Raw genomic sequence first — 41,325 nt, 5'->3', positions numbered from 1 at the left:
ACACATAGACCAGCGCGTGGGGCCCGCGGGTTCCTGCACTGGAGGCTTTCGTACGCAAGCGCCCGAAACCCTTCACACTTTAAGCCGTTCCGACGTTGCACGGGGAACGTCAGGTAACACCAAAACCGGCCATTCTGCGCGCCGCGATCCGTTGATCGCTGTCGCCGCAATGCCGGTCACTCAGCGCCGGCGGTCGCCCCAATCAAACCGGTCCTTCGTTAAGGCCGCACAGTGTCGAAAGACTCGGCCTTAACCAAACCCCCGTCGTCGAAGTAATCGCCGAACGTTAGCTCGAGCTAACAGGCGGACAAACCATCCCCGTCCACAGGGCCTCCGATCATTCGAGAACATCCCTTCTGCGTTGCGCGATTGCATCGGCCAGAGCAGTGTATCTGTAGGGACCCACCGTGAAGGTTTCGGTGAATGTTCTTTTGATACCTTCGCTAGGATCGGAATCAGGGCGCAGCTCTCCGCCTTCGTTCTCCCACGCACCAATTTCGCTCTTGGCAAAATCTGCTTCACGCTGATCATCGGGTTTGCTGCAAAGGCTCGCACCGATCAGCGCAAGCTGGTGGGCAATGTCCTCAAGGGCGAGAACCATCCGTTCCTCAACGGTTGCGTCGGCGCGGCGTTGGTCGCGGGCCTGGACTTCGGTCGGCGTCATGTCACACCTCTTGAGTTCGAAAACGATCGCGTCACAGCGAATGTCGCCGTTTGAACTCGCGCTCAACCAGCCTTATGACTTCATCTTCGTGGCTTTCGCTGTCTAGCGGAACCTCGTTCGCTCGCGCAGCGCGGTTCTGTACGATCCTCGCCTTGAGCTGCAGGATTACCTCAGGATCAGCATCAGCAAGAAAGCCGATCAAGGCCCGCAAAATCTGCTCCTGCGCCTCAACTTTGCGCTTGACCAAAGCAAGGTCATTTGTGTGATCGGCATCCACCCTGTCATTCTTCCAAGCTCTATCCTGCTGCTGATCGGAAGTGACGGGCCACTCGCGAACCTCGTCACCCGCAGACGTAAATGCCGAGAAAGACGGTGGAGTTTTACCGGGGGTTTTGGGCATAGTCGCCTCCACATGAGCGGGAGACGCTATCTCTCAGCCAGGTCATGCCCATGGATGCGGATCTGGTCATTGGAATATGGGTTGAAATGCGCAGCAAACAAGGGCCCCGGCGAGGTAGTGGCTGCGCGAAGTGCCATGCTCAGGAGGTTACGGCGCGCGATGCAGCAAGGTGCTTGATCATGACGCTGGTGCCTGGATGTGCAGCCGTCACAATGACCGTAGCTTGCAACTGCTTTGCCAAGGCTTCGACTATGCTGGTCCCGAGTCCGGGCGGGGCGTCCTGTGACTTGCCGACCCCATTGTCTGTCACTTGAAGCAACCAGCCTTTGGCCAAGGAGCGGAAGGTGACGTGGATTTCGCCCCCAGCTTTGTGATCGGGGAAGGCATGCTTGAGCGCATTGATCACCAGTTCGGTCACGATCAGTCCCATGCTGACAGATGCTTCAGCGCTGAAAACTGTATCGTCGACCGCAATCGATAACTTCAGGTGCTCAGGCTCTAGGATCATCGAGGCACCTATGCTTGCACAAAGGGTCGTCAAATATTCTGCCAGGGCCACCCCTTCCGCTGTTGATGTGGTCAGGTGCTTTTGCAAACGCGCAACGGCCATGACCCGTTCATGGGCTTCCTTGAGATGACTACGTGCCTCCTCGGACTGCACCCGGCGCGCACCCAGCATCAGGACGCTCGCTATGATCTGAAGGCTATTGGCGACCCTGTGCTGAAGTTCCTGAAGAAGCACCTGTTTCTGCTTGATGAGATCGTCTTTCTGATCAGTCAGCAGTCGCGACTCTGAAACGTCCGCAATCGCCAGCAAGAGGCCGACTTCGTGGTCCGCCCCATAGGCAAGGCGCTGTGCGTTCAGCACGAGATGATGCAAACGTCCTGGGCGTTGAAGATCAAGTTCGTACGCTTCGATAGCAACGCTTCCCGCTATTGTGGTGGTCAGCAAGGAGCGTAAGCGTGGAAGGTTCCACTCCCCCGCCCCCAAATCCAGTAGCTTGCGCCCGGAAACCTCCTTGGGATCGAGATCAAAGAGGGTGCAGAAAGATCCGCTGGCCGCTCTTACCGTCAGGGAAGGATCCATCAGCACCAACGGCGTGCTTGACGCAAGAACGATCGCAAGCCCTAACCCGTCCGGGGCATGCATCGAAAGTGATTGGGCAGGTGCCATTGACCGGAATCCTCGCAAGGCCGCAGAGGCTGCGCAGAAACTTGGCTGAGAGATTGCAGCGCAAATGCAGGCCAAGTGGCCACAGAGCGTCGGTCAAGACTGGTCATAGCACGAGACGACCTTGGAAAACTAATGCTTTGTTTGGCTTGTGATGTGCGATGGACACGCTGGTACGAGCAGCTGCCTCCATTCTTCGGCCAGTTCAGCCGGATGCCAGGTTGCCAATCAGCCAAGCCAGCAAAACGATCAGGGCCAGAGCTTGGCCCAAGACTACGACCGCTAATATAGCTTCTGCTAAGGAGTATTTTGGAGGGCGAATGATCGTTCCGTTCAGCAGATGATCCTGCGACAGGAAATTGCCCCGGGTTCAACAGCCTCAATGGCGAAAACGCAATGAAGGTCCGTTTTCCTTATATCTGTTGAATTATCCCGCTCAAACGCCGTGTGAATTGGTACGCACGGGGAGTTGTTTATTCATTTGGGTTGAGTCGCTCTCTCCTTGTAAACGACCACTCTGATCACCATGTTGGGCATACCGGCGCTGGGCGATGCATGGCCCGGCTGAGAGACCTCCGTGCTCCCGCAAAAACGGAGCACCGCCATGGATCTCAATCAGCTACTTTATCATCATCAGGTGGCCCTGATAGAGGCGCAGACCTCTGTTTCTGCAAACTGCTTTGATCTTGTCGCCCACTATCGCTCCCGGATCGCGAAGATGAGAAAGAGCTTGGACAGTCCCGATGTCCCGCTGTGGGTACAAGCCATGCTCGGAGGCTCAAGTTCTTGCCCCCCCTTTGGCCTATTGGAGAATGCAGATGCGCGCTTTGACAGAATTCTACCTCGAACGCGTGGCACAATGCGCCGATGAGGCGAAAACGAGTGGCCTTGCCAATCAACGGACTAAATTCCTGCACGCCGAGGCCGCCTGGCAAGCTCTGGCCAACCGCAGCGCCCGCAATGAACGGGTGCAAGCGGAACGTGAGCTAGTTTGACTGCGTTCGCTGCACTGTTGCGGCGGAAGACATGGCTTCGCGATCGGAAGCCTTGAGTGCTTGGGTGCGCAGGTGGTCAAAATTCCCGGTGGAGACTTTGTAGGTCACGTCGCAGCTTGTGTACGCAGCTTCCCTGCATTTACGCCAAGGCGGGCGTCTCAAGCCACTCGGCGCTGGTTGCCCTGTTCCTCAATGACTTGATCGATCCAACGTTGATCCAATCGCGGGAGAAGACACCGTGAGGGAACATCACGAGTGCCGCGCCTGACCGGCAAACCTTGGCTGGGAGCTACTAGTTGATCCCGGCTGGCGAATGTCCGCTATCCCGCTTCCACAGGTGCCGCCTTTCCGGTCAGTCCGCAGACCCGGCCATTGTAGGGGTAGCTTACCCCGTTCCACGGATGACGGGTTTTGGCGTAGCCAGTCCTTCACGCAAGCGACGCTGAAAGGCAGATTTGTCCCAGACCAAGCCTTCCACCGTTCCCAAAAGCCCAATGAACCAACGGCAGGAATCGATCACGACAAACTGATGCTCGAACGTCCAGAATCGAGGCGACAACTGCCACGCCTCTGTTTCCATTTGCACCTGCGGCAGCTTCCTAACCCAAAGCACTCAGCCAGCAATGCCGAAAGTAATCCGGCGACGTTCGGACTCCTGATCAAAGGCATTGTGCATCGCCATTTCCCGAACAGTTAAGCAGCATGCACCATTGCTACCCGCACATGCTCGGGCTTCAGAGGCATCTGTCGTATCGGCTTCCCGGTTGCGTCCATGACCGCTGCGGCGATGGCGGGCGAGGCGAGAGCGTTGGCACTCTCGGAGCCTTGGCCGTAGGTGCCGACGCTGGAATTGTCGGTGATCACAACCTGCAGTTCCGGCTTCTCAGCCATCGTGAGGATGGGGTAGCCAGACCAGTCCGTTGCTGTCACCGCGCCCTTATCGAAGCTCAATTCCTCATGTAGAGCCTGGCTTACACCCATCAGGCACCCAGCCTGGATCTGTCGGCGCAGCTGGAGCGGGTTGATCACGATGCCCACGTCGGCAACGATCGTCATGCGCTCGACCCTGACTTCGCCGCTTGCGGGAATGACCGTCACCTGTGCAGCGCAGGCCCAGTAGCCGTTGTCGCGCAGCATGATTGAAACGCCTTGCCCCCTGACCGGATCGCTGCCCTGGCTTCTGGCCTGCGGTGAGGGCGATGGGCGGTTCTCCCACTTCGCTTCGGTGCGCAACCGCTCAAGGATGGCCACGAAACGCGGGTCGCTGACATGGTCGAGCCTGAACTGGAGCGGGTCCTTGCCTGCCAGCATCGCCGCTTCACTGATCGCAATCTCGCGCGGGCAATTCTGCTGGAATTGAATGGGGGTGCGCATGGAATGGCTGCGCAAGCCCACCATGCTGCTGGCTCCGGTCTGGCCGGGATGCGCGCCTCCCTTGGCTTGTTCGTGCACTGCAGGCACTGCGCCGTAGACCCAAGTGTCGTTGACGGTCAGGACCGTGCTCTGGAAGCCGTAAGTCGTGTCAGACGAGGGTGCGGGGATAGCCGGCATGCCTGCCAGCAACGCGCCGACTAGGCGATCGTCCTGCATCCCTGGCCCTGTGTGCGATGCTTCATAGGCAGAGATCTTTCCGGCATCATCAAGAGCGATGCGGATGTCCGAGATCATCGCCGGTGATTGCGTCGACCATTGCATGTCGTCAGCGCGCATCCATTGCACACGCACAGGCCGGCGCAATTCGCGCGAGAGCAGGACCGCCTCGTCTTCGCTTCCGGCGCTGCCGCCGTTGGAGCGGCCATAGTGCCCCGCGCCCGGATAGGTGCGCACCACCACCTTGTCTTCATTGCTGCCCAGCATCAGTGCAATCATCCGTCGCAAGTGCTGGGGATTCTGGCTATGGGTGTGAAGCCAAACCGAACCGTCCTCGCGATAGTCGGCAAGGCTGACCATCGGGCTGATCGGGGCGTGTTTCTGGTATGGCATCAGATAGCTGGCCCGAAGTTCGCGCGTTGCCTTGACCGACGAAGCCTCGCCCTTGTTCGCGCGACCATCTCGTACCGGTGTGGGGTCTTCAGCCGCCAGCGTTCGCAGATGGTCTTCCAGGCGCTCGTTGCTGGGCAGTCCTTCCCACTTTGACCACCCGCTACCGTCTGCGACCGACTGTGCAGCCTGAACCGCCTCCCATTCGTCGGGAGATACAACGGCAAGCAGGTTGCCGATCCTCACCAGTCGTGCGCCGGGGAACTGCGAGTGATCCAGCTTGCCCGGTGCGATCAGCGTCGATCCCAGCGTTGCCGGGTGGATCGTGCGGGCATGGAGCATTCCGGGCAATGTCACGTCGCCTACCCACACGGTCTTGCCCGCAACCTTGGGTGCGATCGAAGGGTTGAGCACCGGCTTGCCGATGATCGTGTAGTCCTTCACTGGCTTCAGCGGCGGATCGGCATCAACGCGCAGGCCCGTGGGCATGGTCAGGTCACCGGCAATTGGGATGACCAGTTGCAGGTCTTCGCCCTTCAGCAGGTCGCCGTAGCTGATCTTCTTGTTTTCACCGGAGATCAGGCCATCACGAACCGTCAGGCTGGCGCGTGGCACCGCAAGCCGCCTCTCGGCAAGTTCAAGCGAAGCCTCGCGCATCAGCGCTGCGACCTTGCGCAGGTTCTGACCGTAGCGAAGCAATCCGAAGGTGCCGCCGCCGTCGGGCGTGCGATCGGTGTCGCCCGAGACCACTTCGGTCATGGCATCCAGCGGAACGCACAGTTCCTCTGCCACGATCTGGCGATAGGCGGTGTAGACCGTGCTTTGCCCGAAGTCACACTTGCCGGTGCGCAGCAGGACGGTGTTGTCGGCGCGGATTTCGATCCAGCCCTGAACAGTGGCTGCTGAGCGCGTCTGCGTGCGGGTCAGAGCGCTTGCCGCCTGTGCCATGGCGCCTCGGCCCGTCATGGCAAAGACAGCGGCCAGCGCGCCTCCTGCAGCCAGGACGCCCCGCCGGCTCACGCCAGTCAGCCGGGCACCGTGCACGCTCATGTCGTAGACGATGGCGGTTGAGTACTTGCCTGGCGTCTCGGTCATTCCGCTGCTCCTTGCGCCATGAGCTGTGCCGCACGGTGAACGCCCTCGAGTATCGCGGCATAACTTCCGCAGCGGCACAGGTGCGGCGACGGGCCTGAAGTGGTCAGAGCGTCGCGAATGTCCTGATCAGACGGCTTGGGATTGGCCTCAAGCAGTTCGGTGACCTTGATCATCATCCCGAACTGGCAGATCCCGCACTGAGGCACCTGTTCGTCGATCCACGCTTGCTGCACTGGATGAAGCGTGTCTGCGGACAATTTGCCCTTCTGACTGGCCCAACGTTGGGGGAGGCCGTCCACGGTGGTCACCGGTTTGCCGTCCAGCGCCGAAATAGGGGTCACGCAAGCACGCACTTCCTCATCGCCCAACAAGACCGAACAAGCGCCGCATTGGGCAAGTCCGCATCCAAATTTGACCCCCATGACTCCCAGTTCATTGCGCAGGACGTAGAGGAGCGGGGTGTCAGGCGATGCCTTGACCTCACGCTGCTGACCATTGACCACGATGGTGCTCATGTCGCTACTGCCTTTCCATTTGCCTGCCAGAATTAGAGCCTGTCAAAGACCAGTCGCTGCCTCACCAGCAGGAGTGTAGCGCGCTCCTTCCACGCTTACGGTCGCCAGGAGAGCTTCGATCTCGGCAAGATCCTTAGGCGAGAGGGCAATGTCTGCTGCGCCAAGGTTTTCCTCGAGCCGATGCAGCTTGGTCGTGCCAGGGATCGGCACGATGAAGGGCGCTTTGGCCAAGAGCCATGCGAGCGCGATCTGCGCAGGGGTCGCGCCCCGGTCGGCCGCGATCTTCTTCACAAGGTCCAGCAACTTCAGGTTGTGGGCGAAGGCTTCTGCCTGGAAGCGTGGCAGGGTGCCGCGGAAGTCACCTTCCGCCACCTGCTCGGCGCTGGCGATACCGCCAGCAAGGAAGCCTTTGCCGAGCGGCGAATAGGGCACGAGACCGATGCCGAGTTCGTGGCAGGCATCGAGAATGCCGTTTGTCTCTACCTGCCGCGTCCACAGCGAGTATTCGTTCTGCAGCGCCGCCACGGGCTGCACCGCGTGGGCGCGCCGCACCGTGGCCGCGCCCGGCTCCGACATGCCGAAGTGCCTGACCTTGCCCTCTGCGATCAGGTCCCGCACGGTGCCCGCCACGTCCTCGATTGGCACCTTGGGATCGACGCGGTGCTGGTAGAACAGATCGATCGCATCGACACGCAACCGCTTGAGCGAGGCATCGCAGACGCGGCGGATCTGTTCGGGGCGGCTGTCTACGCCGCGCATTGCGCCACTGTCGGGGTCGATATCAAAGCCGAACTTGGTCGCGATCACGACTTCGTCGCGGAACGGTCCAAGCGCTTCGCCGACCATGTCCTCGTTGGTCCAAGGGCCATAGACTTCGGCAGTGTCGAAGAACGTGACGCCACGTTCGAAGGCTGCGCGGATCATGGCAATGCCATCAGCGCGCGACAGCTTGCTGCTGTAGCCGAAGTCGATGCCCATGCAGCCATAGCCGAGGGCGGAAACGGACAGGCCAGATTGGCCCAGAGTGCGATTATGCATAGCTCAACTCCTTGAGAATGAGGTTCAACCGGGCAACCGGATCTTGCCCGCAAACATTGCGGCGATGACGCCGCCATCGATCAGCAGATCGGTGCCGGTCACGAAGCCGGCATCCGGTCCAAGCAGCCATGCGCAGGCGAGCGCGATCTCTTCAGGCGGCGCCATCCGGCCGGCAGGCGACGCATCGACCATCGCCCGGTAGCCATCGCCGATCGGGGATGAAAGTTCGTGGCGCGCGAGCGGGGTCACCACGATGCCGGGACTGATCGCATTGACCCGCGCGCCCCGGCTGCCCCATGACAATGCCGCCGCCCGCACCCGCAGCGCGTTGGCGCGCTTGGCGAGGCAATAGGCGACCATCGAATCCGGCACGGACTCACGCCCGAGGAACGGCAAGGCAAGCAGGTCATCGACGGGCGTGAAGGCCAGTGCCTGTTCCTGATCAGCTGGAAGCTGGGGCAGCATGTGGCCGGCCATGCTCGAGACGAGCAAGCCCGCCCCGCCGGGTGCAATCACGCTTTCGAACACCTCGAACACCAGAGCCGAGCCGTATAGGTCGACTTCAAGCACCCGCTCGGGCCCAGCCAGGTTGGGTGATACACCAGCGGTGTTGACGACCTGGACGACCGGGCCAAGGGCGGCTGCGCACGTGGCCAGCGCTTTAACCGAGACGCGCAGGGTGGTGTCTACCGGCTGTGTTTGCACCTGATAGCCAGCATCGGCGAGGCGCTGTGCGGCGGCATCGAGGACGGCCGCGTTGCAATCTGCCAGCAGCAGCATGCGGCCCAACCCCTGCCTACGTGCGATTGCCTCGCCGATACCGCCCGCGCCGATGATTACTACAACGTCCATAGATCACTCTTCCTGCTCGAGACCGGCATTCATCCGCGCGACTTGCCGCCAACGGCATTGCATCTTGGAGAGGAGCATAGACCAAGTGATTATTGCCGATTAGACGTGTCTTTCTGCATGAACCTATATCGAAACGAGATAAATGATGCGCGATGAGCTGGGCGATCTGTCGACGTTTCTGGTCGTCGCCGAGGAGCGCAGCTTCAGCCGTGCGGCGGCGAGGTTGGGAACGTCGCAATCTGCGATCAGCAATGCCGTGCGCCGGTTGGAAACCCATCTCGACATCAAGCTGCTTGCGCGCACAACGCGCAGCGTGAGCCCGACCGAAGCTGGAGAGCAATTGCTTGGCACCCTGCGGCCAGCACTGGGCGACATCCGGCAGCAGCTCGCCTCGCTGGCCCAGCTACGCGAGCGTCCCTCGGGCATGGTTCGCATCACCACCAGCCGTCACGCCGCGCAAACGGTCTTGTGGCCGGCAGTCGACGCGGTGCTGGCCCGCTATCCCGAGATTCAGATCGAACTGTCGATCGATGGTGCTTTGACCAACATCGTGGCGGACAGGTTCGATGCCGGTGTGCGCTTGGGCGAGAGCCTGGAAAAGGACATGATCGCGGTGCGCATAGGCCCGGACCTGCGCATGGCCGTGATCGGTGCGCCCGACTACCTTGCAAAGCATGCGCCGCCGAAAACGCCACGTGACCTGATTGCGCACCGCTGCATCAACTTGCGCATGGCGACCCGCGGCAATCTCTATGCGTGGGAGTTCGAAAAGGCGGGGCAGACGCTGAACGTGCGCGTGGAGGGGAGTGTGATCGTCAATGACAGCGCTCTGGCAATCGAGGCGGCACTGGCTGGTCATGGCCTCGCCTGTGTGATCGAAGATGACGACCTGCGCGCACACCTTGCATCTGGGCGACTGGTGCGCTTGCTTGCAGACTGGTGCCCGCCTTTTGCCGGCCATCACCTGTATTATCCTGATCGGCGCAATCTCTCGCCTGCGTTTCGCGTGCTGCTGGAGGAGTTGCGTGCGAGGGCTCGGCAAGAAGGCTCGCAGCGTCGCGAGCAAACAAGGACGCGTATGTAAAAGATGGGCCAAGTGATGCCACATTCGCCAAGTTTCGCCCTTGGCTATTTTGCTAATGAGAAGCTCAACGGAATGACAGGTGGGCTTGGATCACGTTAATCGAGTGAAGCGTTACAAACGTGAATGAACGACCGCTCTCGACCCCATGCTTCGGCCCGCTGAACGTCGCTTTTCAAGGCGGCTTCTGCCTTGATGTTGAGAGCCACACCAACGGGAGGTTTGGGCGCTTACAGTCAAAAAGCCTCTCGCCCCTCGGCAATGTTGAGTAGTTCAGAGAAAACGAAAGTCGCCGGTGCGCGTCCTGAAGCTGGAACCAGTTCGCGCAGAAGGCCATTATCACGTAGGTCACGGATGATCTTTCGCGCCGTTGCCGGTGGAATTTGGGCCGAGGCTATAAAATCCGGCGTTTGGAAGATCGGGCGCTGGAAGATCCAGTCGAGGGCGCGGACCGCATATTGCGAGTGGGTGATCTCCACCACCCAATCTCGCTTGTCCTGATGGAGGGCAAGGATCGCCTGTGCTTTCTGGGTGTTGGCATCTGCCTGGGTGATTATGCCGCGCAGGAAGAAGGCCGCCCACCCGCTCCAGTCATCGTCACGGGAGACGGCGAGCATGCGGTCGTAATATTCGTCGCGATTGGCTTCGAGATATTCCGAAAGATAGAAGTTCGGCCGCGAGAGTAACCCGTGGGCGTAGAGGAACAGCGGGATGATCAGCCGCCCGATGCGCCCATTCCCGTCAAGAAACGGATGGATCGACTCAAACTCGGCATGGACGATGGCTAGTTGCACCAGTCGGTCTGGCGCGTCGGCGTGAATATAGGCTTCCCAGTCTGCCATTGCGCCGTCGAGGCAGTCAGCACCGGGTGGCACAAAGCGCGCCTGTTCAATGGTACAGCCTTCTGGCCCGATCCAATTCGGGATGCGGCGGTATTCGCCGGGATCTTTGTTGCGGCCGCGAACGCCATCCATTAGCACACGATGAGTGGCTTTTATCAGCCGCTGCGATAGCGGAAGTTGTTTCATCAGACTTTCTGCCTCGCGCAGGGCGGCGCGGTAGTTCAGCACTTCGCGCGCGTCGGCCTTCTTCGGTGTGCTCTCGTCAAACAGATGGCCCTGGGCTTCAAACTCCAGGACTTCACCCAACGTCACCTGCGTTCCCTCGATCTTGCTGGACAGCACAGCTTCGCGGGCGGTTAGAGGTGACAGCAGGATATCGGGATTTGGAATGCCTGCGAGGACACCCTCATACCGTGCAATCGCGGCATTTGCAGGTCCAACCAGCGGAAAAAGTGCGCCAAGATCAAGCGCGGCTGGCGGAAATCGTCCTTCGTGATAGGCAATAGGCAATGGCGTCTCCGTCAGACCATCATGGACTGGCGAGCGAATCACACGCTCGCCGCTTGTTGATCGTCTATCGACAGTTACATCACTTGATGATCGCAGAACACGGTTTCGCTCACATCAAACTTTACTGATGTTCGTAGGCGATCATCAAACCCACTGGCAAAATCCACATCCAGATGGCGAGAGGATTCGGTTGGACGCTCACGTTTCTTGATCTGGCCGTCATGGGGCCGACGGCCAGCACCCAGTCCCCGAACGATCAATGAGCGCGAAGGCCTCCTGAACCTACGGCAAGTGCCGCCGGACAATTCTTTGCCCGGAACGGCAGCAATGGACGGCGGAATCTGCTGCACCAGAAAGAACCGACACAGCTGACTTGAATTTGGTGCAGAAGGCATTGCTGAGTCCGTCCTGAGGGCTGCCTCAGCTCAACAACGTCTGGTTAGCCTCCGGCACCCGTTCCTGATGTGTCAGCAACATCTCGTAAGCGCGGCCTAACACGGTATGAATAATCGCCGGACGCAGGTCGACCTGAATTGCGCCCCGTCTGCCCGATGCGGCTTCGCAGTACAGCCCTTTCAGCGCTTCGGCAGCCAGGAAAACTGCTTGATCGTGATAGACCGCTTCGCTTTTCAACAAGGAGACCGCAATCGTCGCGCGGGTATGGTCGATCCCGAGTTGCGCGAAGAGTTGATCGCGAAGCTCCTCGGTCAAAAATGCGCCTTGGCGAAGCACCTTGTGCAACTTGGTCCGAAGAAGTCCAAGCCTGTCCGCCATATGCGCCAGGGGGATAGCCTGGCGGGCAAGCTCGGCGTTGATCAGGCGCTTGTAACGTGACTGCTCGGTTTCCGGTTCAGCAACTCCTACGGCATCCACGTTCCGTATGACAGAGGACGAGTTGAAGACCGTCTCTGGTGTCATGGCCCCATGCAGCATCGAAGTTCCCCTTTGATCGCATGGCATCATATCCAGCCTTTTACGGTCAACATTATAATCGGCTTATCTCTCTGCATTGAATGCCAAACCCTTCGGCACGGTGCGTACCAAGCGCGACTCGCCACTCGGCAAATTGGTGCCAAGAACCGGGATCAGCATTTTCCGATCTTGGTCCTGGAATCCCTGATCTCGGGAATCTCCGTCCCCCACCGCCGCAATCCCCGACTCCAAGTTACGCAAGATCGCGCGCAGCGCGTCCCCACTTCCTGGAATTCTGCCATCAGCCGGCGCCTTTCCCATTGCTCTCGGCCCATCGTGAACGCTTCGTGAATTCGCCTGCGGACAACGCGGCGACCTTTCACGAATGGAGCCAAAGACCAATGACAAGCAGTTGGAAAGGAAAGGGCACGGTCCTCCTCCAGGGCGCAGCGATCGTGGCCATTGCCGCCGGCCTCGGAAACGAGATGGCCATGGCCGGCAACGATCAGACATTCAACACGGCCCTGCTCAAGTTCACCGGCTTCCTCCAGGGCTCGGGCGGTAAGATCATCACCGTTCTCAGTCTGGCGGGCGGCGTCGTCGGCCTCGCCGCCGGGCGCTTCAGCCTCGCGCAGATCGCGATACCTGTCGGCGTGGGCGTGGGCGTCGGCACCGGCGTGCCGATCGTGACCGCCGCGATCACCGCAACCATCTGAACTCCGATCGGCTCTGGCTCGCGAACCCCTCGGGACGTGACAGCTACAGCCGGAGGGTGGCGACGTGACCATGCACAGCTACATCGTGCCTCAGCACCTCGACGATCCGGAACTGATCGGATTTTGGACTCTCGACGAGTTCCTTGGCCTGATCGTCCCCTTCGCCTGGGGAATCCTGTCCCAACATATTCTGATCGGTCTCATGATGAGCGTGCTGGCCTGGTGGGGATTGCGCAAGTTGAAGGCAGGTAGGGCGGTGTCGTGGATTGTTCACACGGCCTACTGGCATCTGCCGGGCGCCTTCATCGGGCTCAAGGCCACGCCACCCTCACATCTTCGCATCATGGCAGGGTGAGGCAGCGGACCATGGATCTTGCGATAACCCACCAGCAGTCGCAGCGCCTGCTCAAACAGCGCAACCTGCTTGCCGCGAGCTCGCTCGGCTTGTTCGCAGCGTCGCTGCTGCTGGCCTTTGCAGCAGCCGGACAGAGCCGCGAGATCGTCCTCCAGCCCGTCCTGTCGCGACCGCTGACCATCACTTCGGGCAAAGTCAGTCGCGATTATCTCGAGCTTGTAACCCGCGACGCGGCCTTGCTCATGCTCAACCGCTCGCCGTCCAATCTCCAGTACTGGATGGACGCGGTCCTGGCCCTGACCGACCCCAAGGCACACGGGCGCATGAAGGCGGAACTGCTCAAGGTCGTGACCGACCAGAGCGGCTCGAGCGTCTCGCAGTATTTCACGATGGAGCAGCTCACGGTGGATCCTGCGAGCCTCACCAGCGAGGTCAACGGAACCTTGCACACTGTCGCCGGCTCCAAGGAAGTGAGCGCGGAGGCACGGACGTTCCGGTTCGTGTGGACCTACAGCGGGGTGTCGCTTCGCTTGGTTGCCTTTGGCCAGGTACAGCCCGACCAGAAGCAAGGCGAGGACGCATGATGCGCGCGCCTTCCACGCACCGCACTGCCGCTCACTCCGCTGTTCCCACCAGCACGCCACGGATCCCGCCGTCCAGAGCAGCCTTCCGCGCGCGCTTGTCGGGGACTGTGTTGATCTACATGTGCATGGCAGCAAGCCCGGCCGTTGCCGACCAGTCCGTACTCGCGGCAGACAATGGCACGATTGGCTGCGTCGCCTCGGCCAAGGACCTCACCCGGATCAGTCTTGCCGGCGACCAGTTCGCTTCGGTATCGAAGATCTCCACGGGAAACGCCGACGACGACTTCAAGATCGTCAACGAACCCACGCGTGGTGACATCTACCTCTCGGTCCCGGACGGTTATGGGAAGCCGAAGCTCTCGTTCTTCGGCACGACCCGCAAGGGCTACGTCTACAAGTTCGTCTGCGACGTCAGGGGAGATGAAGCCGAGCAGCTGTTCGTTGCCAATAGCGCCATCCAGGCGGAGGAAGCGCGTCAGACCGTAGGATCGGTATCGCCCGAGGAGGAGGCGACGCGGCTCGTCCAGGCGATGTACCGCGGCGAAGCCCTCGAAGGCTTCGAGCAGGTAGCCGATGTGCTGGCGCCGGTGCGGATCGGCAAGCTCGAAGTCCAGCAGATCGGACAATATCGCGGAGAGGACCTGCGTGGCTTGGTCCTTCGCGTCCGCAACACGTCACGCGAGGTTATCAGGATCGACGAGCAGGTCCTCTCGGCCCGCGGCGCCGTCGCCTTCATGGCTCCGGTCAGCGACCTCGCCGCGAACGCGAGTTCGGCGGTCTACCTCATCCAGAAAGCGGGAGCACGCTGATGAAGCTCGCCGGTCTTTTTCGAAAGAAGCAGCGTGCGCTCGATGGCGCGGCAACAGCCGACACGACCCCGGGCGATGTCTCCCCGCTCGGCGATGCCAATGCGATCAACGAAGCCGAGCGGCGCAAGCAGGCCTTGCGCTTTACCGGCATCGGCCTGTTCGCGCTGGTGGCAGGATCACTCTACATTTTCTCGGGCGAGGACTCTCCGGACGGTGCGTCACCTGACGCTCTGGCCTCCGGCGTGTCGGTTGACGAGATGGTCAACGGCAACATGGCCGAGAAGGAGTGGCGAGCGCAATCCGAAGCACAGATTGCCGCGATCGAGACGGAATTGCGCACGCTTGGTGCCCGCGCCGAGCGTGCAGACCAGCTGGAACAGCAACTGGCGGACGGAGCAGGGGAGGGCAATGGAAGTGCCGTTTCGGCGGACACGCAGCGAATCCTGTCGGCCTATCAGGCCGAGAACGATCAGTTACGCGCGGCGCTCGACGCGGCGCGCCAGTCTCCGGTAACTGCGCCAGCAGTTCCCGGAAGCCTGTACGGGCCGGGCGCCGCCTCGTTTGCCCCGAGTGGGACGACGCCAGCAGGCGAAGCAGCGGCCGCGGCCGCCGGGTTCGGTCCGCAGCGCAAGAGCGAGGTCAGCCTGGTCACGTTCGGGGAAGGCGCCCCGGGAACCGGATCTCCGGTGCCCAAGGGCAACACCGTCTATACCGACAGTGCCAACTACTTGCCGCCCAATTCCATTGCGGTAGCCCGGGTCATTGTCGGCGTCGATGCCAATGCCGGGGTGCGCAGCGAGACCGATCCGCTCCCGGTTGTCCTGCGCATCACCGGCCCGGCGCGCTCGGTCTATGACCGGGGACGTCTGCTCAAGACCGAGATCAGCGGCTGCCTGGTCAACGGCGCGGCGCGCGGCGACCTCTCCTCGGAAAAGGTCTACGTCAAACTCCAGCGCATGACCTGCCCCCAAAAGGGCGGTCGCTATGCGGTGTCGGACGTCAAGGGCTTTATCGCGTTTGGCGGGAAGACCGGCGTGCGTGGCCGCGTGGTGAGCCGCGAAGGTGCGCTCGTCGGTCAGGCGTTCCTGGCAGGCCTCGCTGGAGGCTTTGGCCGAGGCTTTGCTGCCAACAGCAGCTCTCTGCTCACTGGCAGCACGGTCAATGTCAATGGCGAGCGGCAGAAGCTCGGCACCGGAGACATCCTGCAGGGCGGGATCGGCGAGGGCGTCGCGACTTCTGGCGACATGGTCTCGAAGTACCTGATCGAGCGGGCCGAGCAGTACCAGCCCGTGATCGAGATGCCGACCGGCATCGATGTCGAAATCGTGTTTCTCGAAGGCGTGTTCATCCAGGGCTGAGGAGGCCGCAACCCATGTTCGCAGACGCTACCACCAGAATTGCGCGCACCAGAATTGCTGCGCCGGCGGTCAGGATCCTGCTGCCGCTCACCGCAATTCTTGTCGGCAGTGGCACTTCGCTGGTCTGGGCCGAGGCTGGCTCGCCAAGCGCGGACCAGACCGCCGACATAGAGATGCGGGTCAGGCATGCCCTCGGACAACGCCTGCCACGTACGCCCGTTACCAAGGTCAACTGCACTTTGGTCGATGGTCTTTGCGAAGTGACCGCAGGATCGCAGCTGTTCTATGTCGATCGCTCTGGCCAATATCTGCTGGTCGGCCGGGTCTACGACATGGAAACGCACCGGGACCTGACGGCAGCACGGTTACTGGAAGTGAACCCGGATCTCCTGCTCGGGGCCGCCGCCACCAAGGGCAGTGGGCATGGCACCGACCTGGCATCCGATGACCCCAATCCCGAACGCGGCGCCCCCGCTCAGGCCGCGAGCGGGGCGCCCCGGACAATGTCCCTTGCCGGACTGCCCGCCGCTGGCGGCATTGTCTGGGGCAACCCTGCAGGCCCGACCGTCACTGTCTTCAGCGATTTCCGCTGTGGTTATTGCCGCTCGCTGTCGCAGACGCTCGAGACGATGAATGTGCGGGTCATCGAGCGGCCGATCTCGATCCTTGGCAGCCGCGCGCTAGCGAACCAGGTGTTCTGCGCACGCGATCGGGCCCGGGCGATCAAGGCCGCTTATGCCGGAATGGCTATCGAGCAGGCCAAGCCCTGCAATACCTCGGCGCTCGATGCCAATGAGCGCTTCGCACGGGAACAGGGCATCGCCGGAACCCCCGTCCTGGTTCGCAGCGATGGTGCGGTGATCGAGGGTTTCCGCCCACGGGCGTTTCTCGAGAACTGGATCAAGGGGGGGCGCTCATGAGCCTCCAATTGCACATGCTTTGCGTGTTCCAGTCCATTCCCAGCGCCCGCTCGGTCATGGTCCTGCTATCCAGCGCCGCCCTGTCATCCTGCGGCGTGCTGCTTGGCGATAACGTCAAGGGGAACTTTATCTGCAGCGCCCCGGGGGGGACCTGTGCGCCCTCCACGCTGATCGACGACCAGGCCCTGGCCCTGATCGAAGGTGCCCGGCCTGAGGTTTCAGGGTCCCAGCAACCGATTGGCTTCAGCCAGGCCAAGGCAAGGGCAGAGACGTTTCGGTCGGTATCGCGCAGTTCGCAGGGAGGGCAGTTTAAAAGTCCGGCACGCGTCCGCGACAATCTGCTCCACCGCGAAACTCGGACCTTGCGCCTGGTCTTCCCGGCCTATGTCGATGATGCAGGCAACCTGCACGAAGCCCGCGTCGTTCACACCGTTGTCGATCGGGGTGGCTGGATCGAACTGACGGACGGTTCTCTGGCGCCCCTAGCCGGAACGTACCCGAGCCAGGATGAGGATTTACCCGCCACTCCAGCACCTGACCCGCCAGAAACATCCATATCGGACCAATCGCTTTCAGCGCCGGCTTTGGACAAGATCGAAGGACCAGTGAGCCCCGGAGGGGCGCCGCCGACCAGCCCTCTCACAATCGATGCTATCCGGGCCCAGGTCGCAGAGCGCCTTGCCACAACGCGCAAACCGCCAACCACGGTGCAGCCACAAGCAGATGGACCGCGCGCAGGGGCTTCCACGCCATCGGAGAAGGGACGCCCGCCCGAATCCTCCGCGACAATCTCAGCAAGACCCGGGATGCCCTTAGCCGCAAATCCGCCTGCGTCATTCTCAACGCCAGAAGTGGATTGATCGTCATGTCGACCAGCGCATGGAACCGTTTTCTCGATCTCGTCTTCGGCGAGGGGGCGCGGGCTGATGTTGCGCCGCAATCAACCGGTATGCCGATGCTCTCGGACTGGCTGCCCTATCGCAGTTATGACCCCGAGACCCGGCTGTTCATCAATACGGCAAGCATGGGTTTCATTCTCGAGCTTGCGCCGATGGTCGGGGCGGACGAGCGCACCGGCGAAATTTTCACCCAGTTCCTTTCAGACGGTCTGCCGGCAGGCTGCGAAGTGCAGATCATCCATTGGCAGAGCCCTGCGGCCGGCGTGCGCATTGCCGACTGGGTAATGCCAAGGGTGCTCGCCAAAGGCGTCTATGGCCGCGCGGCACAGCATCGCGCCCACTACCTGAGGCGTGCGGCCTGGACCTCGCTGTCGCGTGATGCCCCGTTTTGCCTGCGCCAGCATCGCGTTCTCGTCAGCATCGGCGCATCGCTGGGGTCTTCACTGACTGCAAAGGACCTTGCGAGCGTTCGCGAAAGCCTAGGCGGGACCTTGCAGGCCCTCAGCATTCCGTACCGCGACATTGCCCCTGCCGAGTTGATCGCGTTTCTGAACGATCTCCTCGTTCCGGGCATAGACAATGCCGAGAGCGCAGACCTCTACTCTCCACTCGACCCCATCCACCAGCAATGTCTGCGACGCGACCTCATCACCGAAATCTCACCCGACCGTATCGTGCTCAAGGTCAGCCGCGACGGGCGAAACGGCCAAGCAAGCGGGCCAGCTTCGGGGCACACCTTGCAGCCGACCAGCGAACCCGAAGCCTTCGACTGGCGCTTCTTTTCGGTCCGGCAAATGCCGCGGCAATGGGCACCGTGGGATGTCCAGAAGCTGATTGGCGACGTGCTCAACGACAAGCTGCGCTTCGGCTGCAACGTGCTCACAGTTCTCGGGTTCGTCCTGTCCGATGAGGAAGCAACGGCTTCGCGGGCCGGCTTCAAGGTGCTGCGCACCACCAGCCTTGCCGACTCTCGCTCCGCGCGTTTCCTGCCGCAACTGGCGCAGCAGCGCGACGAGTGGCAGCAGGTCCAGGCGGAATTGCGCGAAGGGCGCAAGCTCGTCCAGGCCTGCTATTCCGTTGGCGCACTGTCGCCGCTCGGCAAAGGCGATGCCAACGAACGCCTTCTCAAATCGGTCTACAAGGCGGCAGGCTGGGACCTCGTCGAAGAGCGCTACTTGCAGACGATGGCTCTGCTGGCGGCCATGCCGCTCACGCTTCCCAATGGCCTGTCGGGCGATCTCAGGCGGATGAAGCGTCTGCGCACGATGCTGAGCAATACCGCAGCAGCAATCGCACCGCTCCAGGGCGAGCATGTCGGCGGTCCGATCCCGCACATGCTGCTGGTGGGACGGCGCGGCCAACCGTTCTTCTGGTCGCCGTTCCAGAATGCGGCCGGCAATCACAATGTCGCGGTGTTCGGGAAGTCTGGCTCGGGCAAGTCGGTCTTCCTCCAAGACGTCTGCGCTGCACTTGCCGGTGCCGGCGCCAAGGTCATCGTCATTGATGATGGGCGCTCCTTCGAGCACATGGCCAAGGCCTTCGGCGGCGCCTTCGTCGAGTTTCGCCTGTCGTCGGGCTTTTCGCTCAATCCCTTCGACATGATCGATGCGCAGGCGCTCGAAAGCGATGCCGATGGCGAGGACTACGAAGTCGAGTGCCTTGCCATGCTGAAGTCCATCGTCGGGCAGATGGCCCGCCAGCAGGACCGCCTGTCCGATACCGAGCGCGGTTTGATCGATTCCGCGGTCAGCCGGGTGTGGAGCGAACACAAGCGCGCAGGTACGATCGATGCTATCGCCGCTGCCCTGCGCGCCATGCCCTCTCCTTCCGCGAGCGATCTTGCCGATGCCATGGCACCGTTCCTGTCGGGCGGCACCTACGGACGGTTCTTTGCCGGATCATGCTCGATTGACCTGACGGCAGATCTCACCGTTTTCGAGCTTTCTGACCTCTCGTCGAAACCCGAGCTGCGCTCGGTCGCGCTGACCGCGCTGATGTTCCTGACCTTGCGCGTCATGCGCGATCTCGACCGTTCGGTCCCCAAGCTGACGATGATCGACGAAGCCTGGCAACTGCTCGGCGGCGGACAGATGGGCCAGGCGATCGAGACCTATGCGCGCACCTGCCGCAAGTACGGCGGGGCGCTGGTCACAGCGACACAGTCCCTCAATGACTTCTACAAGTCGGAAGGCTCGCTGGCCGCGCTCGAGAACAGCGACTGGTCGGTGGTGCTCCAGCAGAAGGAGGAGACGGTCAGCGATCTTGCCCGGCACCAGCGCTTCGAAATGGACAGGCACACCGAGGCGCTGATCCGCTCGCTGAAACGCAATGGCACGGAATACTCCGACGTCCTGATCAAGGGACCCGAAACACTTGCCGTCGGCCGTCTCGTGCTTGATCCCTATTCAGCAACGCTCTACTCTTCGAGCCCCAAGGTCTTCTCGGCGATCGAAACGCTGGTCGGCCGGGGCGTGCCGCTCGCAGATGCGATCGAACAGGTTGCCTTCCCGGATTGCGCGGAACCCGCAATAGCGGCGGAGACCGGAGCATGATCCGCCATCCTGCCTTGGCGCGCTTGGTTCCATCTTGCGTCCAGGTCCAGGACACCTGCCACATGGGCCTGTGCCTCGCCGGGTGGCTGCTCACCAACATCTGCTGCACCGGCGCTATCTGGCTTGGGCTGTTCATCGTGCTTGGCGAGTTCACACTGACCGGCACGTTGCTGCACCTCGACAATTTCGCGAGCCGCTATCTTGCGGCCGAGGCCGCACATCAGGCGCACTTGCGCGACCGGTTCTGGATCGCGAGCGCGGTCCTGTTCCTGGGGCTCGCGGTGCTGCGCGCCGGATCGTTGCCGCGCTGGCATGCAGAGCGCGCGCAAACACCTTCCAAGGAGAGGTTGCATGGTTGACCGCCGCGTGGCCGAGGAGGTCAGCCCCGGACCTTTGTTCGAAACGGAAACTCCGCCAGTGCCTTCGACGACCATCGCCGCCCACGCGCGACGCCGCTCGGTCGACTGGAAGTTGGTGGGACTGATCGGGTCTATAGTCGTAGCCGGACTGTGGGGCGCCTGGGTCACGCGTGAACTGCTCAGCACCCCGACAGCGCCGACGCTGGTGCGTGTGCAATTGTCCTCGATCATCGGCGAATATGTCGCAGCCCAGGCGAGATCGCAGACACCCCCCGATGTGGTGACCGCCGAGACGAAGGCCTTCATGGGTGCCGTGCAGCGCAATCTCGAAGCGCGAGGCGCGCGCGGGCAGGTCGTGCTGGTCGGCGAGGCCGTTCTGGCCGGCAACGTTCCTGATGTGACGATGGCTGTGCGCCGGGAAGTCTACGCGAAGGTCCCTTCGCCGGGCTCCAAGGCCGGTACCAATAGCTCGGTCATCGACGCAATGCGCCAGGTCATGGCGCCCAACCCCGCAAGCGTCGTCCAAGGTAACGCTGTCGATAGCGAGGTTGACGATGCTAGAGCTCGCTAAACGCTTGCGCGCAAGGCGGCGCTGGCTCGCCATCGGCGCCCTGGGCCTCACGCTCATGACAGGATCGGCGCTTGCGGACTGGCGCGACGATCATGCGATCCTGATCAACACCACCCGTTCGATGCCGGAGTGGGCCTTCTTCATCGACAAGGGAAGTATGCCACAGCGCGGTGACCTGATCGTCTTTGCGCCGCCCGACATCCCCTTGATCCGCGCCCATTTCGGACAAGAGCCGGCTCCGTTTGCCAAGCGTGCGCTCGGCATGCCAGGTGACGTTGTCACCCGGCAGGGCGAGACCGTCCTCGTCAACGGCAGGCCAGTTGCCCGGCTCAAGGCGCGGACGACGCGCGGCGAAACACTGACCCCGGGGCCAACCGGCATTGTGCCTCCAGGCTGCTTCTATGCGGGCACTGCGCACAAGGATGGCTTTGACAGCCGTTACGCCGAGATCGGCTTTGTCTGTCGGCGCCAGATCATCGGCTCGGGTGACGCAGCCTTATGACGCGCCGGACGAGCACGTCGTGGGTCCAACGCACGAGGGGCATTCCCGGTGCGGCCCGTCTCGCTGCGGGCTTTGCGGCCATTGTGGTCGTGGGCTTTGTCGGGGGATCTGTGCCCGCTGCCGCAAGTGATCATGGCAGGATGGGCGAGATCTTTCCGATCATCGAAACCGACATGCTGACCGTCATTGCCACGCGATTACACACGCTCGAGGCCACAGGGAGCATCGCGCAACTACAGGCCCGAATGCGGGACACAGCGATCGCGAGCGTGCGCCGGCCAGCGCTCGTGGCAGGCTTGAGTCCCGCGCAGGAGCGCCGCGAGTGGCTATTCGATCCATCCTTCGTGCTCCAGCAGGACGTGATCGGCGCCAATGGCGAACGCATTGCCGCCAAGGGTACGCGGGTCAACCCGCTAACTCTTATTTCCCTGCCAACGGATCTGGTCTTCGTCGATGGTCGCCGAACGGCGGAGCTCGACTGGGCCACGCGAAACTGGAAGCCGAACGAAGCCAAGGTCATTTTCGTTGCCGGTTCGCCCTTCGATGCGATGAAACCCTTCCAGCGCCGCTTCTGGTTCGATCAGCGCGGTGCCTTGGTTGCCCGCTTCGACATCCGCCATACGCCTGCTGTCGTCACGTCAGCCGGCAGCCAGCTGCTGGTTGCCGAGATACCTGTCCCTGACACGACAATCCACCGGAGCCCGGTGTCGTGACCCGAAGCCTGTGCACCCTCCTTCTCGCGGTGTCGATCCTGCTGGGGACGATGGCTCCGGCCAAGGCAGCAGGCGCGCCGTGCCATGGCAGCTTCGTCAATCCGATCACCGATGTCTGCTGGTCCTGCCTCTTTCCACTCTCGGTGGGCGGCCTGGCCATCTGGAAAGGCTCGCGGCCCGACCCGAAAAATCCTTCGTTTCCGCTTTGCGCCTGTGGCAGCCCGATCCCGCGCATCGGAATTTCGATCGGCTTCTGGGAGCCGGCGAGGCTGGTCGATGTCACTAACAAACCGTGGTGCTTCCCGAACCTCGGCGGCATACGCCTCGACCCCGGTTTCGACATCGGCGGCGGCCATGTCCAAGGTGCAAGCCAGGTCGGCGGGAAGGCGCAGAACAGTTCGCAGTGGCAGGCACACTACTACGTCTACCCGCTGCTCTACTGGATGGAGATCCTGACCGACTTCCTCTGTTTCGAGCAGACGACCTTCGACATCGCCTATATCACCGAGCTCGATCCGCTCTGGCAGGATTCCGCGCTGACCTCGATCCTCAATCCCGAGGTCGCTCTTTTCGCCAATCCTGCTGTCACGGCGGCTTGCGCTGCCGACTGCGTCGCATCGACCGCGAAGCTGCCGATCGACCAGTTGTTCTGGTGCGCCGGCTGCAACGGCAGCATGTATCCCTTGAACGGTCATGTCGCTGCACATGTCACCCCGGTCGAGGCCTCGCGCCTGGTTGCCACGCGGATGCTCTACAAGATGCACCGCAGCGGTCTTGCCTGGGGCACAATGGGGTCCAGGGCCCTGTGTTCGAAGTACCTGATGCCGGTCATGCGCAAGCAGCAGTACCGCCTGCAGATGACCAATCCCACGGCAACGGTGAAAGGCCGCTACGCCTGCGCACCGCTCGGTGCCACCACGATCAACCCGCAGACCGGCAAAAGTTACCCGGTCAAAGGCGAGGATTTCGGCTACCTCGTCTGGCGCAAGCGCAACTGTTGCGCTTTATGAAGTCGCAGCGCGTCCCTCTCGAACGCAGCACGCTGCGGCTGACGGCTCGCGTTGTAACCCGTCTTTTCGGACTTGCGATGCTTGCTGCCATATCGGGAGCCACAGCGCAGAGCATTGACGGGCTTGATCTCGGAGCCATTCGCGCAAGGAACAGGGCCGGCACTGACGAGCTTGAAGCGCTTGTCGCGGCGGCGCTGAAACGGGCCGAGGCGCAGAGTGGTGCGGCACAAGAGGTCCGCGCGGACACCGACCAGACTTTCGCGCAGGAGCAGCAGGCGCGTAGTGCCCGCGCTCCAGCTGGTGTGGTTGATTTCGACGCGATCCTCGGTGGTACTGCCGCAAACGCGAGAGTACCGATGGGCGAGGGGCCCTTGCTGCTCGTCTTTGCCAGCCTGTCGATGCCGCAAGCCTCGCTCCGGCACCTGGTGCGCGATACCACGCAGGCCGGGGGTATCGTTGTCTTCAGGGGCTTTCCGGACAATAGCGTCAAGGCTTTTGCCCGAGGCCTGATGCGCGTTGTCACAAGCGAGCAGGAAGAGGCGCACATCGCGATTGATCCGCGGCTGTTCCGCGCCTTCCGCATCGACGCCGCGCCCACCTTCGTCGTGGCAGAAGGCGGCTACGAGCTCTGTGACGGTCTCGATTGTACAAGCGCGGTGCCGGCCCACGCACGCATGACCGGCAATGTCAGCCTCGCTTACGCGCTCGAGAGCTTTGCCGCGGCCAATGAATTTGGTGCGGTGGTCGCGCGGATTGCGCTGGACCAGTTGGAGAAGAGGCGAGGGCAATGAAGGGCCCGGCTCTGTTCGCCGGTCTGGCCGCGCTAGGCTATATCGCTGTCGCGGCGAACGCCTCTGCGCAGGTCTATATCCCGCCCCCTGACGATGTGATCGAAGCTCTCCCGGCACTGCCAACCGCGCCAGCCCCGGCGTTGCCGGAGGCGGGTCCACCCCCGGGAAGGGCGGAAGGCCCGACCTCCGCTGCCCAGGCAGAAGCGGAAGCGCGACAATTGGGCAGTGCGTTGCGGCAGAGCTACCAGGGACTGACTGCGGCTCCGGGGGCAGCGGCACAGGTCCCGGGCTACGCCCCGAACTATCCGCAAGCGACCCATTACTACGGCCATGCCGATGCCTTGGCCCCGGACGGTGCGGTCGCCGCTAGCCAGAGCGAAGCCTGGCGCACGGCCAATTCCACGTCGCGCCCGCGTATCGCGGTCAAGCGCGAGGACATGGCACGCGCCGCCGCCATCGCCAAGGATCCGACCCGCTTTGTCGACGGTGTGGAGACCGGCGGGAGCGCCGGGGCCTGTACACCTCTGCCGGCGGGATCGAGTGCGCCCGGCAGTGTCGAGATGACCTGCAACATCGGGGAAAGCATCGTCGAGCATGAGCAGAGCTGCAAAACCACGCTCGAGGTCAGGCCCTGGGAGGCCCTCGAATATCAGTATGTCTGCGTCTCCTCGCCCACTTATAACGGCTGCGGAGCACTGGTAGTTGCGGGACAGTGTCGCAACACTGGCACCGCGCCAGTCCCCGAGTACGGCCTCACCGTTACCTCCTATACTTGCAATGCGGCCGTTTCCGATCCGGACGCTTTCCTTGTGGGCACAACGACCGCGCCGCCACCTGTCGGCGCCTTTGAAGCGGGTGGTCACGTCTATCGCTGCAATCGCGCAGGGCTTGTACAAGCTCTGAGCGTCGATCCAGCGACCGGGGCACCACACGGATACCTCACGGGCTTGCAGCAATGTACGCCAGATCTCGGCACATCCTCGTGCACGCGCACAAATGCCCTATCCGCCGGTCTCGTCGAGCGCGACCTCTGCCTATCCTGGGACTTTGCAGGCGATCCCATCAACGGTGGCAAGCTGCGCTGTATCGAGACGGCGCCCAAGGAGGAGGTCTACGCTTGCAACGCCCTGGTGCCCGGCCTCCAGCCCGAGCGCAGCGACACGCGGTGGTTCACCGCGCGATGGACCGCAAGTCCGTGCACGGTCGATCCGGAAAATTGCACGGCGACCAACGAGATCTGCAGCGTGCCCGAAGAATCCCGGGTCATCGCCGGCATTCCGGTGCGCCAAGCCTGCTGGGAAAAGACACGCACCTCGGTGTGCAGCCAAGCCATCGGTGGCAACAACGACTGCGGCGCGATCGAAGCCACGCCCGAGTGTCGACAAACGGGCGAAATCTGCCTCGACGATCCACCCGATCCAGATGGGTCCTGCAAGGTCACCGAGCGCAGCTACTCCTGCCCGGTTCCGGGCTCAGTTACCGAACCTCAGCAATACCTCTGCTCGGGCGACATCTATTGCCTTAATGGCGAATGCGAGACGGTCGAGCGCGAGGCATCGGACGAGTTCAAGGACGCGCTGGTTGGGCTCCATGCCCTGGGGCAGGCCAATGCCGAATTCAGCGAGAATGACCTGTCGCTGTTCAAGGGCAATCGCGAGACCTGTGCCAAGAAGATTTTCGGCATTTCCAACTGCTGTACAGGCAAGGGCGCTCCGATCCTGACGCCCTGGCTTTGCAGCGCCGCCGAACAGCAACTCGACAAGAACGACGATGCCGGCCTGTGCCACAAGGTCGGGACTTATTGTTCCTCCAAGGTGCTTGGCGTCTGCGTGACCAAGCGCGACGCCTACTGCTGCTTTGCCTCGAAGCTGACCCGCATCCTGCAGGAGCAGGGCCGGGTGCAACTCCGCAAGCCCTGGGGTCGGCCAAAGAGTGAAAGCTGCGAAGGCTTCACTGTCTTCGAGTTCCAGCAGCTCGACCTGTCGGTCATGAACTTTACCGAGATCTACGCCGACTTCACCGAGGCTGCGCGCCTCCCCGAGGAGGCCGCGATGCTGGTCGAAGTCCAGAACCGCATTGGCCAGTTCTACGGCCGGGCCCAGCCATAACCCGTTCGCGAGTGAAACGAAAGGAGCACGCCATGCCGACGTCGACAACAATCCTCGGGCCTCTTGGTGTGATCGGTTTGGCGATGGCTCTCGGACTCTCCTCCCAAGTTCATGCAGCGCCCAGCGAGAGCAGCGAAATTGAGATCCGCCGTGACCCGGATGCGCTCTATTGCACCGAGCGGCAGCTCGGCACCTGGTTCTACTGCGATCCGCCGGAGGGCAAGCTTGCACCCGCACCGACCAGGACCTCGCCCCGGGCAACGCTTGCTGCCATCGGTGCCGAACTCGAGGAGCTCAAGGCAAGGGCGATCCTCGATCCCAGTCCCGAGAACGTCACCTCCTACATCCGCTTCCAGCGCGCGCAGCTCGATCGCTCCTCGACCTTTGCCGATGTCTGGCAGCGGGCACTGTGGCAGGACCCCGGGCTCGACTACACCTTGCAGCGGCCGGTCTCGACACTCGGCAAGCGTGCCTGGATCGACCAGCGCAAGGCCGATCGCGATCATGTCATGGCCGAACTCGGTCGCCGCTACGGCGTCTTCTACTTCTTTGCTTCGAGTTGCGGGGCCTGCGACATCTTCGCTCCGATCCTCAAGGCCCTGAGCGATCGCTATGCCTTGCCTGTGCTGGCAGTCTCGATGGACGGTGGCCCCTCGGCCACATTCCATGACTACATGGTCGACAGCGGACAGTACGAGCGGCTCGGGCTCGGCAGCGACCGGCAAGTACCGGCCCTGGTCCTGTTCGACAGCGTGACCCGGCGCCCCATGCCGATCGGCTACGGCATTTTAAGTCAGGACGAGATTCTCGACCGCGTGTTCCAGCTGACCACGGTCAAGAGCGGGAGCGACTTCTGATGAATGACCGGTTCTCTTGGCGTCGTGTCCGGGTCAGGTACCTGACCAGCATCGTTGCGGGCAGTGCCCTCCTTCTCGGAACGCCGATGCCCGCAAGCGCCGGGGTTGAGGGCGAGATGTCGAGCTTCATGAGCGAGATGGGCGCTGCCGCCAATGTCACTGGCCCCAGCGCCTATCGCGGGCAGTCCGCAGGCTACTACTCGATGGGCACGGTGTGGTCGCGCTTTCCGCAAAAGAGCATTCAGCCCTTCAATCTCCAGTTGCCCCATGCCCGCGCCGGCTGTGGCGGCATCGACCTGTTCTCAGGCTCCTTCTCCTTCATCAACACCGCCGAGCTCGTCGCCATGATGAAAGCCACTGCCAACAATGCTCTGGGCTTTGCCTTCAAGCTCGCGATCGACACGATCTCACCCGAAATCGGCAAGGTGATGGATGAGCTCGCGCAAAAGGTCCAGCAGATGAACCAGATGAATATTGCCAGTTGCGAGACCGCGCAGGCGCTCGTTGGCGGCCTGTGGCCAACCAGCGATACCGCCTCCTCAGTGGTCTGCGAAGCGATCGCCAATAGCCAGGGCGCGGTTGCCGACTGGGCGCGTGCGCGCCAGCAATGCAACAACGGCGGGCAGCGCGAGAGCCTCAAGGCCGCGAACTCCGATCCCGCAATGGGCGAGCTTGCCGGCATGCCCAACAATTACACCTGGAAGGCGCTCTCCCGCAAATACGGTGGTTTCGACACGCCGTTTCGCGAGTTCCTGATGACACTGGTTGGCACGGTCATCTATGATCCCGCCGGAAACGAGGGCAAGCCACGGGTCCAGTTCATTGGTCCTGCCGATGCTGCCCTGATCAGCGCGATGCTCGATGGCACAGCATTAAGCCCGCACAAGGTGCTCACCTGCGGCGGTGACAGTACTGCATGCATGCACCCGTCCGAGGTCCAGATGGTGATCGGCCCCAATGCGGCGATCAAGGCGCGCGTCCGCACCCTCATGGAAAGCATGGCGCGCAAGGTCCGCGACCCGGGCGCGGCGCTCACACCTGCCGAAATCCAGCTGCTCGGCATGGCGAGCGTGCCCGTCTACAAGATCATCACGGTGAGTGCCGCAGCCGAGTTCGGCATCTCGGCTCAGGAATTGAACGACCTTTCCGAAATCGTGGCGGTCGACCTCGTCACCACCATGACCATGCGCTTCATCGACATGGCCGTGAACGCCCGCTCGGACTTCAACGGGGCCGATGCGGACAGTTTGCGCGAATGGCGTGAGGGCCTTTACGAAACCCGCCGCAACTTCCTCGGCATCGCGGCGCGCACCTCGCAGCGCTTCGACCAGACTTTCGCCCTCATTCAGCGCACGCAGATGCTCGAGAAGACCCTGCGCAGTCAGCTCTCGCCGCAAATGGCGGCGGCATTGCGCTTTTCGCGGTCGCTCGGAACCCAGGTCCAGTAGGTTCCGGAAACGTCACGCCAAGGGGAGAGCGGCACATGCTCGAAGTCTTCACGGTCGGCGGCGGCGAATTTCTCGTCAACACCTTCAACGCGGTGGCGACCTGGACGGGGTCCGGCGGCTTTCGCTCGCTGCTCAGGGTCTGCATGGTAATGGGGCTGACCTATGCCCTCTTGATCACCGCGATGGACCTCGATTGGCGGGTGTGGCTGCGCTGGTTCATTCAGTCGACGTTGATCTACCTCGTGCTGATGGTACCAACCGTGACGGTCAAGGTCACCGATCGCATCAACCCCAGCCTTGCTCCTGCCACCGTTGCCAACGTGCCGATCGGTCTCGGCCTGATGGCCTCGTTCACCAGCCAGATCAGCGACTACTTCACCCGCACGGCCGAAACGGTTTTCGTTATGCCTTCGGCGCTCGACTACTCGACCGGCGGCTATGTCTATGGCGCCCGGCTGTGGGACAGGACACGTGCGTTCGAGATCCGGGATCCGGTCTTCCGCGCCAATCTCGACGGCTTTCTCAAGCAGTGCGCCTACTACGATATCCTCCTGGGCACTCGCAGTCTCAAGATCCTCAGTGAGTCCAGCGATATGTGGGCCGAGTTCGGCCTCAATGCCGCGACCAATCGCGGCATGAAGTTCCTGACCGATACCGGGGGCGCAACCGACATCGAGGGCAAGACTTGCGCACAGGCCTGGCAAACCCTCAATGCGCAGTGGAACGCACAGATCGACGCGGCGGCCATCCCGTTTGCACGCACGCTGTATCCCAAGCTCGCATCGGCCGCAGCGAGCAGCAAGCTCGCAGCAGACTTGCCGGCAATCTCGCAGCTGCTGACGGGCACCTCGGCTTCACGAAACCAGATTCTTCGCCAGAAGAGCATGGTCGATGCGTTCGAAGCTGCGCAGCTGGATTTTGGGAACGTCGATTCCGATGCCTTCGCGCTGCAGCGCGCCGATTTTCAAGCCCGCAATGCAATGACTGCGGCTGCAGAGCAGGGTCTCATCTGGATTCCGGTCCTCAATGTCGTGCTGACGGTCGTGTTCTACGCCCTGTTTCCGGTGGTCTTCCCCCTGCTGCTGTTTCCTCGCACGGGCATTGCGACACTCAAGGGCTACTTCGCGGGGTTCTTTTACCTCGCTGCATGGGGACCGGTTTATGTCCTGCTCCACAGCTTCATCATGGACCGCCTTGCTGCACAGTCACGCGCGCTTGCCGGAAGCGGCGTGACGCTTGGCACCTGGTCCGGCATTGCCGGGGTGAACCAGGACATCGCGACGATGGCCGGGTTCCTGATGATGTCTGTCCCGGTCCTTGCCTTGATGGTCATGCGCGGAACCTTGTCGGTCGCGCACAGCATGGGCTCGATGCTGGCGCCTGCCCAGGGAGCAGCGGATGCAGCCGCCGCCGAACGGACCACCGGCAACTATGCGTTCGGCGATGTCAGCTATAGCAATCTCAACAGCGGCAACGTCCAGGCATCGCAATGGAACACGGCGCCGAACCTCACGGCCGGGGCTGCGCATGTTGCCGCTCGCGGTGAGGATGGCCGGGTCTACCACGGTTACGGTTCCGGCCGGAGCGTAGTCGATACCAGCGGTGCGATTTCGCAACTGCCGTTCAAGGCAACAATGACAAGCGGCTATGCAACGGACTTGCGCAACCAAGGGCAGTGGTACCTCAATGAAGCCGACCGGATCGAGAATGGCGCGTCGACGACGTGGACCAGTTCGCGCGGTCGATTTGGCAGTACTGTCGAGGCAGCGAGCGAGGTGTCGGGACGCCGACGGGAAAGCGGCAGTCGGACCTCCGACACCAACAACCTGACCGGATCTGTGAGCGTTGAGGATGCCGCCAGCCAGTCCACGCGAAAGACTTCCAGTAACGATTTGATCCTTCGGGAGGGCAATAGCCGCAGCTCGGGAACGTTCGAACAATCGGCCACGGGCGTCACGGCAAATGCAAGCGCAACGGCATCGCTTGGCGTTGGCGGTGGGCGGGGAGGCGGTGCAAGTTTGGGAGTTCGCGGTTCAATGTTTGCCAGAACGGAAATTGGTAGCGACGAAAGATCCAGTCGCGAGAGATCTGCTGTGAATCAAGTGACCAAGGGATCGAGTGATGCTAACGAGACCAGCAATCGCACGATCGTCAGCGGATCGAGCAGCGCAACCAGCGCAGACGGGACGTTCGCTCAGCGTTCGCAATATTCCGACGCAAGCCGCTCGAGTACGTCAAGCTCGGGTCGTGACTGGCGCACTTCGGGAGCCGAAGAGCGATGCGAAGCCGCAGCGCGCTACCGCGAGATCGGCAACCGCATGCTGACCGAAGCCAGCTTCGCGCAGTCTCACGGCTTTCAAATCTCGGATGACCTCTCCAACTTGATTCAGGATCGCTATGAGGCGCTCCGGCAGGACCATCCCGAATGGCACCTGCCGGACCTGTCGGACCCGAATCTCGGATATCGTGAACTGGCAAGACGCGATGGCGCAGTCACGCTGGCCATGGACGATCTGATGAGCGACCTTCGATCACACCGGATCGAAGAACTGGCCGACGTGAAAACACTAGCGGGTTCGGCAAGCCTTGGCACACACGACGAACTCGGCGGGCCGACTAATTCGCCCGCCGTCCTCGGCAATAGGACATCGCATGGGAGCGTCCCGCCAGCGAAGATCTCGATCCCGGTGAGGCCTGATGGCAAGGTAGATGGGGCCTTGGCAGCCGTGGCCTTGGGAATCTCCATTAAACCAGGTGCCAACTTGTCCGAGCTGCATCGCGACCTGGTGCCCGCAATGGCTGCTGTGGCTTCAGAAGCCCGAGTACTCGGTTTGCCAAAGCCGGTGATAACGTCGGGCAATGACAGCAATCAACATGTGGATGGTTCGCGCCATTACCAGGATCGTGCGCTGGATTTCCGAGGCAACACAATCTCTGCAGAACACGGGCATGCCTGGGCGCGCAGCGTACAGGAGAAACTTGGAGACAGTTATTTCGTTCAGTTTGAACAGTTCCCTGAAAACGACTCACGGAACCACCTTCACGTCGCAAAGAAATAGCTTCTGGCCTTGTCAGCCAATTACGTTCGATTGCGAAACAAGATAGGCGACCACACCCACGAAGAGGGCCACAAACCAAGTTACTCCAACTTTCGTGGCGCTGACCTGATCCGCGTGAGAGATTTCGACCTGTGGCGTGGAGAGCCCCGTGACAGGATCACTTTCCAAACTACAGCAGGATAGCGGTTCTCCATCAAGCCCGTATCGGTTAGGTTCCATGACACACTCCCGATTAGAAGTGTGTCATAAAGTCAGGATTTTCGCAATGATTTCATTGATATAGGCGTCAAAAACTCAGGGGGACGGGAGAATTTCTGTGAGTGCTCCGGGCAAAATGCTACCCTCAACTGATCTTGCAGCATATTGTATGCGCGCAGCACAACCTGCTCCCCGACCACCAGTCCGCTGTCATTCACAAGCTGAAGGTTGAGTGGTCAGACAACACATTCGTCATCCCGCAGGGGGTGCCATGCGCGCCTGCCTCCGAAATGCCCGAGACGTTTGTCCAGGTTGGGTTCACTGTAATTTCCAGGTGTTCACGGGGAGGGCTGCATTATTCGACCGGGCGCCTCCCAAATGCTCGCCCGGCCACTGTCGGTGACACACGACCACGCCGTTTCGCCGTGGGCGTCGACGACCTTGAAGCGCACATAGACTTCGTCCGAACCGATCGTTGAACTGACCGGCCCGTCACAAATCAAGCAATTGCCTCCAGCCCCTTGCGCTGGATGATCGAAAGCAACCTTAGCGCTGGGCCGCCCGGTCGTTTCTTTCCGCGCTCCCAGTCGGACACAAGATTCTTCGAAACATTGAGATAACGCGCAAACACCGGCTGCGAGACGTGCTCCGCCTCGCGGATGGCCTTGATCTGCTCTGGCTGGAGCGGCGTTGCGGGGGCAAGGCAAGTGTCGTCGAACTCGCGCAGTGTGCGCTTGTCGATGGCTCCTGCATCATGGAGTCCCTCGATCATCTCGTGGACGGCGGCAAGCGCCTCGCTCTTATAGGTCCTGGGCATAGTCATTCACCTCGAACAATCTTTCTTCGCGTACCTCAGTCTCGATCTGCGCCTGCGTCAACGCGAGCACGATCTTCGCAGCCTGCTTGTAAGCCTTGAGTTCGACCGCGTTCAGATTGGACTTTTGGCTCTTGGAAAAGCCAAAGGCGAAAATGGCCCGCTCTTCATGACGAAAGAATACGAGGGTACGATAGCCACCGGACTTGCCTCCGCCTTCACGTGCGACGCGCTGCTTGATCAGGCCGCCACCCAGATCGGCGTCGACCAACCCACGATTGGCCTGATCTATCGCCGCAACAAGCGTCGCGTCGCTTATCCCTTCACGGCTCGCAAATTTCGCGAACCAGCGGCTCTTGTAGATGCGGGTCCGCAGCTTACCGGTCATGACGGCACTCTACTATCATACTTGGTATGATACTTCAAACGGGCGTTACCGCCTCAGGCCCGGAAAATAGCACGGCCAGCTTGAATGGAACGCGGCGAGTCCAGTGGGTCCCCTGTGTGAACCCTGACGAGGAAGGAGTTATCCTCGCCCTTGATCTCCAGTATGGAAAGCATCATGACGATCTTTCTTGAAGAAATCAGCAGCTTCCTGAGCTTTCTGGCAGCCGATCTGAAACGCCATCCCGAAGCGGTGAAGGCGCTTGGCCCCGAATTGGCCGCACGCATCACGTCGCTGACTGCCAATGTTCCTGTCGATGTCGATGAGGCAATTGGTGGCGACGTTGACCTTTGAGCAGGCGCCCAATCCTTGTAGGAATGACCGTCAATGGCTGGACACTGTACACCCATCCTCTTTTCCCTCGAAAAACTGGAGAAGGTGATGCTTGCTGTCGAACGCGCCCGCGCGAATGATCCCAGCGGATATGCATCGACTGCCAACGCGAACTCCTCGCAGCGCTTCGCAAGCTGATGTTTGAGGTGATCCCCGTCGATCCAGTCCGCCACGAATTCCGACAGGGCGGGACGCTGAGCCCTTCCCGCAAGCACCGGTTCCGGGCGAAATTCGGAAATGGGCGATTCCGCCTGTTCTTCCGCTATTCGACATCCGCGAAGATCATCATCTTCGCATGGGTCAACGACAGCGACACGCTTCGCACCTATGGCGCGAAGAACGATGCATAAGCCGTTTTCAGGGCTATGCTCGACAAACGCAACCCGCCCGAGGATTGGGATGGCCTGTTGAAGGCAAGTGAGACGCTTACGGAGAGCTGACCCGGCCTACGTCTGGATAAATTCGACCTCGATCCGGTCAACATCGACAATGCGTCCTCGTACCCGGACCCGCCCGTTGAGCCCGTCCGCCGCGCACTCGTCGGCAAACCGAAGGCGCCAGTAAAGTCCATCGTCGTCGCGCAGGATCGGCCCACGCGCACCGGGTTCGATGGTGCCGTTGTGGAAACTGGAGATATGAGGCCGGGATAACATCATTTGTCCTGGATTGCGCAGTCTGGTTGAAGGTAGACACCCGCATTCCGGACGACAGGCTCGTCCTTAACCTGCCGAGCTGAATTTGCCCAGTGGTGCCTGGGAGAAGAATTGGCGCGGTCCGGTGGGAGGTGACCCGGACCGCGCCGTCTCGCCCTTGCGGGCGGGAGTTGATTGCGCGCGCGGTCCGCAGATCATCACTCCGCGAGGCGATCTAACAGGAACGCAAGGACAGTCAGTATTGTCATCCAACGGTTCAATGGGACTCAGCTGAACACCTAGGTGCGAAAGGCTACCCATGAAGTGAGGCCACTTCACAGGTCGAGCCCCAGGGTTTTCTCCGGACGCATCGTGCGAACTGGGGGTTCGGGGACCTTGCCCAGCACGGCGTCGAGCTTGGCCTTGAGTTCCGGGCTCATCTTGAGTTCGGGCACCTGGCGCGTGTCGATCGGACTGCCGTGCCGCGGTTCGACCTCGATCTTCCCCGTCGCCTCGAGCGCCGAGGTCTTGTTGCCTGGCGTGCGGTCTAGTTGCTGCTTCAAACCCTCGAGGCTGTTGGTGACGACCATCATGTCGTCCGTGGCGCGGGTGTTGAGCACGTTCTGCGTGCGCTGAGTGGCAAGATTGCGCTGCGACGAGGATATAACCTCGATCGCCTCCGGTTTCGTCATGCCCTGCGCCATGTGGGCATTGAGCGCGTAGCCGAGGTCGAGCCGACGGAGCATTGGATCGCCCGGCGGCAGAACCAGCTGGCGCTTGTCGGCGAGTTCAACCCGGACACCATCGGGCCGTGCTTCGAGCACCGTTGCATAGGTCGACTTCGCGATGTCGCGGGCAGAGTCCTTGTCTCGCCAGAACACGGTCTCGCCGTTGTGGATCGTCAACTGGCGTTGCTCGTAGAGCCCGAGGCGGTCGAAGCGGTGGTCGGGATCGAGCCGGTCCGGGTCGATGACCTTCTGTCGCCCGCTGCGTTCGAGTACGACCTTGCCGAACTTGCGGATCTCGCGAACCTCGTATTCCCCGCGCTTCAACCCCAGTTCGCTTACGTCCATCCGCGCCTCGAGAACTTGGCCGGCACGGTAGGTCGAAGCGAAACGAAGCTCTTCACGAGTGGCATTGGCGCTTTGCAGGGTGGTGAGGGCGAGGCCGGAGCCGGAGAGGGTGCCTTCCTTCAGCAGGCCTGCCTGAACCCGCGCGTTGATCTCGGCGCGATCGTCGCGGCCCGCAGTGAAGATCGCGGTCGCTTCGCGCTTGTCGGGCGAGAGCGCCAGCCACAGCTCAGCTGCCTTGGCGACGTGGTCGGGGCCTGCCTCGATCACCCGGCCATGCGCGGCGAGGAGGTCGAGTGCGAGGCTGGCATGGCCCTCGTTCGAGAGCCCGGCCACAGCCAGCAAAAGCGGGGAATTCTTCTGGCGGATGTTTTCGTCCATCCGTACGGTTGCCTGACCCGCGCTTTGCGAGACCGCGAACATCTTGCCCTGCTCGATCGCCGACAATTGCTGGCGGTCACCCATGAACGGGGCCTTTGCGAGCCCCAGTTGATCACCCAGCGTCAACAGGCGCAGCATGTCGCGCGAGGAGATCATCGAACTTTCGTCGGTGATGACGACGGTATTGGCGAGTGCGGCCTTCGCCGCCTCGAACCGCTCACCCGGCCCCGATGCTGCCGCCGGGCCATAGGTATTGAGGAACCGGGCGATGGTGTAGGCCTCGATCCCCGCCTCGCGCATCTGGTCGGCCGACATGCCCTGGCTGCCGCCGCCGCGCAGGTCGGCGACCATCTTGTTCTGGAACGCGAGCCCGACGAGCTTCACGCCGTCGGCGCGCAGGACCTTGTCGAGCGCTCCGAGCAGCGTCGATTTGCCCGCACCTGCGACGCCCTGGACATTGAGAAAGCGATCGGTGCCGGAGAGGATCGCGACGCCTGCGGCTAATTGGCCTTCGTTGAGCTGCCAGTTATCGACCCCGGCGCGGGCCTGCCCAAGCTCGCGCGCCGCCTCCTGCAGCCGCGCTATGGCCTGCTCGGGCGGCATGAACGCGCGGCCCTTTCCGGCCCCGGCATCGATGCGGTCCAGAATCTGTTGCTCCATCGCGAGCGCGGCCGGCGTCGTCACCAGATCGAAGTGGCCGTCGAGCCGCTCCGACCTGCCCGGGGTCAGGTGACCATCGCGAATGAGTTCGCCGATCCGCTCGACGACGGCGCCGCCTTCGAGACCCTTGATCTGGAAGCCCAGCGCGGCGCTGAGGATCGCCTGCGGCGTGAACGCCGCCTCGCGCTCGGACAAGTGGCGGATGGCAGAAGCCGTGGCGTGCTGTGCCTTGATCGTGCCGGCGGGCACGAACAGGGCAGCCGCGCCGCTCACCGCCAGCGGGCACGGCGTGCGCAGCGCGGCGCCGATCCGGGTTGAGACTTCACCAAGCGCGGCGGTCGCGGTTTCACGAAAGGTCGGGCGCGCCTGCAGCTCAGAGCGGGCCTTGGCCTCGGCGATGAGCGCCTTGCCGTCGAATCCCAATGCTGCCGAGCGATCCTGCCAAGTCTGAACCAGTGCTGCGCGGTCCTCGACGGCGAGCTTGGGATCGCGGGTATTGACCGTCACCCGGTCCTGTCCCTGCGGCGATGCAATGCCGAGTTCCTCGACTTTGGTCAGGATGTCTTCGCGGCGCTGGCTGAACTCCTTTATGACCTCGCTTGGCACGCCCTTGATCTCGAACGAGCCGTGCTTACCCGCTGCCTCGGTCTCGTAGCCGAGCTTCTGCAACTGGGCGCGGAAGGCGGCATGGTAGAACTGGCCGATCGTCGTGTTGTTCTTCCAGATCTCGCCGTTCCACAGCGCCTTCCAGGTGCCCTTGGAATCGCGGGTCAGGTTGGCGACGACGGCATGGATATGGCCTTGCGGATCGAGGGCTCGGCTCGTGTCGTGGGCGAACAGCGCATAAACGAGATTGCCGGTCTTTTGCGGTTCGCCGCTGCGCGAGCGGTCGTAATTGCGGCTCTCGGCAAACTGCTTTTCGACGAGCTGAGACATCGTCGATTTGACGGCGGCGAAGTGCGCATCGAGGATGCGCTTGTCGCCGCTCACGAGTGCGAGGATCGAAGCGGACTTTGGCATCGAGAAGGTAAGGTCGAGACCCAGACGACGCCTCTCGACCTGACCCACCATCTCGCCGTCTGGCAGCTTCCCGTTCAGGATCCCCTCGAACTGGTCCCTCTCGACCTGACCCTGAAGCCCGAGTTCGCGCGCACCCTCGCCGCCCCAGACCCCCGCTTCCGCGTTCTCATCGACCGTGTAGTAGTTGTCCTGCGCAAAGTAGGCGGCAGCGCCGCTCGACGATCGGACGGAGGCGATCGAGTGCATGGGCTAGATCTCCGGTCCGTCGTCATGGGAGTGCGAGTGATCGTCGATTACCCGGGCAGCCTTGCTGCCGCGCTCGGCCTGCTTGTCAGCGAGGGCCGGATCATTGAGTTCTCGGGCGACGCCGGCGCGCTGCGCAGCAGACTTTGCCGCTTCTCGATCTGCCGCCTTGTCAGGTGCTTCCTGGTCGCGTGATCCACTCCGTTCGCTCTGCGGAGCCTGCTCGAGCCTGAAAGCCATCTGCTTGCTGACACTGGGGTCCAGTGCTGGCCCTTGAGGCAGGTTTCCGGTCGCGGAATTCTCCGGCTCGCCCTGCTCGGAAGCGGGCACGCCGGGGCCGCTTTCAAGCTCGTCGCTGCGCAGTTCGCGCTCGGGGTCACCGCGCTGTTCACGTCCGCCGACTTCGCCTTCTTCCGTCGCCTCTGCGGGTGGCGGTACGAACTCGATGGGCTGGACATTCTCGCGCAGGACATAGCCTTCGGCGACCTTGGGATAGTCCTTGTATGTGAGTTTGATCCGCGCAGCGTCGAAGCCCTCGGGGAAGACGAGAAAGCCGCGCAGCGAGGGCAGGCGCATGATGTCATCGGGGATGACCAACGGTTGCACTTCGGAGCGCGGGGTGATCGTCGCCGCGTCGCGGATGTTGGAATAGCCGTAGCTGTAGGCCTCATCCATCATCCGCACTTCGCGGTGGCCGATGTAGTCCGAGCAATGCTCGGCGGTGTCGCGGTCAGCCGCTGCCAGGATCAGCTTAGTGCGGGCGAGCGAAGCGAGGTTCTGCGCTCCTTCCTTGCCATAGGTCTCGGCCAGCTTGGCGAAGGAATGAATGCCGAGGACAAAGGCCCCGCCGAACCCGCGCGCGGTCTGGAGGCCGTCCTCGATAGCAGGCAGGCGGTGGAGTGCATGGACCTCGTCGAAGAAGAACCAGGTGCGCAACGATCGGGTTCGGGGCAAGCGCATCAAGGTATGGACAGCAAGGTTCATCCACAGCGACAGCAGTGCCCGATTTAGCACCAACTCGTTGTGGGAGGAGGTAATGAACAGGATCGAACCTGGCTTGTCCTGGTGGCGGATCCAGTCGCAAATCGAGAACGGCTCCTTGCCTTCAGGGAGGAACAGCAACGCCTGGGCATTGGTATTGAGGACAGCGCGGACGGACTCGGCCATGCGCGCAGCAATCGGGGCGGTCAGGGGCTCTGCAATGGTGTTGCGCAGGAGCTCGTGGACCTCTTCGAGATCCGCCATCATCAGGCGATAGGCGAGCGCGGCATTAGTGGCTTGGCCGAGCTTCATCAGCTGGACGCAGGATTGCACGAAAAGGGTTCTTGCCCCCAGCATCCAGAACGGGTCCGAACCGACGCCGTCGCTGGGCAGAATGGCAGCGGCAATAGCGGTGAAATCGGCGTAGTTCTTGCCCTCGTCGAACAGCGACCAGCTTGGGCAGCGCTCGTCCATCGGATTGAGGATGGTATCGGTTTCGGGATTGTAGAAGGCCTCGACGTAGGCCCCGGTGAGGTCGAACACAACCGCCCGGTCGCGCCGCCGACGCATCTGCGCGATCATGTCGCGCATCTGGGTGGTCTTTCCTGTGCCGGTCGAGCCGATCATGATCGTGTGGGCTTGCTCGGTGCGCCACGGGAAGGACACGCCGGCGATGTTGTAGACGTGATGGATCCCGGCTTCCTTGCGCTTGGCGAAGCTCATTCTCATGACGTCCTCAAGCGTCTTTCCGGGCATCCGTTCGCTGACTTCTTGCGCAAGCGCGGCGCGGTTATGCTCAGTGATCACGGCCGAAAGCTCGGCGGCATCAACCAGCATCGCCCCGCGCTGGTGACGCTCCTCGAGGATCGCCTTGCCGCGCCGGTGCGAGAGGTTGACGAACCAGACCGAGAGCGGGATCGCGATGAACAGCGAGATGAACAGCGACCCCCAGATCGCGCGCAGCAGCTTGTTCCAGGCGATGGCCACATTGGGGTGCGAGGCGATCATCGAAACCGGGGCGGGAATGATTTTGCCCGAGGGCAGGGTGAGGTTCAGGATCTTGCTCGGATCAAACTCCATAAAAGTCCATCCGGAGGCGTAGATCCGCATCAGGATCATCTGGACTTCATGGCTCTCGAGCAGCAGTGCGAGCACGATCGAAAGCGCGATGCAGAATGTGAAGCACCACACCAGCAGCGGCATCTTGGCCGAGGCAAACCACATCAGGAATTCATGGGTGATGAGCTGTGAGCCGCGGGTGAAATTGCCGGCATTGCGCGGCATGCTTCCGCGCGCCGAATGGTGCTTGAGTTGACCCGGGCGGGCTTGGTCGGACCAGGTGTCAGGACGCCGCATAGAGCGCCTCCACACGGCGGTCGGCTTCGGCCATCAGGGCGGAATGCGCGTCGGGAAATTGGCGCTGGATGAGGAGGTCGATCCCGAGGAACAGGTACTCGGAAGAGAACTGCCGGCGGCGCTCGGTTTCGGTGCTGCCGGCGATCGTCGTGAGGTAGAGCGTGAGCGCCCCGCGCAGCACGATCGACGGGGTCAGCCCGCGCTCGGCGCAGACCCTTTCCAAACCATCTGCAAGATCGCGCGGGAAGCGGACCGTGAACCGGACTTCATCTGCCATAACCAGACCCTTCGACAGGGCCTGGTGGGGATTGCGCGCCTGCAATTTAGGCCAAGGGCGGGGGCTTGGCAATGGCCGCCACCGGGAGCAGCCTTGTCGGACACTGTCCGACAGGAAAAACGCGGATCTCTGCGGGGTTCAGGCGCTGTCCGACTGGGTCGGACAAATGCCCTTTTTCTCGAAATGGCGGATTTTCGCCATTCTTCAAACGGTCCTGCCGTGTAGGGTGTGCAAATCTTCCCCTTAATCCGATGCCTTGTATCTGGTGGCTGGTTTCTGGTCTTTCTGGCGCATGGATTCGGGCTTTGACCACCTGTCTTTAAGCCAATGAGTACCGCTGATTTCAGGGCGGTAGGTACGGTTTACTTTCAGAACTGGTGGCAAAGGGCTTGCCACTGCAGGCTCTGCTTGGAATCTTCGGCGCGGGAGGTTTCAGCACCAACCCACGAGGTATCATCATGGCCAGGAAAGGAAGCCTTGAAGCAGAACGACAGGCAATCGCAAAGGAGCGTCAGGCGCTGGAAGCGCGCGAGACGAAACTGCGCGAAAGCGAGCGGGCGGCGAGTGTCGAACTGATGCACAAATCGGTTCTCGGCAAGGCCCCAAGAGGGGCCGGAGAGCCCTCAAGAGCCCTCCGGCGCGGTGCTATATGCGGCCTGTCAGAACGGGCAGTCCGCGTCCCATTCGGGATCCATCACCACACTCATGAAGCTCGCGGCGCGGCCGATGTTCGCTTCGTCGAAGTCGTCGGCCATCATACCCGGGACGGATTGGACGATCCGGTCGATCAGGTCCTGGGGCAGGGCGTTGTAGTCGCCCTCGTCGATGGCGAGAAAGCCGCCGAACTCGTCCTCGATGACATGGCTGTCGAAGAAGCTGTGCTGAGCCCGGACAGTCGCGGCGCGTACCGCGGCGTCATAGCTGATGTGGTCGAAAGCCGGGATGTCGAGGGTCTTGGTAAGAGCGTTCATGTGAGCCTCCTGTCAAAGGAATCGAAGAGGTCTCCTCGGGTATGGCCGACCTTGGCCCGGGTCAGGAACGGGCCGCCCGCGGCCCGCCGCGTGAGCGGGGGTGGGGGAGCCGATTTTTCGCCTTCTTCAGGCGTAAAAATTGGGGGAACCGCCCTTCTTGACGCGGGCCGATGGCGACCATCATGCTTGGAATTCTGCGAAAGTCTTTTAATCGCTAACCTGTCAATCAGGCGCAGCGGGCATACCACCCTGATCCACGATGACGCGGTCGCGGATGC

39 protein-coding genes are annotated in these 41,325 nt (G+C 62.0%); 22 read left to right on the top strand and 17 right to left on the bottom strand.

From position 1 onward, the window contains the following. Window positions 1-337 precede the first annotated feature (337 nt). The 3 genes from NJ75_RS21520 to NJ75_RS21510 form a co-directional block, all read right to left on the bottom strand. Window positions 338-664 (bottom strand): hypothetical protein, encoded by a 327-nt coding sequence (locus NJ75_RS21520; RefSeq protein ID WP_039338004.1) that lies wholly within the window; start codon window positions 662-664, stop codon window positions 338-340. Between the two features lie 31 nt (window positions 665-695). Next, entirely contained in the window at window positions 696-1,064 is a 369-nt protein-coding gene (locus NJ75_RS21515; protein ID WP_156135916.1) for a hypothetical protein, read from the bottom strand. Window positions 1,065-1,203: 139 nt separating this feature from the next. Next, window positions 1,204-2,238, bottom strand: coding sequence for a sensor histidine kinase (locus NJ75_RS21510; RefSeq protein WP_197423759.1), 1,035 nt, complete (start codon window positions 2,236-2,238; stop codon window positions 1,204-1,206). A gap of 815 nt (window positions 2,239-3,053) precedes the next feature. Between NJ75_RS21510 and NJ75_RS24560 the strand changes: the two genes are divergently transcribed. Next, complete coding sequence (locus NJ75_RS24560) at window positions 3,054-3,230, top strand: hypothetical protein (RefSeq protein WP_156484064.1); 177 nt, start codon at window positions 3,054-3,056, stop codon at window positions 3,228-3,230. A gap of 693 nt (window positions 3,231-3,923) precedes the next feature. Here the strand turns inward: NJ75_RS24560 and NJ75_RS21500 are convergent. Genes NJ75_RS21500 through NJ75_RS21485 form a run of 4 tightly spaced genes read right to left on the bottom strand, consistent with a single transcriptional unit; the run spans window position 3,924 to window position 8,710 of the window. Then, window positions 3,924-6,305, bottom strand: coding sequence for a xanthine dehydrogenase family protein molybdopterin-binding subunit (locus NJ75_RS21500; RefSeq protein ID WP_052242733.1), 2,382 nt, complete (start codon window positions 6,303-6,305; stop codon window positions 3,924-3,926). Next, complete coding sequence (locus NJ75_RS21495) at window positions 6,302-6,820, bottom strand: (2Fe-2S)-binding protein (protein ID WP_039337997.1); 519 nt, start codon at window positions 6,818-6,820, stop codon at window positions 6,302-6,304. Before NJ75_RS21495 ends, NJ75_RS21500 begins: the two co-directional genes overlap by 4 nt. 42 nt (window positions 6,821-6,862) lie before the next feature. Then, window positions 6,863-7,858 (bottom strand): aldo/keto reductase, encoded by a 996-nt coding sequence (locus tag NJ75_RS21490; protein WP_039337996.1) that lies wholly within the window; start codon window positions 7,856-7,858, stop codon window positions 6,863-6,865. Between the two features lie 24 nt (window positions 7,859-7,882). Then, window positions 7,883-8,710: an SDR family oxidoreductase gene (locus NJ75_RS21485; RefSeq protein WP_039337994.1), complete on the bottom strand. Its 828-nt coding sequence runs from the start codon at window positions 8,708-8,710 to the stop codon at window positions 7,883-7,885. A gap of 142 nt (window positions 8,711-8,852) precedes the next feature. Here NJ75_RS21485 and NJ75_RS21480 point away from each other — a divergent pair, with 142 nt between their 5' ends. Next, the gene (locus tag NJ75_RS21480; RefSeq protein WP_039337993.1) at window positions 8,853-9,794 is read left to right on the top strand and encodes a LysR family transcriptional regulator; all 942 of its coding nucleotides are present in this window, start codon (window positions 8,853-8,855) and stop codon (window positions 9,792-9,794) included. Between the two features lie 233 nt (window positions 9,795-10,027). Here the strand turns inward: NJ75_RS21480 and NJ75_RS21475 are convergent, their stop codons facing one another. The 3 genes from NJ75_RS21475 to NJ75_RS21470 form a co-directional block, all read right to left on the bottom strand. Continuing rightward, entirely contained in the window at window positions 10,028-11,143 is a 1,116-nt protein-coding gene (locus NJ75_RS21475; protein WP_039338022.1) for a Fic family protein, read from the bottom strand. A gap of 74 nt (window positions 11,144-11,217) precedes the next feature. Then, window positions 11,218-11,538 (bottom strand): hypothetical protein, encoded by a 321-nt coding sequence (locus NJ75_RS24555; RefSeq protein ID WP_156135915.1) that lies wholly within the window; start codon window positions 11,536-11,538, stop codon window positions 11,218-11,220. Between the two features lie 25 nt (window positions 11,539-11,563). Continuing rightward, window positions 11,564-12,076: a hypothetical protein gene (locus NJ75_RS21470; protein ID WP_039337992.1), complete on the bottom strand. Its 513-nt coding sequence runs from the start codon at window positions 12,074-12,076 to the stop codon at window positions 11,564-11,566. Between the two features lie 380 nt (window positions 12,077-12,456). Here NJ75_RS21470 and NJ75_RS21460 point away from each other — a divergent pair, with 380 nt between their 5' ends. The 18 genes from NJ75_RS21460 (at window position 12,457) to NJ75_RS21375 (ending at window position 31,666) form a co-directional block, all read left to right on the top strand. Beyond that, window positions 12,457-12,771 (top strand): hypothetical protein, encoded by a 315-nt coding sequence (locus NJ75_RS21460; RefSeq protein WP_039338020.1) that lies wholly within the window; start codon window positions 12,457-12,459, stop codon window positions 12,769-12,771. Between the two features lie 70 nt (window positions 12,772-12,841). Further along, window positions 12,842-13,126 (top strand): type IV conjugative transfer system protein TraL, encoded by a 285-nt coding sequence (gene traL / locus NJ75_RS21455; RefSeq protein ID WP_039337990.1) that lies wholly within the window; start codon window positions 12,842-12,844, stop codon window positions 13,124-13,126. 11 nt (window positions 13,127-13,137) lie between these two features. Further along, window positions 13,138-13,710 carry a type IV conjugative transfer system protein TraE gene (locus NJ75_RS21450; protein ID WP_039337988.1) on the top strand — a complete coding sequence of 191 codons (573 nt, stop codon included), beginning with the start codon at window positions 13,138-13,140 and terminating at the stop codon, window positions 13,708-13,710. A gap of 125 nt (window positions 13,711-13,835) precedes the next feature. Then, the gene (locus tag NJ75_RS21445) at window positions 13,836-14,519 is read left to right on the top strand and encodes a type-F conjugative transfer system secretin TraK (RefSeq protein WP_236727224.1); all 684 of its coding nucleotides are present in this window, start codon (window positions 13,836-13,838) and stop codon (window positions 14,517-14,519) included. After that, window positions 14,519-15,877, top strand: a complete 1,359-nt coding sequence (locus NJ75_RS21440) for a TraB/TrbI/VirB10 family type IV secretion system protein (protein WP_039337986.1) — start codon at window positions 14,519-14,521, stop codon at window positions 15,875-15,877. Before NJ75_RS21445 ends, NJ75_RS21440 begins: the two co-directional genes overlap by 1 nt. A gap of 14 nt (window positions 15,878-15,891) precedes the next feature. Further along, a complete protein-coding gene (locus tag NJ75_RS21435; protein ID WP_052242732.1) occupies window positions 15,892-16,797 on the top strand; it encodes a DsbC family protein in 906 nt (301 codons plus the stop codon). Continuing rightward, window positions 16,794-17,657: a TraV family lipoprotein gene (locus tag NJ75_RS25450; RefSeq protein ID WP_062780534.1), complete on the top strand. Its 864-nt coding sequence runs from the start codon at window positions 16,794-16,796 to the stop codon at window positions 17,655-17,657. Before NJ75_RS21435 ends, NJ75_RS25450 begins: the two co-directional genes overlap by 4 nt. Before the next feature lie 5 nt (window positions 17,658-17,662). After that, on the top strand, window positions 17,663-20,248 hold the full coding sequence (traC, locus tag NJ75_RS21425; protein WP_039337984.1) for a type IV secretion system protein TraC: 2,586 nt from the start codon (window positions 17,663-17,665) through the stop codon (window positions 20,246-20,248). Then, window positions 20,245-20,607: a hypothetical protein gene (locus NJ75_RS21420; RefSeq protein ID WP_052242730.1), complete on the top strand. Its 363-nt coding sequence runs from the start codon at window positions 20,245-20,247 to the stop codon at window positions 20,605-20,607. The genes traC and NJ75_RS21420 overlap by 4 nt, the downstream gene beginning before the upstream one ends. After that, a complete protein-coding gene (locus NJ75_RS23545; RefSeq protein WP_052242729.1) occupies window positions 20,600-21,178 on the top strand; it encodes a TrbI F-type domain-containing protein in 579 nt (192 codons plus the stop codon). Before NJ75_RS21420 ends, NJ75_RS23545 begins: the two co-directional genes overlap by 8 nt. A 55-nt stretch (window positions 21,179-21,233) precedes the next feature. After that, complete coding sequence (locus tag NJ75_RS21410) at window positions 21,234-21,680, top strand: S26 family signal peptidase (protein ID WP_039338010.1); 447 nt, start codon at window positions 21,234-21,236, stop codon at window positions 21,678-21,680. Further along, window positions 21,677-22,393 (top strand): conjugal transfer protein TraW, encoded by a 717-nt coding sequence (locus NJ75_RS21405; RefSeq protein ID WP_052242727.1) that lies wholly within the window; start codon window positions 21,677-21,679, stop codon window positions 22,391-22,393. The genes NJ75_RS21410 and NJ75_RS21405 overlap by 4 nt, the downstream gene beginning before the upstream one ends. Beyond that, on the top strand, window positions 22,390-23,403 hold the full coding sequence (gene traU, locus NJ75_RS21400; protein ID WP_039337983.1) for a conjugal transfer pilus assembly protein TraU: 1,014 nt from the start codon (window positions 22,390-22,392) through the stop codon (window positions 23,401-23,403). The genes NJ75_RS21405 and traU overlap by 4 nt, the downstream gene beginning before the upstream one ends. Further along, window positions 23,400-24,194 carry a type-F conjugative transfer system pilin assembly protein TrbC gene (trbC, locus tag NJ75_RS21395; RefSeq protein ID WP_052242726.1) on the top strand — a complete coding sequence of 265 codons (795 nt, stop codon included), beginning with the start codon at window positions 23,400-23,402 and terminating at the stop codon, window positions 24,192-24,194. The genes traU and trbC overlap by 4 nt, the downstream gene beginning before the upstream one ends. Next, window positions 24,191-26,302, top strand: coding sequence for a conjugal transfer protein TraN (locus NJ75_RS21390; RefSeq protein ID WP_039337981.1), 2,112 nt, complete (start codon window positions 24,191-24,193; stop codon window positions 26,300-26,302). Before trbC ends, NJ75_RS21390 begins: the two co-directional genes overlap by 4 nt. A gap of 32 nt (window positions 26,303-26,334) precedes the next feature. After that, complete coding sequence (gene traF / locus NJ75_RS21385; protein ID WP_039337979.1) at window positions 26,335-27,159, top strand: conjugal transfer protein TraF; 825 nt, start codon at window positions 26,335-26,337, stop codon at window positions 27,157-27,159. Continuing rightward, entirely contained in the window at window positions 27,159-28,607 is a 1,449-nt protein-coding gene (locus NJ75_RS21380; RefSeq protein WP_052242724.1) for a conjugal transfer protein TraH, read from the top strand. The genes traF and NJ75_RS21380 overlap by 1 nt, the downstream gene beginning before the upstream one ends. Before the next feature lie 35 nt (window positions 28,608-28,642). After that, complete coding sequence (locus NJ75_RS21375; RefSeq protein ID WP_039337977.1) at window positions 28,643-31,666, top strand: conjugal transfer protein TraG N-terminal domain-containing protein; 3,024 nt, start codon at window positions 28,643-28,645, stop codon at window positions 31,664-31,666. Between the two features lie 697 nt (window positions 31,667-32,363). Here the strand turns inward: NJ75_RS21375 and NJ75_RS21370 are convergent. Together NJ75_RS21370 and NJ75_RS21365 are read right to left on the bottom strand one after the other, a co-directional pair. Then, window positions 32,364-32,681 carry a helix-turn-helix domain-containing protein gene (locus NJ75_RS21370; RefSeq protein WP_039337975.1) on the bottom strand — a complete coding sequence of 106 codons (318 nt, stop codon included), beginning with the start codon at window positions 32,679-32,681 and terminating at the stop codon, window positions 32,364-32,366. Then, a complete protein-coding gene (locus NJ75_RS21365; RefSeq protein WP_039337973.1) occupies window positions 32,665-33,066 on the bottom strand; it encodes a type II toxin-antitoxin system RelE/ParE family toxin in 402 nt (133 codons plus the stop codon). The genes NJ75_RS21370 and NJ75_RS21365 overlap by 17 nt, the downstream gene beginning before the upstream one ends. A 174-nt stretch (window positions 33,067-33,240) precedes the next feature. Between NJ75_RS21365 and NJ75_RS21360 the strand changes: the two genes are divergently transcribed. Together NJ75_RS21360 and NJ75_RS25220 are read left to right on the top strand one after the other, a co-directional pair. Then, window positions 33,241-33,417 carry a type II toxin-antitoxin system PrlF family antitoxin gene (locus NJ75_RS21360; protein ID WP_236727223.1) on the top strand — a complete coding sequence of 59 codons (177 nt, stop codon included), beginning with the start codon at window positions 33,241-33,243 and terminating at the stop codon, window positions 33,415-33,417. 176 nt (window positions 33,418-33,593) lie between these two features. Further along, a complete protein-coding gene (locus NJ75_RS25220; RefSeq protein ID WP_156135914.1) occupies window positions 33,594-33,806 on the top strand; it encodes a type II toxin-antitoxin system YhaV family toxin in 213 nt (70 codons plus the stop codon). Window positions 33,807-33,902: 96 nt separating this feature from the next. On the opposite strand, the gene NJ75_RS21350 is transcribed toward NJ75_RS25220, so the two are convergent. The 5 genes from NJ75_RS21350 to NJ75_RS21325 all read right to left on the bottom strand — a co-directional run bounded on the left by NJ75_RS21350 (window position 33,903) and on the right by NJ75_RS21325 (window position 41,047). Beyond that, entirely contained in the window at window positions 33,903-34,109 is a 207-nt protein-coding gene (locus NJ75_RS21350; RefSeq protein ID WP_236727222.1) for a DUF5818 domain-containing protein, read from the bottom strand. Between the two features lie 314 nt (window positions 34,110-34,423). Continuing rightward, complete coding sequence (gene mobF, locus NJ75_RS21345; RefSeq protein WP_039337968.1) at window positions 34,424-37,465, bottom strand: MobF family relaxase; 3,042 nt, start codon at window positions 37,463-37,465, stop codon at window positions 34,424-34,426. 3 nt (window positions 37,466-37,468) lie between these two features. Continuing rightward, window positions 37,469-39,799, bottom strand: coding sequence for a type IV secretion system DNA-binding domain-containing protein (locus NJ75_RS21340; protein WP_039337967.1), 2,331 nt, complete (start codon window positions 39,797-39,799; stop codon window positions 37,469-37,471). Beyond that, a complete protein-coding gene (locus NJ75_RS21335) occupies window positions 39,786-40,076 on the bottom strand; it encodes a CopG family transcriptional regulator (RefSeq protein WP_039337964.1) in 291 nt (96 codons plus the stop codon). Before NJ75_RS21335 ends, NJ75_RS21340 begins: the two co-directional genes overlap by 14 nt. 659 nt (window positions 40,077-40,735) lie before the next feature. Then, window positions 40,736-41,047, bottom strand: coding sequence for a hypothetical protein (locus NJ75_RS21325; protein ID WP_039337958.1), 312 nt, complete (start codon window positions 41,045-41,047; stop codon window positions 40,736-40,738). Window positions 41,048-41,325: the final 278 nt, after the last annotated feature.

Origin of the sequence: Novosphingobium subterraneum (assembly GCF_000807925.1) — a bacterium.
In the GTDB taxonomy this organism is placed as follows: Bacteria; Pseudomonadota; Alphaproteobacteria; order Sphingomonadales; family Sphingomonadaceae; genus Novosphingobium; species Novosphingobium subterraneum.
This window is presented reverse-complemented; position numbering and strand designations above follow the sequence as displayed.

Bases quoted from the DNA above. Each gene is read 5' to 3' on its own strand.
- NJ75_RS21520 (WP_039338004.1), bottom strand. From the start codon at position 664: ATGACGCCGACCGAAGTCCAGGCCCGCGACCAACGCCGCGCCGACGCA.
- NJ75_RS21515 (WP_156135916.1), bottom strand. From the start codon at position 1,064: ATGCCCAAAACCCCCGGTAAAACTCCACCGTCTTTCTCGGCATTTACG.
- NJ75_RS21510 (WP_197423759.1), bottom strand. From the start codon at position 2,238: ATGGCACCTGCCCAATCACTTTCGATGCATGCCCCGGACGGGTTAGGG.
- NJ75_RS24560 (WP_156484064.1), top strand. From the start codon at position 3,054: ATGCGCGCTTTGACAGAATTCTACCTCGAACGCGTGGCACAATGCGCC.
- NJ75_RS21500 (WP_052242733.1), bottom strand. From the start codon at position 6,305: ATGACCGAGACGCCAGGCAAGTACTCAACCGCCATCGTCTACGACATG.
- NJ75_RS21495 (WP_039337997.1), bottom strand. From the start codon at position 6,820: ATGAGCACCATCGTGGTCAATGGTCAGCAGCGTGAGGTCAAGGCATCG.
- NJ75_RS21490 (WP_039337996.1), bottom strand. From the start codon at position 7,858: ATGCATAATCGCACTCTGGGCCAATCTGGCCTGTCCGTTTCCGCCCTC.
- NJ75_RS21485 (WP_039337994.1), bottom strand. From the start codon at position 8,710: ATGGACGTTGTAGTAATCATCGGCGCGGGCGGTATCGGCGAGGCAATC.
- NJ75_RS21480 (WP_039337993.1), top strand. From the start codon at position 8,853: ATGATGCGCGATGAGCTGGGCGATCTGTCGACGTTTCTGGTCGTCGCC.
- NJ75_RS24555 (WP_156135915.1), bottom strand. From the start codon at position 11,538: ATGCCTTCTGCACCAAATTCAAGTCAGCTGTGTCGGTTCTTTCTGGTG.
- NJ75_RS21470 (WP_039337992.1), bottom strand. From the start codon at position 12,076: ATGCTGCATGGGGCCATGACACCAGAGACGGTCTTCAACTCGTCCTCT.
- NJ75_RS21460 (WP_039338020.1), top strand. From the start codon at position 12,457: ATGACAAGCAGTTGGAAAGGAAAGGGCACGGTCCTCCTCCAGGGCGCA.
- traL (WP_039337990.1), top strand. From the start codon at position 12,842: ATGCACAGCTACATCGTGCCTCAGCACCTCGACGATCCGGAACTGATC.
- NJ75_RS21450 (WP_039337988.1), top strand. From the start codon at position 13,138: ATGGATCTTGCGATAACCCACCAGCAGTCGCAGCGCCTGCTCAAACAG.
- NJ75_RS21445 (WP_236727224.1), top strand. From the start codon at position 13,836: ATGGCAGCAAGCCCGGCCGTTGCCGACCAGTCCGTACTCGCGGCAGAC.
- NJ75_RS21440 (WP_039337986.1), top strand. From the start codon at position 14,519: ATGAAGCTCGCCGGTCTTTTTCGAAAGAAGCAGCGTGCGCTCGATGGC.
- NJ75_RS21435 (WP_052242732.1), top strand. From the start codon at position 15,892: ATGTTCGCAGACGCTACCACCAGAATTGCGCGCACCAGAATTGCTGCG.
- NJ75_RS25450 (WP_062780534.1), top strand. From the start codon at position 16,794: ATGAGCCTCCAATTGCACATGCTTTGCGTGTTCCAGTCCATTCCCAGC.
- traC (WP_039337984.1), top strand. From the start codon at position 17,663: ATGTCGACCAGCGCATGGAACCGTTTTCTCGATCTCGTCTTCGGCGAG.
- NJ75_RS21420 (WP_052242730.1), top strand. From the start codon at position 20,245: ATGATCCGCCATCCTGCCTTGGCGCGCTTGGTTCCATCTTGCGTCCAG.
- NJ75_RS23545 (WP_052242729.1), top strand. From the start codon at position 20,600: ATGGTTGACCGCCGCGTGGCCGAGGAGGTCAGCCCCGGACCTTTGTTC.
- NJ75_RS21410 (WP_039338010.1), top strand. From the start codon at position 21,234: ATGACAGGATCGGCGCTTGCGGACTGGCGCGACGATCATGCGATCCTG.
- NJ75_RS21405 (WP_052242727.1), top strand. From the start codon at position 21,677: ATGACGCGCCGGACGAGCACGTCGTGGGTCCAACGCACGAGGGGCATT.
- trbC (WP_052242726.1), top strand. From the start codon at position 23,400: ATGAAGTCGCAGCGCGTCCCTCTCGAACGCAGCACGCTGCGGCTGACG.
- NJ75_RS21390 (WP_039337981.1), top strand. From the start codon at position 24,191: ATGAAGGGCCCGGCTCTGTTCGCCGGTCTGGCCGCGCTAGGCTATATC.
- traF (WP_039337979.1), top strand. From the start codon at position 26,335: ATGCCGACGTCGACAACAATCCTCGGGCCTCTTGGTGTGATCGGTTTG.
- NJ75_RS21380 (WP_052242724.1), top strand. From the start codon at position 27,159: ATGAATGACCGGTTCTCTTGGCGTCGTGTCCGGGTCAGGTACCTGACC.
- NJ75_RS21375 (WP_039337977.1), top strand. From the start codon at position 28,643: ATGCTCGAAGTCTTCACGGTCGGCGGCGGCGAATTTCTCGTCAACACC.
- NJ75_RS21370 (WP_039337975.1), bottom strand. From the start codon at position 32,681: ATGCCCAGGACCTATAAGAGCGAGGCGCTTGCCGCCGTCCACGAGATG.
- NJ75_RS21365 (WP_039337973.1), bottom strand. From the start codon at position 33,066: ATGACCGGTAAGCTGCGGACCCGCATCTACAAGAGCCGCTGGTTCGCG.
- NJ75_RS21360 (WP_236727223.1), top strand. From the start codon at position 33,241: ATGACGATCTTTCTTGAAGAAATCAGCAGCTTCCTGAGCTTTCTGGCA.
- NJ75_RS25220 (WP_156135914.1), top strand. From the start codon at position 33,594: ATGTTTGAGGTGATCCCCGTCGATCCAGTCCGCCACGAATTCCGACAG.
- NJ75_RS21350 (WP_236727222.1), bottom strand. From the start codon at position 34,109: ATGTTATCCCGGCCTCATATCTCCAGTTTCCACAACGGCACCATCGAA.
- mobF (WP_039337968.1), bottom strand. From the start codon at position 37,465: ATGCACTCGATCGCCTCCGTCCGATCGTCGAGCGGCGCTGCCGCCTAC.
- NJ75_RS21340 (WP_039337967.1), bottom strand. From the start codon at position 39,799: ATGCGGCGTCCTGACACCTGGTCCGACCAAGCCCGCCCGGGTCAACTC.
- NJ75_RS21335 (WP_039337964.1), bottom strand. From the start codon at position 40,076: ATGGCAGATGAAGTCCGGTTCACGGTCCGCTTCCCGCGCGATCTTGCA.
- NJ75_RS21325 (WP_039337958.1), bottom strand. From the start codon at position 41,047: ATGAACGCTCTTACCAAGACCCTCGACATCCCGGCTTTCGACCACATC.